Genomic DNA, 56,016 nt, shown 5'->3' with positions numbered 1-56,016 from the left:
ATCGGCAGAAGTCAAGCCTTTTCGCAAGCATGAATATGACCTGAATCCGCTCTTCCTGAACCGATGGTCCCCGCGCTCTTATTCGGAGCGGAAGGTGAGCGATGCGGATCTCTTCGCCGTGCTGGAAGCGGCCCATTGGGCTCCCTCCTCCTTCAACGACCAACCGTGGCGTTTCTTCGTAGCCAAGACGGACGAGCAGCTCCGCCTGTACCATGAATTCCTGAACGATTTCAACCGCTCCTGGGCTTCCAAGGCACCCGTTCTTGTCGTCATTGCCTCGGACAAGCTGAGAGACAACGGCGATCCGAACGGCGCACACGCCTTCGATGCCGGTACGGCTTGGGGCTACCTGGCGCTGCAGGCGAAGCTGCTCGGTCTTGTTACCCACGCCATCGGCGGATTCGATAGGGAGAAGGCGCGCCGGCTGTTGAATGTGCCGGACCGGTTCGAGCTGCACGCCGTCGTCGCTCTCGGCTACCAGGGCGAGAAGGGTGTTCTGCCCGAAGGACTGCAGGAGCGCGAGGTTCCGAACGGGCGCCGCTCGCTGCATGAACTCGTGATCGAAGGCAAGTACCAGGCATAAAACCGGGCTTATCCAACCGCAAGAACCAGGACTTATGAGATGAATTTTCTCCGGACGACCTTCCGGATCGGTAACGCGGCCTTCTTCGCCAAATGGCTCGGTCCGGATGTTTGGCTCTCCTTTATCGTCGTCGCCGGTGCCTTGGCTTTCCAGCCCGGCGATGGCGTCGATAGGGGCTAGCTTACCGTATCAAGGATTGGATTTGACTTTAAATGATACCTCTCGCTTGCCCTCTGCTCATCTGTGGGCCTCCGATTTACTCTGCTCCGTCTTTTACTCAGGCAGCAACCTGCTTTCGTGCCTAATAAAAAAGCGCCCTCAACGGAGCACCAATCAGGTGTTTTATCCCATAAATAACAAGAACTCTTTCCCTTACTCCACTTATTTGATGTACACCCCGTATGTGCTTTTGTATGTCTATTTGTACAACAAGTTCAATCCGAAAGGATTATACCTTGCAGCCTATATCGTCGGGTGGTCGCTGCTTTTCGTCGCCTTCGAATGGATTGCGGTCATCCTTCATGTGTTCACCTATAACAATTGGATTATTTTTATTCTTTCGCCGTTTACTTAGTATGCTCATCATTGCACCTTTGGTTCTTTCGGTTCGTCATGAGCTTAGTCGGCCATCGCCGAGAACAGATGAACAGAATTCAGCTTCCCGCTCGGGTCCAGAAACAATTTCAGCGCAACCTGCCCCTTGCGGTAGACCAGGCCGTCTTCGGCTATGAAGCTGGGCTTGCCCAGCACCTTCTTCAGGACGTCCGGATTCATGTCGTAAATCTGCCCGTCAATCTCGATCAGGGCGTTGTCTCCGGGCACGCTCACATATTGGATAAAATTGTCGTACAAGCCGATACGGCAGTCCTTATAGACGAAGATCCGTTCATGCTTCAGCAGCGGATCCGATTCGACGCGCAAGGGCTCGCCCTTGATTTCATAAAGCGTTTTCAGATCGTCCGAGACCGATACGCCGTTCACCCGCTCGAACCGCATGGAAGGGGCCTTCGGAACGGCCGCAGCCGGGACCGGCCCAGCGTGATGTACGGCTGCCGTCTTCGCCGATGCGGCCCCCGCCGCGGATACGCTGTCATTCATCGTTATTCCTCCAGCCGCCTGAGGTACGGACGTGATCCAGGAGCCTCCGCAGAGACTGAGCCCGGCCGTCAAGAGGATCCAAGGCCAATGTCGTTTGTTCATGGAAGTTCCCTCCTTTGAGCCGGGCTTGTCCCTTTCCCGGCCTGGTTATTGTTCGTCTACGGCAATCACGATCCGGCCTTTCTCCATCTCTTCCTCATAATATTCGATCGCGGAGGGGGATAAGCCGAGAGCCCGAAGCTTGTCCCGGAGCAAGGCGCCTTCCCCGCGGTACAAAGGCGCGGCCGTATGAACCATGTCTTCCCCGGCCATTCCGATTCGGCTGACGGCCTTAGGCCTAAAGAGCTCTGCGGTTTCTGCGTTCTCATGCGCCAGAATATGAATCTGATGTACATCGCGTCCGGCGGTATAGAGGCTTCGTACCGCTTCCTTGACCTCCTGCTTGCCTGCCGCCACCATAATGGAATGAACCATGGTTTACGCCTCCCCTTAAGTTTTTGGATGATTATCGGGCATGCTCAAAATGCATTGGACCTGCCGGAATATACATCTTCGGCCTCATCTCATGCTTCTTCATGACGCGTTCCCCGTCGCCCACCACTTCGATCGCGGATTCCGACAAGCTCCCGATCGTTGCCCCGTCGTGGATGATCGCCTCTTCACCGATGATGGCGCTCCGGATAAACACGTTCCGGCCGATCTGGGCATTCGGCATGACGACGCAGTCCCGAAGCACGCTGCCTTGTCCGATTTGAACCCCGTAAGAAATGACCGAACGCTCGACATGGCCATAAACCATGGAGCTGCCTGCAATCATGGACTGGGTAACTCTAGCGGCGGGATCCACATACGATTGCCCGATTTCCCCGTTCGGTGTCAGAGTCGGCCAATCGCGTTCGCCGATCGGGAACGCTGTGCGTTTGCCCAGTAAATCCATATGGGCCTCCCACAAGCTCTCGATCGTGCCGACGTCTCTCCAATACCCCTCAAACGAATAAGTTTGAAGATGCCCGTTCGAGCTCAGCATCGCCGGAATAACATCCTTACCGAAATCGTGGCCGGAATCGGGCCGTTCCGCATCCTGCTGCAGCATCTCGCGCAGATAAGACCACTTGAACACATAGATGCCCATGGAAGCAAGATTGCTCTTTGGCTTCATAGGCTTTTCCTCAAACTCGACGATACGTCCTTGCTCGTCCGTTCGCATAATGCCGAACCGGTGCGCCTCTTCCCAAGCTACGGGCGTAACGGCGATGGTGGCGTCCGCCCCGGAAGCTGCGTGTTGCTCCAGCAGCTTGCGGTAATCCATTTGATAAATATGGTCAGCCGAAAGCACGAGCACGTGCTCCGGATCGTATGCTTCGATAAAACCACGGTTGGCATATACTGCGTCCGCGGTGCCTGCATAGCCGTTCGGACCAATATGGCTTTGTTCCGACGCCAGCAGTGTAATGCCGCCCTTCGAGGGATCTCCCCAAACCGAACCGTCCCCGATATGATCATGCAAGGAGTTCCATTGGTATTGAGTGACCACGCCGACCGCTGTCATCCCCGAATGTGCGCAATTGCTCAAGCTGAAGTCGATGATTCGGCAGACCCCGCCGAAATGAACGGCAGGCTTGGCTTTCCTACGGGTTAACACACCGAGCCGACGGCCTTCTCCGCCGGCCAGCAGCATGGCGATACAAGCTTGGGAGCTCATAAACTCACCTGCACCTTTCTGGAATGAATTGAATAAAATGGACGTTGGAACCATTTACTATATATTTAAACGAACGGCTAGGCCCTGAATCACATTCTGCCTTGTTTTGAAGGAAAACATGCACCCTGCCGAAACAAAAAAAATCGGACCGTTCTGCGCCTTTCGCGCTTCACGTTCCGACAGTCCCCTGCACCATAAATCAGTCTTCGCCGCATAATTTCACGATGATCGTAAATACAAACTCCGCCCCCGGGCGGTCCGATTCCACGAGACGGATGCTTCCCTTCATCAAATGCACCAAGTTGCGGCAGATGGCGAGCCCAAGGCCTGTGCCGCTGTATCTTCTCGTCATGGACGAGTCCACCTGGCTGAACGGCTGAAACAGCAGCTCCCGCTTCTCCGGAGGAACTCCGATGCCCGTATCGCTCACGCGGAATTCCAGCTCCAGTTCGTCTTCGCCGCGCGGCTCCCCCTTCACGGATACATGAACTCCCCCGCGTTCCGTGAATTTCACGGCGTTGCCGATCAAATTGACGAGGATTTGCCTCAAGCGCGCCTCGTCGCCGAGCAGGAAATCCGGAATACTCGTGCCGATATCGTATGTCATCTCGAGCTCCTTGCTGCGCGAATCCGGGTGAAAAATCTCGAACGTCTCGATCAGGCAGGCGCGAAGATGGAGCGGCTCTTCCTTGATCTCCATCTTGCCCGACTCCGTCTTCGACAGATCCAGGATGTCGTTGATGATGGAGAGCAGAGCCCCGCCGCTGCGGCGGATCGTCTCCGCGTATTCCTTCTGCTCGCCGTTCAGTTCCGTCTCCAGCAGCAGCTCCGCCATGGCCATGACCCCGTTGAGGGGCGTACGGATCTCGTGGCTCATCATCGCAAGGAATTGCGATTTGGCCAGGGCGGCCTGCTCCGCCGCTTCCTTCGCCCGTTCAAGCTCGCGGCTGCGCTCGTTCAGCAGCTCGGTCTGCCGCTGCAGCTCCTTCTGCGTCAAATAGATGCTGACGAAGCCCTCGATCTTCGACTTCAGCGTGCGCGGCACAAAAGGCTTCACCATATAGTCGATCGCCCCGATGGAATACGCCGTGAATGCTTGATCCTGCTGCTCGGGAGCCGCGGTAATGAAAATGATCGGCACCGCCTTGGTCTTCTCGCGCGATTTGATCCATTGCGCCGTTTCAAAGCCGTCCATTCCGGGCATCTGCACGTCGAGCACGATCACCGCCACTTCGTATTTCAAGAGACAACGCAGCGCCTCCTCGCCGGATCCGGCTTTCACCAGATCGTAATTCTGATCCTCCAGCACCGCTTCCAGAGCAAGCAGATTCTCCGGCTGGTCGTCCACCAGAAGGATGCGGATCGGTTCTTCCATACAGACACCTCATTTGACTTTGCGGAATATTTTCTCCTGCGGGTCCAATGCCTCGTAATCGTCGGCGTGCGCTGAAAAAGCCATCGACTCCTTGTGACCAAGCACCAGGATCCCGGATGCGCTTAGACTGTCATAAATCAGCCTGTGAACCTGGTTGTGCAGATGCGAATTGAAATAAATCAGCACATTCCGGCAAAAGATTACATGAAATTCGTTAAACGATCGATCGGTTACCAGATTGTGCTGGGCGAATACGATTTTTTCCTTAAGGAACGGATGGAACTCCGCCGTCTCCTTCGAGGCGGAATAATAATGGGAGAAGGCGTCCTTCCCCCCGGCTCTCATATAGTTTTTCGTATACTCCTGCATTTTATTGAGCGGATATGAAGCCCGTTCCGCAATGTGCAGGACGTCTTCGCTGATATCGGTGGCATAGATGCGCGCCCGGTCATACAAGCCCTCCTCATCAAGCAAAATCGCGGTGGAATACACCTCTTCCCCCGTCGCACAGCCGGCATGCCATATCCGAAGCGACGGCTGCTCCCTTAGAATCGGGATGACCTGCTCCCGAAACGCGGCGAAGAACGTCGGATCCCGGAACATCTCGGTCACATGGATCACCAGATCGCCGAGCAGTCTTTCCATGCAGCTGCGGTCATGAATCACCCGTTCCTGCAGGCCCGAGATCGTACTGAGGCGCTCCGCGTACACCCGGTGCCAGATCCTCCGTCTCAGGAACGGGTAGGCATAATTCCGAAAATCGTATCCGTAAAGACGGAAAAGCCCCTCAAGCAGCAGCAGGATTTCGACCCGTTCCCGCTCCTCTTGCTCCCCGGTTGCCCCCGGCAGCCAGGGATTCGTATACACAGAGTGGATGCCGCGCAGCGCATTCATCGCTTCCTTCTCTTTGCCGACTAAAGGCCCGCCGTTTATTTGCATAACCAAACCCTCATTAAGGAAAGCAGCTGGTCCGTATGGACCGGCTTCGTAATATAATCCGACGCGCCCGCGGCTATGCATTTCTCACGGTCTTCCTTCATGGCCTTGGCCGTCAGCGCAATAATCGGCAGCCGGTCGAACCGTTCGTCCTCCCGAATGGCCCGCATCGCCTCGAAGCCGTCCACCTCCGGCATCATGATGTCCATCAGCACGAGATCGAAATCCGGCTCGCGGTGCAGCAGCTCCAACGCCTGCCGGCCTGTCTCGGCGAAGGCGACCTCCATTCCGAGCCCCTCCAAGAGCGTCGAGAGGGCGAATACATTGCGGATATCGTCATCGGCCAGCAGCACCTTTTTGCCGGTAAAGACCGCCTCGATGCTGTGAAGCTTCTGCAGCACCTGCTTCTTCTCCTCCGGAAGGCTCTCCTCCACTCGATGAAGGAACAGGGACGTCTCGTCCAGCAGCCGCTCAGGGGACTTCACGTCCTTAATGAGGATCGACTCCGCGTATTCGCCGGACTTAACCGCCGTGATGCTCAGATCGTCACGGGCGATCAGCTTGGTCAGATTCGCCCGCTGGCTTTCGTCCGGCTCGACAAGCAGCAAGTTCTTGAGCTCTCTGTCGAGAAACGACTGAATTTGGTCGAAAGCCTGCTTCAGTCCTTCCCGGTTGGAAGGCTTTCGCAGCCAAGCGATGGCTCCGAGCGCCAGCCCCCGATGCACCTCGTCGACGACCGATATGACGTGAACGGGGATGTGACGCGTTGCATTATCGTTCTTCAGCTGCACAAGCACCGACCATCCGTCTATGACGGGAAGCTGGATATCGAGCAGTATCGCATCGGGCTGACGCATCTTGGCGAGCTCCAGGCCCGTGTCGCCTGACAGCGCGACGATGGCTTTGAACCCGCGGCTGCGGGCCATGTCCAGCAGGACCCCGGCAAAATGTTGATCGTCTTCGATGATCAGCAGCACTTTATCATCCGGTCCTATACGGTCCCGGTCGTCCGGAAGCGTGCCTGCCGCCTGCGGTCCGGACGGCACCGTACCCGCCGCGGTCTCCTTCCGTCCCGCGCGCGCATTCAGCGCCGCAACGCGGATTTGAGGCAAGGCCCCCGGCTCGGGCCGCTCCTCCTCTTGTTTCCGCTCGATAATGAGCGGAAGGTACACCGTGAAACGGCTCCCTTTGCCTTCCTCGCTCTGCAGGCCGATCTTGCCTCCAAGCAGCCCTGCCAGCTGGCGGCTGATCGACAAGCCGAGCCCGGTTCCGCCGTACTTGCGGCTGGTCGTGCCGTCCGCCTGCCGGAACGCCTCGAACACCAACTCCTGCTTGTCGCTCGGGATGCCGATGCCCGTATCTTCCACGGCGAACGAGATCATCGGCTGCGGCTCGTTGACCATGCCGATGTCCAGAAGAATCCATCCGCTGTGGGTAAATTTGAAGGCATTGGACAGCAGATTCTTCAGGATTTGCAATAATCGCGAGGCGTCCGTGATCAATCGGTTAGGCGCCGAATCGTGTACCCGTACCTTGAAGTCCAGATTGCGCGACCGGGCCACCGGCGCAAAAGTACGCTGCAGCGACTCGATGAGATCCGGAACGTCCACCTGCTCGCGCTGAACGTCCATACGGCCCGATTCCACCTTCGCCAGGTCGAGCACATCGTCGATCAGCTTAAGCAGGTCGCAGCCCGAGGAATAGATCGTTTCGGCGTACTCGACCTGCTTAACCGTAAGGTTGCCTTCCTTGTTTTCCTTCAACAGCTGGGACAGGATCAACAAGCTGTTGAGCGGCGTACGAAGCTCGTGCGACATGTTGGCCAGAAACTCCGATTTGTACCTGGAGGCGAGCGCCAGCTCAAACGTTTGCTTCTCAAGCGACTCCTTGGCGCTTTCGATTTGCCTGTTGATCTCCTCGGTCGCCTTCACCTGCTCCTCAAGCTCGACCGTCTTGCGGGTCAACGCTTCGTTCGCCTGCTCCAGCTCCTCCTGCTGCCGCTGCAGCAGCTCTTCGGAGGCTTTGAGCGCCCGCGCCTGCACCTCGAGATGCTCATTGGACGCCTTCAGTTCGTCCTGCTGCGATAAAAGCTCCTCCGATTGGCTCTGAAGCTCATCCGTAAGCGCCTTGTGAATACGGAGAAGCTCTTCATTCTTCAACCGGTCCTTAAGCGAATTGAGCACGATCCCGAATACCTCGGCAATCTGTTCGATCATCTGCCGCTCGACCTCGCCGGGCTTCTTGAGAAAGACCAGCTCGAATACCCCGATCGTCCTCCCGTCGTACAGAATCGGCTGGACATTCAACGCGAGCGGTTCTATCCTGCCGAGAGCGGAGCCGAGCCCGCCGTAATCGGAAGGTGCCTCGTCCAGCACGATAGCCTTCCCGTCCTTGGCCGCCTGCCCGATGAGTCCTTGACCGAAGCGCAGCTCCTCCTGCGCCTCCGATTCAGAATTAGCATAGCTTCCGGCCAGAACCAGCTTCCGCTCGGTTCCTGCCGTCTCCGCCACATAGAACACGCCGCTCTGTGCGCCTACCATGCGGGCCAGTTCCGAAATAAACAATTGCCCCATCTCGTCCACACGGTTGGTTTCCTGGAGCTGATAATAAAGGTGTGCCGAATGGTTCTGAATCCATAGATTGTCTTCATTCATCTTGTTCAGCGCCCGCTCCTTGGCCGTCGTTCGCTCTAGGTCGTCCGCCATCCGATTGAAGAATCCGGCCAGCTTTCCGAATTCATCTCCCGAAGTAACCTTCACCCGGTAAGCGGAATCCCCCCACGCTCCTCCTGCGAACGCCAGCATCAGCTGTTGCAGCGAATTCAGTCCGCGGTTGAAGGCCGTTCCGATCCAATATATGATGCCAAAGCCAAGAAGCAGCCCGGCGATGGTCAGAATGCCAGTGAAGTTGAACCCTCGATTATTGTCTTCCAGAGAACGTTCGATCGCATCGTCCATCGCCTTCTCCTCGTAAGTGCTGATGCCGGCAATGGACTGTATGAACTGATCCTGCAGCGCGTTGCCGGCATTCGTCCTCAGATTGTTAGCATCCTGCTTCTTCCCGGTCCTGTTCATCTGTACGACATTGTCCTTGTAATCCATGAACCGTTTGCCTGTCTGCTTCATATCCTCCGCAAGCCGGCGTTCCTCCGGCGTCGTGAACAACCCGTCGATCTGCTGCATCTCCTGGGAGATCAGCTTGCTTTTATCGTTAATGATCTGATTATTCTTTGTATCGCTTTCTTCCGAATCGATCAGGATGAGATTATCGATCGCCTTGGCCAGCTCCGCCGAATCGTTGCGCAGGGTTGTGCTGAGCTTCAGCCTCTGGTAACGGTTCTCATACATATCCTTCAAGTTCTGATCCGTCATGTTGAGCCGGTTGATGCCGATGCCTGCCAGCGCGAACAGCACAATGATCAGAATGCCGAATCCCACGACAATCTTCGAACGGATTCTCATGTGTTCGTTCCTCTCTTTCTACCGTCGCCTGAACGAGACCCCCCCCCGTTAATAAGCCGTTACGACGACCATGCAAATATCGTCCTTCTGGGATTGCCGGATGTCCTCCGGCAGCAGCCGCTCGACCATGCGAATCGGCTCGGGTTCTGCATGAATGCAGCTCTGCAGCCGCTCGGCCAGCACTTCATATTCCGGCCGCTCCTCGGGGAAATCTGCCGGCAGCGGCAGCTCCTCCAGCAATCCGTCCGTATAAAGCGCGATCTTGATCGGTTTCTCATATACGAATGTGTGTTTGATTATTTCCATCTGATCGAAAAAGCCGATCGCGCAAGTACCCTGATCCAAATAAACGGGAGACTTGCCTTCTTCATAAAGAAAACCGGGCGGGTGTCCGGCATTCACGTAATCGATCGTTTTTTTCTCCGTATCAATCAACAGGTAAATGGCCGTAAAATAATAATTGACCGACGTATTCTTGCGATTCAGCTGGTTCATATACCGGTTCAGCTCCGCTACGACGAATTCCGGCGAGACGAACCGGGTGATCGTGTCCTGCAGCACGGAGGAGATAAACATGCAAACGAGCGCGGACGATATCCCATGGCCCATGATGTCCAGAAGGATAACGCCGCAGCGGTGCTCATCGATCCGATACCAGGCATACATGTCTCCGGCCAGCTCGAAAGAGGGACAATAGGCCGCATCGATTTCAAGCCCCTTCCGCTTCATTGGAAGACTGAGCACCCCGGTTTGCACCTGCCGGGCCAGCTCCAGCTCGCTGCGGATCTTGGCTTCATTCTCCTTGTGCCAATCCTTCTCGAATTTCAGCCTGAGCGCCACTCGGATACGCGCGACGAGCTCAACCTTGTTCACCGGCTTCATGACGTAATCGATCGCCCCGGCCTCCATCGCTTCGGCAAGCTTGTTGGAGTCCCCCACGGCCGTCACGATGATCACCGGAATGTCGCGGTAGCGTTCATCCTTCTGGATGCGCCGGCAAGCTTCAATACCGTCCATTTCCGGCATCATCATGTCCATGAGGATAAGATCCACCGGAATTCTTCCCTTGCCCGCGTGTTCTTCCAGCTGTTCCAGCAGCTCCCGCGCGGAAGCCGCTTTCCAAAAATCGTTGTACCCCGCCGTTTTCAATATTTTCTCAATCACAATAATGTTCACCGGATTATCATCTACAATAGCTATAGGCATAGGCTCTGTCCGCTCCTTAATTTGCTCTTCGTTCCCGGCTTGAAACGAACCCCCGCAGGCTTTGATGTCTTTTCTACTTATTATAGCGATTACATAAGACTAAGTAACCAAATCAGGGAGGATTGAAACATGGAAAGCGGTGATTCAAGACGGTAAATTCAGGTTAATGAAGGGACAAGCCCGTTGCCGGACCGCTCAGCAGACGCTGAAGCCCTGTCGTTCGGACCGCCCTCTACTGGCAAAAGATATTGTTGATGCCCTAGCTTAAGGTTATTAATCATATAGACCATGAACGATTTCGGACCTTAAGGAGTGGAAGAAGAATATGAAACCGCAGAGAATGCACATCAGGCTAGTTCACAATGAGGAACAGGCCCTTCGCGCGATTCGTTCTTTCCGCGAAGAAGGGCACTCGCTGAATGAAATTTACGTGCTTGCGCATGATGGAGAACGGACCGAGGGGTTAAGCAAGCTGACCGATACGAAGACGATCGGCATGATGGAGGAGGACATGGCGAAGGCATTCGCCAACCTGTTCCGCTCCCGAGGGGATCAAATCCCGGGCTACGATGCAGTCGTTCGGCATTTCGGAGGAGGATGCGGATACTTACGAACGGGAGCTGGTTAAAGGCAAAATCATCGTCCTGACTTGGCATAACGATACGGCAACCATCGAACGCAGCGGTTCCCTTCGAAGGGACGCGGTCGTGGACCCGTACCTTACCCGGCCGGCCGCACGGAACCCGTAAGTCTTTCGGTCTTTCCGAAGGCTACGGGTCGCTCGTTCGGCTGTTTTTGGACCAGGCCCATAGATCTTTCGTGAACCGGAGCGCCATCCAGGGCGAGAGCGCGATGCCGATCATCATACAAACGAAAATTTTAATAGGCCACCATCGAATTAGAGCCTGTGCGGAGTTGTTATCCTCCACCGTACGGCCTTTCAGCCAAACGTCAAACAATCGGCTGCCGATGGGGATGCCGCCGATGACATACCCTGTCCATACGGAGACGAAGATTGATGAGCAGGGATGAAAGATGCTGGGGTCTAAGCGAAACAGCAGTTCGGCGGCCCCGAAGCCGCAGAGCAACAAAATCAATGACAAAGCCAGTGTACGCAGGTTGTCGCGACGATAAGCATCGCCATAACGGCGCATGCAGTCCTGGCAATGAGCAACGGCAAACCGGTTGGCGCAGCTTTCGCAGAGCGGTTTACGGCATTGCAAGCAAAGCACAACCGAAGGATCCTGCTGATGAATAGAACAGCACATGCCGAAACGCCCGCTTTCTTCTAGATGATGCAGTTCATTGCAGCATAACGGGTACTATAGCAACGTTACAGGGAAGGGCGCTCACTTAGCCAAACGTGGAGGATGTCCTGTCCCCCAATACCCGCCTAAGCAATGAAGCCAGAAAAAAAGCGGCGAAACGCCAAGCGTCCCCCCGCTCCTTGATTGCTTCCCGTTTACCACTCCGTTACGGAGCCATCCGCGTTGCGCCATACCGGATTGCGCCAGCGATGCCCGATCGCCGCCATTTCGCGTACCTTCGCCTCATTAATCTCGATGCCGAGCCCCGGAGCGGTCAGCCGCTTCACGAAGCCTTCCTCGTAATCGAATACGCCCGGGTCAACCAAATAATCGAGCAGGTCCGAGCCCTGGTTGTAATGAATCCCGAGGCTTTGTTCCTGAATGAACGCATTCGGCGTGCAAAAATCAAGCTGCAGCGACGCCGCCAGCGCAATCGGACCGAGCGGGCAGTGCGGCGCTACGGCCACGTCGAACGCTTCGGCCATTGCGGCGATCTTGCGCACTTCCCAGATGCCGCCGGCATGGCTCAGGTCCGGCTGGATAATATCAGCGCCGCCCTGCGACAGCAGCCGTTTGAAATCCCATCGCGTGTACATCCGCTCGCCTGTCGCTATCGCCACGCTGGAGCCCTTCGTAATCTCCGGCAGCGCTTCATTGTTCTCCGGCAGGACCGGCTCTTCAATAAACATCGGCTTGTATGGCTCCAGCTCCTTAATGAGCGCCTTCGCCATCGTCTTATGCACGCGCCCGTGCAGGTCGACGCCGATGCCGATGCCCCAGCCTACCGCGTCACGGACAGCCGCGAGACGCTCGGCAGCCTCCTGGACCTTGAGCGGCGAGTCGATCCACTCCATCTCGGCCGTGCCGTTCATCTTCACCGCCGTATAGCCGGAAGCGATCTTGGCGCTGGCCTCCTTCGCCACCTCGGACGGCTTATCGCCGCCGATCCAGGCGTAGACGCGCATCTTGTCCCGAACCGGACCTCCAAGCAGCTCGTACACCGGCACTCCCAAACGTTTACCTTTGATGTCCCAAAGCGCCTGTTCGATCCCCGATATGGCGCTCGTCAGCACCGGACCGCCCCGGTAAAACCCGCCGCGGTACAGCACCTGCCACAGGTCTTCGATGTGCCCCGCCTCCTTGCCGATGAGGAAATCGCTCATCTCCTCCACCGCCGCGCGCACGGTATCTGCTTTGCCTTCCACGACCGGCTCGCCCCAGCCGACCAGTCCGTCCTCTGTCGTCACCTTCAAAAACAACCACCGCGGCGGTACTTGAAACAACTCCATCGATTTGATCTTCATTCCGGCTTCTCCTCCTGTACGCCTGCACCGTCGATCGGTGACTTGGCGCGATTATCGTTGAAATCTCTTTCAAACTCGGTACGCATATCCTCCAAATGGCTCTTCATCAAGGTTCTCGCCTGCGACGGATTGCGCTGGGCGATCGCGGCCGCGATCAAATAATGATAAGAAGCCGCCTTCTCATTCATGCCCGGCCATTTCATCGAGCGGCGCCGGCTGTCCGTCAGGAGATCGCTGATCCGCTCCAGCATGTGCACCAGCACCTCATTGTGCGACGCCCGGGCGATGTATTCGTGAAACAGCAGGTCTTCCTTGAAAAAATCCTGCCCCTTCGCCACCTTCCGCTTCATCGCCTCCGCCGTTTGCATGATCGCCGCCACCTGCTCCTCCGTCGCTTTCTCGGCGGCTAAGGCGGCCAGCTCCGGCTCCACAATCCACCGTGCCTCCGTCAGCTGCAGCATCGTTGCCCGCTCGAGAAAATCGAGCCCGCCGCTCGGGGGCCGCTCCGGCAGATCCTGCACATACGTCCCGCGGCCCTGCTCGATGCGCAGAATATGCTGCTTGCCGAGAATCCGCACCGCTTCCCTGACGGACGATACGCCGACGCCGAACTCGGCGGACAGCTGCTCCAGCGGCGGCAGCCGGTGTCCCGGCGGCCAGACACCGCTTTCAATCGTTTGCTTGATCCGCTCGTACACGGTTTCATAGGTTAGCTTTTTGTTCGGCATAGGCACTCCTTGCGAGGATATTCCTCTGATGATTATTATCATATTACTAATTCATCTGATGTTCAAGCTTAATTTTGCTGCTCGGTTGAAAAAATGTCGGCCTCTTATTCGATATTTAGTGACCCTCCATTCACTACTTATGAACTTTAGTTTATTACACTGTTTCTATTTAGCTTATTACTCTGTTTCTATTTAGTTTATTACTCTGTTTCTATTTAGTTTATTACTCTGTTTCTATTTAGTTTATTACTCTGTTTCTAGCATGCCCTTTTCTATTGCTGCCCCCCTTGCGAAGCCCGGTGCGCCAATACCAAATAACCCGACCCCCACAGGGACCGGGTTATACTCTCTGCCGCAGCTCCGAACTTCAGCCGCGGTATTCCACCGGCGTAACGCCGACGTGGGATTTGAAAATTTTTATAAAATAGCTCTGGTTGTCATAGCCCAGCATCTCGCAAATTTTGCCGACGGAGTAGCCGGTCTGGCGCAGCAGCTCCTTGGCCCGCTCCAGCTTCATCCGGGTCACATGCTCAATGAAGCTCTCGCCGGTTTCTTTCTTGAACATCCGGCTGAAATAACTCGGATTGAGGTACAAATGCTCGGCCACCTCCTCCAGGCTGATCCGCCGGTCCAGGTGCAGCGAGACGTACTTGCACGCTTCCACCGCCTCCGGCCGCATGCCGTTCCCGCCGCCGGTGCCCCTCCACGCGGCGACAGGCTCCAGCCGCTCGACCAGCCAATGCTCCAGCTCGGCCAAGGAGTCGATGTCGGCGATCTCCTTATGCAGCGTGTCGGCGGAATAGCCGGGACGCATGAACTGCAGCGACTGCAGCTTCAGCTTCAGGTCGAGCAGCAGCTTCAGCATCCAGTCCTTGACCGTCTCCGGCGCATATTCCCGCTCCTTGATGAAGAGGGTCCAACGCTTGATCACCCGCTCCACCTCTTCAGGCCGCTTGGCCAGCAGCGCCTCGCGCAGCTCTGTGCTTGCTTCATCGTAGACGGCGAACAGGTCATGCTCGGGCCTCGCCACCGTACGCCGCTTAACGACAGCGCCCTCCTCCAGATAAAACCGCTGGGACGCACCGGCCAGCAAACCCTTCAGCTGCGCCCTCAGCGTCTCCGGAGAGGCGCAGGGTTCGCCCAGAACGAACGAGATGCGAATATTCAGCGTTTTGTACAGAGCCTCCTGAACCGTTCGCAGACTGGCCGCCGCCCGGTCAAACACATTCGTCTTGATATCCGGACGGAACGAGAACAGCAGGAACGACTCCTTCGTCCCATATCCGGCATGGAGACCCTGCAGCTCTAATCCTTGCAGCACTTCCTCAATAACGTTATTTACAGCGAACCGGAGCGTTTGATCGGATAGAAACCGCCGTTTCGCCTCAGGATACTCCTCCAGGAAAGCGATGGCGGGAAGACACGCGCTCCCGTCTTCGAACAATCCGTAGCCCTTGGCCTCCTTCAGCCAATCCTGCGGCGAGAGCAAAGGCTGCTGGATGAAGTTCTTCATCCACTGCTCTTTGCGCAGCTCCTTCGTTTCGTCAACTATATGCTTCAGCCGCAATTGCTGCCACTCCGTCTGCGCTTCGGCATCGAGGCTTTCCTTGAAACGCTCCAGCAGCTTCACAAGCTCGGAAGGGTCCAGCGTGTCCTTAAGAAAATAATCCTGCACATTGAGGCGCATCGCCTGCTGCGCGAATTGGAATTCATCGTGGCAGGAAAGAATCACTACCCGCACGTTCGACTTCCTTTCTCTCATCCGCTCGATCAGCTCCAGCCCGTTCATCTTGGGCATGCCGATGTCGGTAATGACAATATCCGGCATCTCCTGCTGCGCCTGATCCCAAGCGGCCAGCCCGTTCTCATGCATCCCCGTCAGCCGCATGCCCAGCGCTTCCCAGCCGATCGCCTCGGCTAACAGCTCGAGCACCGGATAATCGTCATCCACAAGCATTACACTATACATTCTGAGCCTCCTCCTTCCGCGGAATAAACATTCTGATCAAGGTCCCTTCACCCGGCTTGCTCTCGATGTCCATCCGAAATTCGTCACCAAACGTCATCTTCATCCGCTCCACCACATTGGGCAGCCCGATGCCGGAGAATCCTCCTCCCGCACCCGCTTCAGCCTGCTCTGTCCCTCTCGCCACCTTGCGGCGCAGCGTCTCCAGCTGGTCCGCCTCCATGCCGGTTCCGTCGTCGCGGACATCCAGCAGCAGCCCGTCGCTTGCCATCCTGGCCTGCACGGTAATCGTCCCTGCATTCCGGTTCAGCCCATGGATCAGCGCATTCTCTACAACCGGCTGCAGGAAAAAGCGAGGGACCTTGAACAGGAACGCCTCGGAAGAGACGTCGACATCGAAGACAAGCTCGACCGGCTCCTTCTGCCGCATGTTCATCAGCTCCATGTAGTTCGACAGGAGATCGAACTCCTCGTGCAGCGCAATCTCGTCCTTCTCCTGCGAGATGGTCATTCGGAGCAGCTTGGACAGCGCGGCGATCATTTTGGCGCTTTCCGGATCGCCGCGGTGCATGACCTTCATCCGAATGGAATTGAGCACATTGAACAAAAAATGCGGATTGATCTGCGCCTGCAGCATCGCCAGCTCCGCTCTCCGTTTGCGCGAATGCGTGCGGGACACCTCCACGATCATTTCGTTGACCTTATCCAGCATCTGATCGAAGGAATAGCCGAGGCGTCCGATCTCGTCGACCCCGCGCACTCCGGAACGAACCTCCAGATTGCCCCGCTGCACCGACGAAGCCGTCCGCCCCAGCCGCACCAGGGGATTCGTCACCCTTTTCAGCAAATAAAGCAGCAGCAGCAGGAAGACGATAAAAGAAGCCAACTGAAACGCGAACACCTTGCTGAAGATCGTATTGATATTTGCGATAGCCTGCTTGTAGGACTGAAGCGATATCAGATGCCAGCCGGTGAAGGGCAGCGTCTGCTGTGTGACCAGCTCGCTAACGCCGCCGATCGTGACAATGTCCGAGGAGGCCTCCAGGGCACTGCTCTTCACGAAAGGAAAGACTTCCCCGATACGCGACGTATCCCGATGCGACACGATCCGGCCCTGGCCGTCCACGATCATGACATCCTCCGAACCGGTAAGCCGGTTAAAAATTTTGTTGATCTCATCCTCCATCACCGTCACGATGACATACCCATATATTTCGGTGCTGTCCCTGCGCAGCGTACGGACTACCGAAACCTGATACTTATGAGTCACTTTATCGGTGGAGAATACGGTCGGCGTGGCTCCCGTCCAATAGGACTGCAGACCTGTCAGGCCGGACAGCTGCTTGAACCAGGGCTCCTCCTGAAACAGCAGCGGATTATATTCCTCGGTGGAATAGCTGGTGAAGACGGTGCCGTTGGTCAACAAAACCGTAATATAGCTCTTGTCCAGAATCGTCTTGAAGCTGTCGAGCTGATCGATGATGCGCTTCGTATCGGTATACCGCCGGTACTCCGTATTCTCCTCGCCCGTATAGACGGTGCCGGACACCAGTTGCTTGAAGTAGGTCGTCATATCGGGGCTGGTTTGAACATAGTTGGCAATGTTGAGCATGCTCTTCAGCAGATTCGTTACATAGCCGTTCACGAGCAGCAGCGATTCCTGCGAATTGGACACCGCTTGCTTCCTTACCGCATCCTGGGTGAGATTGTTATAGATCAAGAGCGACAGCAGCGCAGGCAGCAGAATGCATGCTACGGATGCGGCCATCAGCTTGGACCGCACGGTCCGGAAGCCGAACCACTCCTTTATTCTTATCCGCCCTGTCATCCATCCTCACCCCCGATATGCGAAAAAAAGGGGCTGATTGTGGCCAGCCCCCGCTCTTGTATATTATACTAATTATTTCTTGTTGGAAGCAATAATTTGATTCACCCGATCCTGCGAGCTTTTCACCGTAGCGTTCACATCTTGCTTGCCGAGGATCATCTTCTCGAACTCTTCGTTGAGCGCTTTACTGATCTCCGCCTGGTACGATACCGTTGGAACGATCTGCGAAGCCTTGGAGGCGGTCATAGTCGCCACGAGCGAAGCCTTGTCCACTTTCTCCGGATTTTTCGTGCTGCTCAGGATGGTATCGATGATTTTGCCTACGTCTTCGGACTTCACTTTATTCCATGCCGGCACGTTCTTGCCTTGCACCAATTGGCCTTCCGTCGTATACCAGCGAACGAATTTGTACGCTTCGTCCTTATGCTTCGAGCCTGCTGCTACGGAGACGTAGTCGGTAGCTACCGGAGCGATGCCGGTCGGGTCGCTGGCGTTGTTCTTAGGGAACGGAGCGACGGCCAGATTAAAGTTCAGCGGCATCGTATCCGTACCGCCGAGCTCGGCGTTCATCCAGCTGCCGATCAGGATCATGCTCGCGGATTGGTTGTAGAACTGGGTCCGGTAGTTGAGCTTCTGGGAGATCATGTCCGCGTATGGTACGGCGGATTTGTCTTCCTTCTCCATCTTCATGCGAAGCTCCAGTGTTTTCTTGAAATTCGGGTTGTCCAGGTTGGACGTGCCGTCCGCCTTCAGGAAGTCGGCATTCTCCGGCTGGTTCTCCATCATCAGCTTCATATATTCCGTCCAGCCGCCGCCTTGCGGACCGTGGAAGTAGGTGCCATAGCGCTTGCTGGCGCCGTCGCCTTTGGTCAGCTTCTTCGCGTATTCGGCGAATTGATCCCAAGTCCAGTCCTTCGGAACCGGCAGACCCGCTTCATCCAGCTGGTTCTTGTTCAGCAGCACGTACCAAGAGTTGAATTTGCCCGGCAGCGAGTATACCTTGCCGTTCAGGCTCGTATCGACCTTGTACTCTTCATTCTCCTTGTAGCCTTCCTTGGCGATGTAATCGTCAAGCGGCGCCGCCATGCCGAGCCCTATGCGCTGCGCGTAAGACGCCGGATCGCTGAACATGAGAATGTCCATCGTTTCGCCGGAAGCCGCCGCAAGGTCAAGCTTCTTCATCGCTTCCTGCGTGTCGCCTTTCTCGCTGAGCTGAACGAGCTCTACCTTGATGCCCGGATTTTTCTCTTCGAAAGCGCTTAAAGTTTTCTTCCAGTTATACGCCGATTCTGTGCCGTACGTGTACAGCCGAAGGTTGACGTCGCCTTTCTTGCCGGCATCTCCGCCAGCCGCTTGTTGGGAATTTCCGCCCCCTGCGCCGCAGCCTGCAAGTACGCTAAGTGCCAAGCCGGAAGCGGCCAGGCCTGTCCACATTCTCTTTGTCATGAGAACCCTCCTAGGTATGAAGTGCTTTGTGATCTAAGCAAATTATAGTCCTGTACATCCCAAACCTGATGAAACTATCTTTACTTCTTTCGACACTATTTTTACTTTTTGGGGGACCGGAGTCCCCCGCAAGGTTATCCTTTGACGCCGCCCAAGGCAATACCTTCGATAACGCTCTTCTGCCCGATGATGAAGATGATCAGCAGCGGAAGAATCGCGGAAACCGCAGCCGCCATGATCAGAGAGTAGAACTCGCCGCTGAGCGATGTGAACTTCTGCATCGCCAGCTGGATCGTAAATAACTTGTCCGTCCGCAGAAAAATTAATGCATTCTGGTAGTCGTTCCATGTCCAGATGAAGCGCAGAATCGCGTATGTCGCCACCGCCGGTTTTACCAGCGGCAGGCCGATCGACCAGAAGATCCGGAAATGGCCGGCACCGTCGATTTTGGCCGACTCGATGTAGTCGTTATGCAGCCCCATAAAGAACTGGCGAAGCATGAACGTTCCCAGCACGCTGAAGCTGCCGATAAGAATGAGTCCGAAATGGCTGTCGAACAGACCGATCTGACGGTACAGAATGAACTGCGGAACGAGTGTCGCTTGGCTGGGAATCATATACGTTGTCAGCACGATCAGGAACAGCCATTTGCTGGCTTTAAACTGGATCTTGGAGAAGCCGTATGCCGCTGCAGCGGATACCGTACACGAGATGGCCGTCGTGATGAGGCTGACTTTAATAGAGTTCCAATAGTACTGATAGAACGGATATTTCCCAAGCCATACTTCTTTATAGTTCTCGATCGCATGCCAATGCTTCGGCAGCCACTGAATCGGGAACACGAACACTTCGGATTCAATCTTGAAGGAAGTGACGATCATCCAGAAGAAGGGCGTCAGGAACAGGAAACTGATCGCGAACATGATGACGGTTAGAACGACTTTGCGTAAATTAAAGGATTGGGTCGTACTCATGGTTGTCTCTCCCTTCTTCCTAGTAGTTTACCCATTTCTTCTGGGCGATCCATTGAGCGAACGTGATGATGATGACGATCAGGAACAGTACCGCGGCCATCGAGGATGCATAGCCGATCTTCAGATTGACGAAGGCGGTATCGTACAAATACCAAACGATCATCGTCGTGGAGCCCACCGGCCCGCCCTGCGTCAGCACCGCAATGATGTCGAACACCTTGAAGGTCGAGATAATCCCGGTTACAAGCAGGAAGAAGGTGGTCGGCGACAGGAGCGGCAGCGTAATCTTCGAGAATTTCACCCAGCTGTTCGCGCCGTCGATGTCGGCCGCTTCATACAGGTCCTTCGGAATCGACTGCAGGCCGGCGATATAAATGATCATATTGAAGCCGATGGAGATCCAGACGGTGATCATCATAATCGAAATCAGCGCGTAGTTCGGGTCTGCGATCCACTTCGGCGGGTTCGCGAAGCCGATCGACTTCAGCATTTCGTTGATCGGACCGTAGGAAGGCTGGAACAGCACCTGCCAGACGACCGCCACCGCCACGATACTGGAGATATAAGGCATAAAGTAAGCAACCTTGAAATAGCCCTTCAAGTAGACGTGCTTGTCGATAATGATGGCGAGCACCATCGAGATGAATAAATACACCGGCACCGCGAGAAGAAAGATAAAGTTATTGGTTACGGATTTGATAAACGTGGTGTCGTGCATCAATTTAGTGAAGTTGGAGAAACCGACCCACTTCAGACCGTTCCAGCCGGCGACGAAATTCCAGTCGGCGAAGCTGAGAATGAGGGTGGCGATAATCGGCAGCAGCACCAGGATGAACACGCCGATCAGCATCGGACTGACGAACAGAAAACCCGCGAGGGTTTCGCCCTTCTGCAGGGAACTGCGCCGTTTCCGAGTCGCGGCGGACGACGCCTGCAGCGATGTTGAATTAGTAGTCATGTCGAATTCACCTCGGGAATAATGGATTTACTTTGATTATAAAAAAAATACCGTCAACGTTTTGACGGTATTTTGATCATCTATGCTCTTATTTTTACTTTCGATAGGTCCGGAGAACCGACCAGCCCCGGAAGCATTAACTGGATGTCGATTTGTTCACTACCTGGTTGTTTTTGAAGGTCACGCTTAGGGTGGCTCCTCCTTGGAGCTTGAAATCGTACGATTTGGCCGTGTTCCCATCCTCGTCCGTCTTCTCCGAAATCAATTTGCCGGGTTGTCCGACCGCCTTCTGCACCTCGTCGTAGCTCATGCCGAAGTTCACTTGGTCGAACTGCTTGGGCGTCACGATCGGCTTAGGCTGAGGGGATGCCGACGGCTTTGCGGCCGGTGCCGGCGCCGGCTGGACGGTCGTGCCGGCTGCGGGCGGCTGTCCGCCGGCGTTTCCCGCATTCGGGGCCGCAGCGGAGGCTTGTCCCGATTCAGCGGGCTTGTCCGATGGGGCGGTGGAAGCCGGATTCGGCGCGTTCGGTGTTGCGCTTCCTTGGGCGGCAGGGCCGGGAACGCCGGATTTACCTCCGGACGACGAACCGGAAGAGGAACAACCGGTCACGGTTATGGCCAGGGCGACAGCGATCAAAATGATGTGTTTTCTCATGCAGGTCTCCTCCTTATTTTGACAACTTCGGTGACAACCCTTGGGGTTTACACGGCAGCCAGTCCGCCATCGGTCCTATTAGTCCGTGACACGAGGGGTGCCACTATGGATTAATACGGCAATTCCGCCCGGCAGGTTACAGCCCGCCGCGATTATTTTACAAAATCCGCGTTTCCTCCCGTCACTCTCCGTACTCGTCCATTCTCTCCTCATCGGCGATGCTCTGCAAATCGTAAGGCGTGATATAGACCAGACGATAATCCGCCGTCTGTGCCCAGCGCTCCGCCTGCTCCTTAATAAAGCGCGGGGAGCCCGCCGTGTCCTCGTCGTACAAGAGCACGAGTCCATCGGAATGGCGGAGCAGGAATTTGTTCGTCTCCTGGAACTGCCAAGGACCGACATATTTACTCTTCGTGACGCTGTTCACGTAATCGGCCTGCCGGGTCACACCGCTGTACAGCTTCTTCTTCTCCTCGCTCCACTTCTCGTCCTGTTCCAGGAATGGGGTGATGACCGCAAGCCGAAGCGGCTCTCCCTCTTCCCTCAGCTCCAGCACCGCTTCGGCAGCCCACAGCTCGACGCCCCACTGCCCGCTGACGATAACCCATTCCAGTCCTTCGTCCATCAAGGCGAGGAGCTGTTTTTTGATCGCTTTCTTGATAATGGCAATACCCGGGTGCTTCAGCGAGAAGATGCCGAGCTCCGATGCCTTATACCCGGTGACCAGCACGCGGTTCATTCGCCGGCACTCCCGGCCGGCCGGGTAAACCGTTTGACCGTTCGGCCTTCCGCGGAATCCCGGATAAGCTCCTCCAACCGTTTCCGTTTCGTCTCTTCCTTCTTGGCGCTCGCAATCCAATAGGCGACCAGCTTCCGGTAGCCTGCCGGCTGACTTTGGTAAAAAGCCCATGCCTTCTCATTCGTCCGCAGCTGCGCTTCGTCGGACTCATTCAGCTGAACGGCTTCCTTCTGTTCATATGCGTAAATGCCCGACTTGTCCTCCGCCCGCTTCTCGTAAGCGGCGATCCCGGCCGGCTGCATACGCCCCGCCGCCGTAAGCTCCTTCACGCGCTCGATGTTTACGGCGCTCCAGATGCTGCGAGGCTTCCGCGGCGTGAAGCGGATCATGTAGCTTTCCTCGTCGATACCCTTGCGCAAACCGTCGATCCATCCGCAGCAGAGCGCCTCGTCCACCGACTCCGGCCAAGTGATGCTGGGCTTGCCGCTGCCTTTTTTATAGTAGCCGACCCAGACCTCCTGCAGCCCGTCTGAATGCTCGTCCAGCCAAGCGCGAAACTCCGAAGGAGAAGCAAAAAATACAGGTTTGCCTGCTTGCACGGGGCAATCCCCCTTTCGTCGAATAAACGCCGTTTCGTATCTTCACTATACCAGAAGACGGCCTTTGCCACTATGCGATGCCGGATCGCAGGAGGCAATGCAGCTTCAAAAAAACACTCCAAAAATAATACTTGACATTTTAATAAATTTGTGTTATAATTAAATATTTTTTGACTTTTAACTGTTTCCGGACTATTATAAAGCTTGCCTTGAATTTCCGATAGCTTATTCTAGCGACGATGGAGGGATACGATGCAAGCGAACTGCGGATTGGAGATGCTTCGCCTATCAGCCGACCTGCTCGGCGAAACCCGGGTGATTCACCCTACGCTGATCTGGGATGAGGACAACGTGATCCTGGTGGATACGGGCTACCCCGGCCAATGGCCTATGCTGCGCGAGGCCGTTCAAGCAGCCGGAGTGCAGGCGGAGAGAATCAATCGCGTCGTCCTCACACACCAGGATGTGGACCATATCGGGGCTCTGCCCCAGCTTTTGGCGGAAACACCGCATCCTGTCGAGGTGTCGGCTCACAGCCTGGAGATGCCCTATATTCAAGGCGAGAAACCGCTGCTCCGGTTCACTGCGGAGGCCTTGGCCGAGATTGAGACATGGCCGGAGGCTTTCAGCAGCGCCTTCAAGCGGCTGATTGCTAATCCGCCCAAGGCGGCCGTGGACCGCACGCTCGCTGACGGAGACCGGCTCCCTTACGGCGGCGGCCTCGTCGTGATCGAAACTACGGGTCATACACCCGGCCATATCAGCTTGTATCATCCTTCCTCCAAAACGCTCATCGCCGGGGATGCACTGACCGCTGCCGGGGACCGGCTGCTCGGACCGGACCCTCGGTCGACGCTGGAACCCGCCGCCGCTCTGCAGTCGCTGCGCAGGCTTGCATCTTACGACATCGAGACCGTCATCTGCTATCACGGGGGGCTTTACCGGGGCGATGCGAACCGCCGCATTGCCGAGCTGGCGAACGGCGGATAAACGCGGGTGCGTACGATCCGAATAGGACGGGTAACTATACTGCAAAGGTAGGCGATTCGCTTGAATAGGAATACCCTGCCTTACTCAAAATATTGCCATATGGCGATGGAGGTGAGGAGTATGAAAGATCCTGCGCATATCGAAAGTGTCATCGAGGACGTGATGCGGAGAAACAAAGGACTGTTCTCCAACGAGGATTTCAAGGAATGCCGGCAGGCCGTGACGGATTTCGAGGAGGTGCTGGGCAGCCTGGAGGCCATGCAGTACAAATTCCGCAGGAAATTATCGGAAGCGGCCGCGAACGATCCTCACAACAAGGAGAAGCTGATTTATCTCCAGGGCCTCGTGGACGGCATTAATCTCGTAGAGGGACCTTTGCGAAGGTTCATGCATCATTAAGCCCCGGCCTTCAATCGGCTCCGTTGCACCAGGATAAACGGCTATGCCGTCCTTGTCTTACAAGGACCAGCGCATTTATCAAGGTTGATGCAAAGCTATAAGCTGCAAAAATTTATAAAGTCTTATCAACGAACAACAAGCCGGCTGCGAACGCAGCCGGCTTGAATTGTCATCCGCCGGATTCCTGTCCGTCCAGGAACCACCCCGGGGAAAGACTACCCCCGCTCCACGGCCCCCGCGAGCGCCTCCAGCACCGACCGCAGCGCGGACTCCGTATCCGGGTCCTTCAGCACGCCGTCTTTACTCAGCTTGAGGCCGATCGAACCGATCTTCAGCGTCGCCCCTTCCGGGATTTTCGCATCCATCATACGTAGCGTGAGCAGGAGCGAATCGTGCGCTTTCTCCCCTCCCAGCAGGTGAGGAGAAGCGCTGATGACACCGGCCGGCTTGCCCATGAATTCTCCGGAGGAGACGATCCAATCCAGCGCATTCTTGAGGGAGCCGGGCACGCCGTTAGCATATTCCGGCGTGCAGATCAGCACGGCATCCGCCGTGCGAAGCCTACTGCGAAGCTCAGCGACGGGGGCAGGCGCATCGTCCGTATCGATATCCGGGTTAAAGTGCGGAAGCTCGCCCAGCCCTTCATAGAACGTAAAGCTCATCCCCGGCGGAGCCATAGCGGTTGTGATTCCCAGCAGCGCACTGTTGGAGGATGCGCGGCGCAAGCTTCCCGATACGGCAAGAATATTCATATTCACTCCGCCCCCGCTCATAGGAAAGTAAAATCCAGCTCTTGGAACCGGGAGACTTCCTTCTTCCAGCGCTGCTCCACGAAAGCTTCGTGATCGGGATGCGCATTATAAGCGTCATAATCGGCCTTGCTGTCGAACTCCATCGAGAAGCCGAAGTCGTAATCGGATTTCGGGCTGATCTGCCGAAGCACCTCAAACCGTTTCACCACCGGAATCGCGCTCAATATCTTTCTTCCATCGCTTAAGAAGCGTTCCGCCTCTGCCGAACCCGCCGGCGAATGCAGCGTAAACGCAACCATATGCCGAATCGTCTCTCGTCCCATCGTTCCTTTCCTCCCGCCTGATCTATTTGATCTTTGACTACCCCATTATATACCAAAAACCTTTGATGATGCAGCCGACCCTCATCGCCCTCTCGCATGCCTGCCGCCTGCAATGTTCCCTGCCGACGCTCTAAGTGTGCTATGATGAAGAAAAACATGGTGATGGAGGCTTCTCGCATGAATCCATTGGACCGTTACCAAGAGGTAGGGCAAGCCGTAGCGGAGAAAGAAACGGGCTTCGGCCAAATGTTCGGCAAGCCCTGTATTCAGCTGGAAGGCAAGGCATTCGCGGTCTTTTTCCAAGAGGCCATGGTGTTCAAGCTGACCGGCGAAGCCCACTTGCAAGCGCTGCAGCTGGAAGGAGCCAAGCTGTGGGACCCCTCCGGCAAGAAGCGCCCGATGAAGGACTGGGTACAGGTGCCGTTCGCTCATGAGCAAGCATGGCCGGCTTTCGCAGCAATCGCCTTGAAGCAATGCCGGACCGCTCTACAGCGGCAAGCTTAAGAAGCAGCGGCCGGACCTGCCCTTGTCGAAAAATGCTGCCGGTACTTCAACTTTTCTTCGAGTTCATTCGTCAAATTCAGTGAGAGTCGCAAATCGGATCCTGCTGGATCGGCGAATGAAAGAAGGTTTGAAGTGTGCGTGTACGCCGTATCAAAAAAAACCGGCCGCATTGGGTCGCCGGTCTGTCCATATTCGCCTTAGCCGGCATGGCGTTCGCCAATTTCCTCATCAGCGGCAGCGCGCTCCCGCTGCCGGTCCGGCAGCCGGTCGTGAACGCCAAGGAAGCAGCCCCCTCCGGGCAGCAAGGGCCCGGGACGCCGACGCCGGACAGCCCTGAGCCTATTCCCGCTGCGGACCAACATCCCTCGCTGCCCCCTGCGCCTTCTCCGGCACCGGCGCCTCAGCCCGTTCCGCCGGCGGCACAGCCTCTCGTGAAGGAGGCAAGGCTGGCGGCGCTCACGTTCGACGACGGGCCGGACGCAAAGTATACGCCTAAGGTGCTCGATATCCTGAAGCAGTATGACGTGAAGGCGACCTTTTTCGTCGTCGGCGTTCAGCTTAGCAAGTACCCCGAGGTGCTCCGGCGGATGCACGAGGAAGGCCATGCCATCGGCAATCATTCATGGGATCATAAGGATTTATCCAAGCTGCCCGCTCCGGCCATCAATAAAGAATTGAAGGATACGGACGACCTGATCGCACGGACGATCGGAGCATCTTCCCCGCTCGTACGGGCCCCTTACGGAGCCGTATCCGATACGCTGAAGGCGGACCTGTCGCAGGCCGGGCGCCCCTTGATCGGCTGGACCGTCGATCCCCGGGATTGGGCCGGTTCGTCTCCGCTGAGCATTGTGGACAATGTGAAGAGCCACATCAAGCCAGGCGGCATCATATTGCTGCACAGCTTCGGCGGGAAGCAAGGCAAGCTGGACAATACGATAGAGGCCCTTCCGGGCATCATCGCTTTTTTGAAGGATGAGGGCTACTGCCTGGTGACCGTTCCCGAGCTGCTTCAAGCGGAGCATTGATCGCAAGACGGCATGTCAACCATAGCATCAGCTAACGGAAGTCCTTGCTGCAAGGACTTTTCCGTTTTTATGCGCCAATAGTTAAGGCTTCCCTGTGAACCGAAACAGCCTTAAGATCGTCCAATAATTGAGGTGGCGGTGTGGAATCAAAAGCTAATTTTGAATACTTGAAATATTTATCCGAAAGCTCCGACAGGAAAGCGATTTTTGAGGAGCTGATGACGGCATACGGCAAGGACGTATGGAATTACGCGTACAGCATCACCCGCAAGTGGGACCAGGCGGACGACATTACGCAGGAGGTCTTCCTGAAGGTTTACCGCAACCTGAATACGTTCCGCAGCGAATCCTCGGTCAAGACGTGGCTGCTCGCCATCACCCGCAACACGACGCTGGACTTCCGGCGGGCCGCCTTTTACCGCAAGGTGACGCTGATGGATTTCATCATTCCGAACGGACAGCAGGAGTCTACCGAGCAAGAGGTCATCGATAAGTATGCGGTGAACGAAATGTGGAAGCTGGTATTGAAGCTGCCCGTTAAATACCGCGAGGTGCTGATCCTGTTCGCTCACTATCAGCTCTCCATGAAGGAGATGGCGCAAATTCTCGACGTAACGGAAGGTACGGTGAAATCCCGGTTGTTTCATGCCCGGAACAAAATCAGCAAGCTGAAGGAGGCTCAAAGATTTGAATCCGATTGACCGCGAATTGAAAGAAGGATTGTCAGGCGGGCCGCTGACCCGCAGCGGGTTCTCCGAGGATTTGCGGCGGCGCATCGAGCGGCGTATCGACGAGCAGCAGGTAAAGCCCAAGAAATGGATGCCTTGGTTCGGTGCAGTCAGCACGGCCCTGATTGCGGTTGCGGTTCTGATCGGCGGCGGCCTGAACGGATGGTTCGGACCTCGCGGAACCAATATGGCGGCAGGGGACGATCCCGCTTCACATCTTCAGCAGACCGCTCCGGCGAGCATCGCGCAGGCGCCGGAAGCGAAGGTCCGCTCCGCCGTCCTGATCGGGCTGCGGACGGATCATCCCGCCGAAGGCCGGAGCCCCGAATACAGCACGTACCGCACGATCCTGCTTGGACCGGAGCAGGGGGAGCTCGGCAAAATCGCGGAGGGACCCGATATCCTCATGCCCTACAGGATGGACTTCTGGCGGATTGCGCCACAGCGGACCGTCGCCTCCGGCGAGGAATCCTTGACGCTGGCCTCCTACCCGGCTGCCGGCGGAAGCAAACCGAAGACTCCTGAACCGAAGCCGGCAGGACCGCTCCAGCGGTCGGAGAAGCTGCTCTTCGCAGGCAACCGTTACCTTAGTCTGGAACAGACAGAATCGCAGAAGGCGCAAGGTCAAGACATGACCTACCGTTCCGTGTGGGTCAAGGTGTTGGAGAGCTTGTCCGGCCCGGCAAAACAGCTGCAGACCTTCCCTGCGGCGCCAAGCGAGCCGCATGTGTCGTTAAAGCAGGTGTTCGGAGAGTCTTCGAATACGGCGATGCAGCGGCTGAAGCTCAGCGCGCCGGCCAAGCCAGGGACTGCGGCGCCTCAAGCCGATACCGCAGGCGAGAGCTGGACGATCGCCCGCAAGCAGGGCGCATGGGTGCCGATGGCAGCCACGTACGACGACCGCGCCGAACTGGGCATGGTCAGCTACAGGCTGCTTGAGGTCCCGCTGACGCTGCCTGAGCCTGTAGCTACGTATGACCGGCTGACCACCGACTGGAACGAAATCCGGCAGATTCGGCCGGGCGCCCTGGATGCCTTCTCCTCACCAAACGGCGAGATGACGGCGGTCGTATCGGGCTCCGATATCGTCATTTACCCGGTACAGGGAAGAATGCTGCCCGCTCCGCTGCTCTCGATCGGTCTGTCTCCGAACGAGTCCGTCGTGATGGTGCAGTGGGCTGCCGAAGAGCCTTACATCGGACTATGGAAGCAGAAGGCCAAGCTGCTGCTCGAGAATAAATAACGAGGAGAACCCCCCTGTCACAAGCGCTTCGGCGCCTGACCGGGGGGGTTCTCAAAGGATTAAGAAAACTGCACATGCCCTTCAAACGAGGGCTTCATCGGAACAATCAAAATATGCGTTTGCCCCGGACGCAGCGTAACCTCCTGCCCCTTCTCATAGCACCGGACAGGCTCATTCACCTCCGTCCGCTTCCATTCCACGATGCGGGCCTTGCCGTTTTGAAACAGCAGCGCCGGTCCGGTTCCCGTGAGCCGGACATCCAGGCGCCCTTCCTCGTCCAGCACCCTGTGATCGGTGCCCATAACGATGACATTGGCGGCGGAAAGCTGCTCATGGTTGTTCAAATCGATGTGCTTGATCCCGTTGATCGACCGTTTGTAGGTTCGGCTGCCCTCGTCATACGCATAGCCTACCTTATAGCTGCTTAGCAGGAACGTCACCTCCAGCTTCCGGCCGGAGACGCTTTCCCCGCCGAAGGCTTGTACCGCTCCGGAGCCGCCTGGATCGAAGAGGAAGACGGGCTTATCCGGTCCTGTATCCGGAATTCCGCGCTTTGCCGCCCCCGCTTCGATTTTGTCCAGGTTCGTGTACAGGTTGTGCGGCGCCTTGCGGAAGCTCTCCCGCCAGAAATACTGCCCCGCGTTCGTAATTTCGTCAAGCTCCGGAATCCGTTCCTTCTCCAGCTGGGCATAGCCGTCCGGGCTCCCCCCGGCGTGAACCTGAAGCGCACCCACCCCTTTGCCGAGCTCGATAAAATAAGGCCGGATGCTGCGCACCGGCCCGATCGGGTCCGGGAAACGGCGGCTCTGGAACAGCGCCACGAGTCGGGTAATCTCCCCTTCCGAGAGGCATTCGTAGATGAGGTCGGCTTGGGACAAGCCGCTCTGCGGACGGGCGGAAGGGTGGTTATTGATCATGACCATAACGGGCCGGCGTGTAACGGGTTCGGCCGTTTCGAGTCCGGTCAGCGGGGCCAGGTTGACCTTCTTCTGCGGCGGGGGCTCCGCTTGCCGGCCGGTTTCGTCCGGCATCGCCGGACCGGGCTGGGCCGTCGCGGGGACAGCCGGCTTCTTGCTGCGTCCGGGCGGCTCGCAGCCGGCGGCCGCATAAGCCAGGGCGCCGGCCAATACGGCCAGGCCGCCCCGTCGGAGCAGCCGCCGCCAGCTTTTCCATCTTCTGCGTTTCATGAAGGGCTCACCTCGGTTTCATAAGCATCTACTAATCTATATTCTAGTAAGGACGATTATAGAAGCCGGACAAAAACTTCTTCACCGGGCAAGGATCGGACCCCGCCGCCGCGGGCAAAAAAAAGGACTTGCCCGCACAAGGGCAAGTCCAGATTGACGAGAAACCCGAATATATTGAAAAATGCAAAAGGTAGTAGGTGGGGTATCCCCTGTAGGAGCGAAAGTGCCCGCCTTTGTTATCGGAAAATGACCGCTGCAGAGCTAATCAATTGAAAATTTTCCGATAACAACAGCGGCAAGAAGGGGATACCCCACCGAAGTACCAAGGCAGATTTCTCTATTTCATGGGTTTCTCTACAGCCTGGACTCGCCCGCACAAGGGCAAGTCCTTTCCTTCAAAAAACTCAAGAGCCGGGCTGCTGCTCGGTACCGTGAAGAGACGCTTTGAGATTCAGCACGACAACCCCTGCAATGATCAGCACGATACCCAGCAAGCCCGTTAGACTCAGCTTCTCCTTCCATACCGCGAAGCCGATGACCGCCGTAGCCGCCGTCCCCACGCCGGACCAGATCGCATAAGCGATGCCTAGCGGGATGCTATGCAGCGCCAAGGACAGCGAGTAGAACGCCCCGGCGAAGCCGATCACGACGCAGATACTGGGATACAGCTTGGTAAAGCTCTGCGACGCCTTCAGCATTGACGTCCCGAACAGCTCAAGGCCGATGGCGGCCGCCAGAAACAAATAGGCTTTCATCCATTCCTTCCTCCTTCCGACAGGGACTCCGCTCCCCGAAACTGCTGTCCTTCCCTCCCAAGGATATGCATCCGGAGCAAACCGCTCAAGGCAGAATCGTTACCGCTACTATACGATTCCCGCCTTTTTTTTGTCAAACCTGAGCAGCTCCCGGCCTTGTGCAATAAATCGTTTCTGCCAGAATGGACAAAAAAAGACGCCCGGAGATCATCTCCAAAGCGTCTTTGCTTTTTCCGGCGGGCATTAGCCTCCGTACGTGCTTCCAGTTACCGAAGTCGACGGATTCCCGTAGGTGCTGCCGGTTACCGTGGATCCCGATGAGAGGCCGACCACTACATTCATATCGGACAAGCGGTCCAGCAACGCAGCCGCTTCCGCACGGGTCAACGTATGGTCGGGATTGAAGCGTCCCTTATCGTCCCCTTCGATCAGATGATTTTGTACGGCGGTTGCGACATAAGGGCGCAGGACGGGATTGATTTTGTCCGCATCCTTAAATTTGCTTTGCAGCAGCTGGTCGGCGGATCCGGCATCCATCAGTTGGATCGAGCCGTTCAATTTCATCAACACCTTGACGAGCGTCACGGTAACGTCTTCTCTCTGTGCGCCTTCGGCCGGATTGAAATTGTACCCTCCGTTCAGATCCTTGTAAGCGTCGAAATAATCCTTCGTCGCTTCCACGACGTTAAACGACCAGCGTTTTTGCGGCACATCGTTGAAATCCTGTACGGCGGACGTATTCTTGAGGTGGAACAAGCGCGCAACCATCGCAGCGAATTGTTCGCGGGTTACATGCTGGTCAGGATTGAAATGATGGTCCTGATCCCCTTCGAGAACCCCTTTGCCTACGAGATCTTTTATGTACTTTTCAGCCCAATGGCCGCCGATGTCCACCAGATTGATGTTGATTTGGTTTTCCACCTTCGTCTTGTTCTCGATTTTGATTTGATTATGATTCCCTTTGATGCTGACATTGCCGTTATTCTCGGCGGCGAAGACAGGTACGGCGGACCATGCAAGAACGGAAAAGACGGATACGGCGGCTACAAACTTTTTCATTATGAATCATCCTTTACTTGGAATTTTTTTGTTACACTAGGTGATTCGCAGCAATCATACCTGTATGTGGGGGTAGTTCCTATGAACTAAATATATGTTTTCTTACGGGAGTTTTGTCATACTTTCGTCATAGTCATCTGCTATAATTCGCGTCAAAAAAAGAGGACGCCCCTGCAACGGGCGCCCTCCCAAGCGATGATTTCAAAAGATTAAAGCTCCGCGAGCCATCCGCGCACCTGCTGGGCATACTCCTTCAAGAGCGTTTTGGAATCGTACTTCAGACTGAAATCCTCTACGCCCAGGTAGCCTTCGTAGCCTACGGCCTTCAAATCCCCGAGCACCTGCTTCCAGTCTACGATCCCTTGGCTCACCGGCTCCCAGTAAGACGTCCAGCCCTGCGATCCGTCCTCCCGCAGCTCTGTACGCTTCCATCCGGTGTTCTTGATATGCACGTGAGCAAGGTACGGTCCGAGCAGCTCGAGACCCATTCGGAAATTCTCATACCCTTCATGAATCATGTTGCCCGGATCGAACAGCACGCCGATATGGTCCGGCGAGAAGCCGCTGACAAGCCGATGGGCGAGCCCTACGCTCGGCGCGATCGTGACATGGTGCGTCTCCACCAAGCATTTGACGCCGTACTGCTTCGCCAGCTCTTCCACGCCGTGAAGGTATTTAACGGCGAGGTCGAACAGCTCGTTGTAGTTCTTCGTCCGATTGTAACCGGGAACGCCTACGCGAATGGTCGAAGCGCCAAGCTTCTTCGCGACGCGAAGCACGTGCTCGGTCGCTTCCAGGTCGCCTGCGGTCAAGTAAGGCGTGACGCTGACCGTCTCCAGCCCGTTGTCTTTCGCTGCGCGATCGAAGCGAGCAAGCTCTTCATCGGAAGCCTTCGGATCAATGGAGCACAGATTGCGGCGCCAGAACGACGGCTTCTCGTCCTTGAACTCCTCCGGGATCTCCTTGAATCGCCATTCAATGCCGTCAAGCCCCGCTTCCTTCGCAGCGACAGCCAGCTCTTCCGGAGTTAAGTCCGGGGTTACGACAGTAAATACGGACAGCTTCATCAGTTCACAACCTCCACCTATAAATTAAATTTAAACGCTTCAATTTGATTATAACAGCTGACCGTACGTTAATCCACAACAAATGTTCACGTGAACATTTTTAACGGCAGGTTGTCCCTCTCCGCTAACCAGGATAAACGGCTACGCCGTCCTTGTCTTACAAGGACCAGCGCGTTTACCAAGGTTGATGCGAAGCTATAAGCTACGAAAACTTATAAATTCTATCAACCGAAGAAAACCGTCATTCGCCTTTCACAGACGGAGAAGAGCGGCGTTACCGGGGCCGTGCTCCTCTCCCCTTGCCGCCGAAAACGCCGCATGGGCCGCCTAGCCCAGCATCCAGCAGCTGAGCGACAGCGTGCCGAGCTGATACTGGCGGTGCAGAAGGCGCGCCTTCTTGCCGCGGTGGGCGGCGCCCATCGCGATCAAGAGCGGCGCAAAGTGCTCCGCCGTCGGCACGGCGTCCGAGGCATGCGGCGCCAGCGCCTCATAGTGGAACAGCGCCTCGAGGTTCCACGTCTCGATCTGCTCGGCGAGCCACTCGTCGAACGCGAGCGCCCAATCCCGGGCGCCGCGGCTGTTCCACTCGAGCCGCTGCGGGTTGTTCACCGTGCCGCCGCTGCCCAGGATCAATACGCCCCGCTCCCGAAGGGGAGCGAGGGCGCGCCCGATCCGGTACTGCTCCTCCGGCACGAGCCGGGGGTTGACCGACATCGTCACGACGGGGATGTCTGCCTGGGGGTACATGAGCTTGAGCACGCTCCAAGCTCCGTGATCGAGCCCGCGCGCGTCGTCTGAGACGCTCGCGATGCCTGCGTCCTGCAGCAGTTCTTGAGCCTGCAGCGCCAGAGCGATCTCCCCGCGGGCAGGGTACACTTCGCGGTAGAGCGCCTCGGGGTAGCCGAAGAAGTCGTGCAGCGTCTCATACTTTACGGCGCTGCCGATCCGCTGCACAGGCGCCTCCCAATGGGCGCTGAACACTATGACGGCCTTCGGCCTCGGCAGACGCTCCGCAAGCACCCGCAGTAATTCCGTATATTTGTTCTTCTCCTGCACCAGCGTCGGCGCGCCGTGGGCGACGAACAATGAAGGCAGCATCACGCACCTCCTGATAAGTCGCGTGATCGCGATGGACACGCATAGATATTTCCAGTATACGCTAGTTCGGCAGCGTTAATCGGCTTTTTTCTATGGCCGGGGCCAAAAAACGCAAAAAAATCCCGGACCGCCGACAAGCGGAACCGGGATTCGGATTTTTAGCTTAAGACAAATGAGGCTCAATCATCGCTACGAGATCGTTCAGCGGTCTGAAGCCGACGGCGGTTTGCACCACTTCACCGTTTTTGAACAGCTTCAGCGTCGGAATGCTCATGACGCCGTAGTTGCCGGCCGTCTCCGGATTGTCATCCACGTTCACTTTGGCGATCGTGATTTTCTCGCCAAGCTGCGCGCTCAGCTCCTCCAGCACGGGTGCGATCATTTTGCAAGGGCCGCACCATGGTGCCCAGAAGTCAACGAGCACGACGCCTTCTTTCACCGATTCTTGAAACACTGCATCTTGAACATTAACAATAGCCATTTCAACCACTCCTTATATAGGATAAATGATATATGTTGTGAAACGTAAATCGCCTTAATAATCCGTGTTCACCCGCCGAAATAACCGGTTGGAACCGCCGAACGTCCCGGGCGTCCCATGGTCCGCCTGCAGGGACGGTGAAGGCTCGCTCTTCCGGTTAGCCAGCTTGGCGGCGAGCTCGTCGAACCAAGCCCGGTCCCGGGTCATCAGCGCGAGATCCATCAGGCTGCGAAGCGTCTCGATATCCGAAGGATCATGCTCCGGAAGACGGTCGATATGGGTGAACCAAGCGCGGATGGACGAGCCGACGGCAGCGTCATGATCGCATTGCGTGACGTAAATTTTGACCAAACCGTTCTTGTCGATCGCTTCCACGTAACCGATAAAACGTTCATCCATCAGCGAAGTGCCGCTAACCCAATCTCCAATCCGGGGAGCCTGGCGGTTGTCATTGTCGAGGTTCATTCCAATCACCCTTCCATGATTTCATTATAAACTGATACCAATTTTGTAACAGTTGAGCTGGAAAAACACCTGCTTCCTCCCGTCCGTTTCCGAACCGGATAAGCGCGCTTGTCGTCCTTCAAAGCTGCTGCACAGCCGCCGGCTGCCGCAGCTCCGGTTGCTAATCATTACCCTTTCGACTGCTGACTGACTCGCACCCGTTCCAAAACCCGGAAAATCGTCAACTGTTCCAGAAACGCCAGAAGCTGAACCTCGGCTTCGGTAAAAATGTCCTCCATGACATCCGCCATGTTGCAGGCGATCATGCAGTCCTGCTCCTCGTCCCCCGAGCACCAAGCCGGCTTGATGGAGCCGATGGACGTGGCGCGGTAAATTTCCGCGAGCGTAACTTCAGCCGGATCGCAGCTGAGCAGATAACCGCCCCCGCTGCCTTCCTTCGTCGTGACATAGCCCCTCTTCCGAAGGCAGCTAAGCACCTTCCTCACCCGGGCGGGATGCGTACAAACATTATGAGCGATCATATCGCTGGTTGCCATATGATCGGGACGGTAAGCGAGCAGCACGAGACTGTGTACTGCTATTGTAAACTCGCTGTTCACCGGAAGCCCCTCCCCGTCTTCATCGCCCTATGACTGTTATTATAATAATTACAGTTACATCTGTCAATAGGTTTTCTCTTAGATCGAATTGAGCGCATTGACACCATGTCTGGAGTTCGGATCGGATATGTACGATCTGCTCGCGGACGCCTTGATTGTTCGAGAAGCCCGAGCCAAGGTTACGGGCATGGATTGTCGAGACTTTACCTGGGGCTCCTCCGGCATCGTGCCCGCTAACGATCAGCTGCATGCCGGCATCCTTGCAGCACTTCGCGTCTCCTGATCCGGCGCGAGTAAGAAGGGCGGTCACACTCGTAACCGCCCTTTCCTTTTTACCGCTGCTTATTGATACATTCCGCCGCGCGTAAACGCTGTTTGCTGGGTGTTCTGATAGGACGCCATGCTCAGCTGCGCTACGCTCTGCTCAAGCTGCTGGCAAATTTGCGATACGTGTTGCAGCTGCTGGATGACGTTCTGGTGACCCTGCAGCGCCATTTGGATCATTTGGGAAGCTTGCTGCTCGCGCTGAGCCAGCTGCTGAAGCTGCTGTGCATTTTGCTGCTCCTGCTGCAGCAGGCGCTGATAGTTGCCGCTTGCCTGATGCGTTTGTTGAATCAGCTGTTGAACGGCTTGCTGGCATTGCTGAAGCTGTTGGGTTGTGTGGTGCATAGCTGTTGGCCTCCCGATAGGTGTAGTTTGGACTGCTGAGCCCATACTATTTTGCTTTCCCGCTCTCCCGCTTATTCATCCGTACTCAAACTTCGGACGCTCATAAGCCGGGGTCCCTCCGGGGAACCTAATCATATCCGCTTATGTGGAAAGGAGCTTGGAACCTTGCAAACCTTCGCTTACTACTTTCACCATTACTGGCTTGCGTTCTTCTTGATTGTCTGCGCCGCGTTTGCCGTCTTCTTCGTCTACCGGAACTGGAACCGCATTACGCTCAAGGGAAGCGGACGCAAATAATCCCTTGTTCGGACAAAAAAAAGGAAGAACCAGCTTCCGCTGACTCTTCCGTATAGCGCCGTTGTTATACCAACGCTTTTTTTGCGATATCGGTACGGTAATGCTTTCCTTGAAAACGAATGCGGTCCGCGTCCGCATAGGCCTTGGCCCGTGCTTCCGCGATATCCTTGCCGAGCGCGGTAACGCCGATGACCCGGCCGCCGTTCGTGACGATCTGCCCTTCCTTCGCCGCAGTCCCTGCATGGAATACAAGGGAATCCTGTACTTCGTCCAGCCCTGTAATCGGCAGCCCCTTCGGATAAGAAGAAGGGTAGCCTTCGGAAGCGAGAATGACGCACACCGCCGCCTCGTCGCTCCACTGGATGTCCATTTGATCGAGCCGCCCGTTGACGGCAGCGAGGAAAATGTCCAGCAGATCGGTCTTCAGGCGCGGCAGCACCACCTGCGTCTCCGGATCGCCGAAGCGCGCGTTGAACTCGATTGTCTTCGGTCCGTCCGGCGTCAGCATCAGCCCGGCGAACAGCACCCCGCGGAACGGCCGGCCTTCCGCCACCATGGCGCGGGCCGTCGGCTTAATAATGCTCTCGATCGCTTCGTCGATAACCGACTGCGGAATATGAGGCAAAGGCGTGTACGTGCCCATACCCCCGGTATTCGGCCCCTTGTCGCCGTCATAGACAGCTTTATGGTCCTGCGCCGGTACCATCGGACGCACCGTTTCCCCGTCGACGAAGGATAGGATCGACATCTCTTGGCCCGTCAGGAACTCTTCGATCACGACCTGATTGCCGGAGTCCCCGAACACTTTGGCGACCATAATATCCTGCAGCGCCTTCTCTGCTTCTTCCAACGTCTGAGCGATAATAACGCCTTTTCCTGCGGCCAACCCGTCGGCCTTGATGACGTAGGGAGCCTTCAGCCGATCCAAAAAAGCCCGGGCTTCCTCATAGCGCTCGAACGATTCGTAAGCCGCAGTCGGGATGTTATATTTGCGCAGCAGGTCCTTCGTGAACACCTTGCTGCCTTCGATGATCGCCGCATTGGCCCGCGGACCGAAGACGGTGAGCCCCTTCGCTTCCAGATGATCGACAATCCCGTCCGCCAGCGGATCGTCCGGACCGATCACCACGAGGTCGATCGCAAGATCGACCGCGAATTGGCCGATCTCCTCGAATTGATTCACCTGCAGCGGCACGCATTCCGCCACTTCGGCAATGCCGCCGTTACCGGGCGCGCAGTACAGCTCGCTTACTTTCGGGCTTTTCCGAAGCGCCCAGCATATCGCATGCTCGCGGCCTCCGCCGCCGACTACCAATATTCGCACCCCGTATGCCTCCTAATCCTTATTCACGATGAGCAGCTCGGTTTCCCCGCTCCCCGCCTGAATCGTTTTGACCAGCAGTGAAATTTTGTTCTCGTCGTTGAGCGCCTTCCAGTACGTGTCCGCAATGCTCCGAATGTCGTTTGTCAGCGGAACGAGCGCCGGCTCCCCTTGGAAGGAAGGCAGCGGATTGCCGTCGCCTTGGTACGTATGAATGCAGTGGCCGTAGCCAGGCATCGCCTTCTCGTAGCTGTACGTATGACGGAGCGTCTGATCCTCCGTATTGCCGGCCGATTTCAAGATCGACAGCTTGTAGGCGAATTGAGTGTCCTTCGTATCGACGATGCCGCTGATCCGCGGCGTAAAGTTCGGTGCATCCGGCTCGTACGTCCGCGTCGCCAGCGCCCTTTCGAACGTTCCTCCGCTTTGAAGCACATCATAGATCGTATCGGTCTGATCGCCGTTCGTAATGATATGGGCGCCGTTCACATGCCGGGCCGGGTAATAGATGATGAGCGACGGGTCGGTCAGCTTCGCAGGATCTTTCGCTTCGGTACGGACAAAGCCGTTGTCCTCTTGAATAAATACCCGATTGCGGCTGTTCTCGCTCCGCCCCATAATCCAGTACACCTGAACGAGCTTGGTGCCGTCCGGCGTCAGGCCGATGACGATGCCCCTGCCCGGGTACACGTTATTTTGCAGCGAGTTCAAATATTGGTCCGCCTGAACGGCTCTTCTTGTAGTCACTCTCGTTACCCTCCTTGGCTTGAACGAATTAATGGTGGAACAAACGGACGCCGGAGTACGACATGACCATGCCATAGTCGTTGGCGGCCTTGACGACTTCTTCATCCCGCAAGGAGCTTCCCGCTTGCACGACGTATTTCACGCCGCTGCGGCTGGCGCGGTCCAGGTTGTCGCGGAACGGCAGGAATGCGTCGGAGCCGTAGGATACGCCCTGCAGCTTGTTCAGCCATTCCCGCTTCTCTTCGCGCGTCAGGCGGGCCGGCACTTCCTCGAACGCCGCTTCCCATGCGGCTTGTTCAACCGGCGTTACTTCTTCTTCCAGCCACAGGTCGATCGCGTTGTTCTGCTCGGCGCGGGACAGCCCTTGGCGGAATTTCATATTCAGCGCCGTCGGATGCTGACGCAGGAACCAGCGGTCCGCTTTATCCCCTGCCAGTCGGGTACAGTGAATCCGGGACTGCTGACCTGCACCAATCCCGATCGTTTGGCCGTCCAGCGTATAGCAGATGGAGTTGGACTGCGTATATTTGAGTGTAACGAGTGCAATCAAGAGGTCACGCTTCGCATTCTCCGTAAGCTCCTTGTTCTCGGTGACGATTTTCTCCAAGGCGGATGCGTCGATCACGGCATCGTTGCGCTCCTGCTGCAGCGTCAAGCCGAAGAGCGTACGGGTTTCCACCGGATTCGGCACATAGTCCGGATTGATCTGAAGAATGAGGTAGCCGCCGTTCTTCTTCGCTTTTAGAATCTCAAGGGCTTCCTCCGTATACCCGGGCGCTACGACCAGGTCGGATACTTCGCGTTTGAGCAGAAGCGCAGTAGAGGCGTCGACTACGTCGCTAAGTGCGGCGGCATCGCCGAAGGAGGACATCCGGTCCGCTCCCCGGGCGCGCGCATAAGCGGTAGCCAGCGGAGAAAGCTCGAGGCCTTCAACAAAATAAGCTTTCTTCAACGTATCGCTAAGCGGAGCGGCAACCGCGGCTCCGGCCGGGCTGACGTGCTTGAAGGAAGCGGCGGCCGGCAGTCCGGTAGCGCGGCGCAGCTCGCGGGCGAGCTGGAAGCCGTTCAGCGCATCCAGCAGGTTGATGAAGCCCGGGTCGCCGTTGATCACCTTGATCGGCAGCTCGCCCTCGGTATAGATCTTCGCTTGCTTCTGATGCGGGTTCATGCCGTAACGCAGCTTCAGCGCTTCCGTTCCGTTCTTCGTCTGGCTCATGAATGAATCCCATCCTTCGGTTTCGTATTGGTATAGCGCTCTAAATCGATCCGTCCTGCGGCAATATCCTGAATGACTTGCGGGTACAGCTCATGCTCTAGGGGATGGATGCGTTCGCCGAGGGTCTCTTCCGTATCCTTCGGACGGATGTCCAGCGCGCGCTGCGCCAGAATCGGCCCGCTGTCGAGCCCTCCGTCCACGAGATGCACCGTAATGCCGGTCACTTTCACTCCATGCTCCAAAGCCTGACGAACGGCGTGCAGCCCGGGAAATGAAGGCAGCAGCGACGGATGAATGTTGATCATCCGCCCCCAGAAGGCATCCACCAGCACGTTCGTCAGAATCCGCATATAACCGGCCAGCACGACCAGCTCGACGCCCTTCGCGCGGAGCTGCTCGAGAATTTCCCGTTCATACGCCTCGCGATCCGGGTAGTCCTTCGGGCGGAACAGGTGGACCGGCACGCCGGCCTCCCGCACCCGTTCTACGACCTTGGCCTCAGGCCGGTCGCAAACCAAAAGCTCGATGCTAGCATCGAGCCTCTCTGCCTTCACCGCCTCCGCAATCGCTTCGAAATTGCTCCCGCTTCCGGAGGCGAAGACGGCGATGCGGAGCGGACGTTCCCTCATACGGAAGCTCCGTTAAAGGTCACAACCCGCTCGCCTGCCGTTACGCGGCCCAGCGTGTACGCTTTTTCTCCCTGCGCCTCGAACACTTCGGCCGCTTTCGCCGCATGCTCCTCCGCCACGATGACAACCATGCCGATGCCCATGTTGAACGTGCGGAACATGTCGTTGTTGCTGATGCCGCCTTCCTTCTGCATGAGCTCGAAGATCGGCAGAATCGGCCAGGAGCCGTAATTGATCTCAACGTTGACGCCTTCCGGGAGCACGCGCGGAATGTTCTCGAGAAACCCACCGCCCGTGATGTGTGCCATGCCCTTGATCTCCACCTGTTCCAGCGCGGCCAGGATCGGCTTCACATAGATTTTCGTCGGCGTCAGCAGCACGTCCCCTAGCTTGCCGCCCAGCGCGGACACTTCATCCTGAAGGGAGTAGCCCTTCTCTTCCAGCAGCAGCTTGCGCACGAGCGAGAAGCCGTTGCTGTGCACGCCGCTGGATGCGAAGCCGAGAACGACATCGCCCGGACGGATGGCCGAGCCGTCGATGATCTTCTTCTTGTCGACGATGGCCACGTTGAAGCCGGCGATATCATATTCGCCTTCGCTGTACATGCCCGGCATTTCCGCCGTTTCGCCGCCGATCAGAGCGCAGCCCGCCTGTACGCAGCCGTCGCTGATGCCTTTGATGATCGCTTCGATTTTCTCGGGGATCACCCGGTCGCACGCGAGGTAATCGAGGAAAAAGAGCGGCTCCGCGCCCTGCACTATTACATCGTTGACGCACATCGCCACCGCATCGATGCCGATGGTATCGTGCTTGTCCATCGCGAACGCGATCTTCAGCTTCGTGCCTACGCCGTCGGTTCCCGACACCAGCACCGGCTCTTCGTATTTGTCTTTGTTCAAGCCGAACAGCGCGCCGAAGCCCCCTAGGTCGGTCAGCACCTCGGGACGGAATGTCGTTTTGACGTGCTTCTTCATGCGCTCGACCGCTTCGTTGCCGGCCGCGATGTCTACGCCGGCTTTCTTATATGCATCGGACACTTGTTTTCCTCCTCATGGGGGTAGGTTGGCCTCTACAGGCTGCGAGTCTATGCGGTCTACCTCCGGCCGCTCTTGAAAACGGGATATTATAACTCCTAGGAGTTCTGCGAAAAAAGCCCGCTGCGCGAGCGGATATCGTTCTTCCGATCGCTGCCCTGCCCCACAAAGTGAAGTCCATTCAAAGAAGTAAATTCGAGTACTTTGCGGGGACCCAACCTCGGATTATCGGATTAAATAACACCCTGAGCGGTAACAATCCGGGGACAAAGGCGAACGCTTGCGCTTCTACAGAACGAATCCGCCCCCTCCTCTATTTTTTCAACGGACTTCGAGGTATGTCCCCGTTTTCAAATGCGGCACGTAAACTCTCCGGCAGGCACACGGTTCTCCGCCTTTCGGCTCAACCGGTTCAAAAACATAAAACTAACCGCTCCAACGTCGCGGTTTTTTATAAATAGCTCAGCCGGCCCTGTCTTGGCCGGCGTGAGCGAAAAGACTTAATCGCAGCCGCAGCCGAGGGCGGCTTCGTCGGGGACAACCGTCGGGTAACGGTTATCGAAGCAGGCGGTGCAGTAGCCCCGCGTCGCTTCCGAGTTCGTCTGCCCGATGGCGGACAGCAGGCCCTCCTTGCTCAGGAAATACAACGAGTCGGCGTTGATCGCCTGACGGATTTCCTCCACCGACTTGACGGCGGCAATCAGCTCCGTGCGGCTTGGCGTATCGATGCCGTAGAAGCAGGGGTTTGCGAACGGAGGCGATGAGATGCGCACGTGCACTTCCTTCGCTCCCGCTTCGCGGAGCAGGTTGACGATGCGCAGGGACGTCGTGCCGCGCACGATCGAGTCGTCGATCATGACGACGCGCTTGCCGTCCACGATACTGCGCACAGCGGACAGCTTCATCTTCACACCCTGCTCGCGCAGCTCCTGACTCGGCTGGATGAACGTCCGGCCCGTGTAGCGGTTCTTGATCAAGCCGAGCTCGTAGGGAATGCCTGTCTGCTCGGCAAAGCCGATCGCCGCCGAAATGCTGGAATCCGGTACGCCGGTCACGACGTCCGCGTCGACGAAAGCCTCCATCGCCAGCTGCCGGCCCATCCGCTTGCGGGCGGAATGAATGTTCACCGCGTCGACATCGCTGTCGGGACGCGCAAAGTAAATATATTCCATCGCGCAGACCGCGCGCTGCTTGATTGGGGAGAACCGGTCTTCGGTCACCCGTCCCGTTTTCATATCCAGCACGAGCAGCTCGCCCGGCTCCACGTCACGGTAATAGGCGCCGCCCGTAGCGTCGAACGCACACGATTCCGATGCGAACAGCCAGGCCGTACCCAGCCGTCCGGCAACGAACGGACGCAGGCCGTGCGGGTCGCGCGCCGCGATCAGCTTGCCTTGCGCCATGATCAGAAAGGCGTAAGCCCCTTCCACCTTGAGCAGCGCTTCCTTCACGGCCGAGACGATATCGTCGTGCTTCGAGCGGGCGATCAGATGCGCAACCACTTCCGTATCGCTCGTCGTTTGGAAGATCGAGCCCATCTTCTCCAGCTCGCTCTTGATCTCCGGCGCATTCGTCAGGTTGCCGTTCGTGGCGATCGCCAGGTCCCCCTCGCGGTACTTGAAGACGAGCGGCTGCGCGTTGGCCAGCTTGCTCTCGCCCGACGTGGAATAGCGCACATGGCCGATCGAAGCCGTGCCTGTGAGCGTCTGCAGGTTATCGTTGTTGAATACTTCCTTCACGAGCCCCATGCCGCGATGGTAGTTGAACTCCGTTCCGTCGGCAACGCAGATGCCCGCGCTTTCCTGGCCGCGGTGCTGAAGCGCATGAAGCCCGTAGTAGGAGAGTGAAGCGGCTTCGGAGTGGCCGAACACGCCGAACACCCCGCACTCCTCGCCCAGCTTGTCGAACAGACCCGCATGGGCGTTTACGCCTTCGTTATAAAAATCTCCGGTCCAGAGCCGGGGAGAACGTCCTTGTCCGTCAGCCTTCAGTTCATCAGACATGGAATCGCATCCTTCCAAACCTTTTCTAGTTGAGATACAGATGCATCAACGACCAAGCTGCCTTTAACCGATACTTTCAGATCTTCACCGCCGACCGTACCGAGCACTTGAACCGGCACGCCCGCCGACTCCGCCAGACGCTTCAGCGCATCCGCTTTATCCGGAGCCGCGCTCAGCAGAATGCGGGATTGGCTCTCGCTGAACAGGGCCACATCGCTTCGGAGGTCGCTCGCGAAGTTCACGCTTGCGCCTACGCGGCCGCTGATGCAGCTCTCGGCCAGCGCCACTGCGAGGCCGCCTTCCGCGAGGTCATGCGCCGAAGCGACAAGCCCTTGCTGGATAGCGCCGAGGACGGTGTCCAGCAGCTTTTTCTCCACATCGAGATCGATCTGCGGAGGACGGCCTTCCGTCACGCCGTGAACGACGTATTGGAACTCGCTGCCACCCAGCTCCGCCTTCGTGTCGCCGAACAGCAGAATGACGTCGCTTTCGTTCTTGAAGCCCTGCATCGTAATGTGATCGGTATCATGCACCAAGCCCACCATGCCGACCACCGGCGTCGGGTAAATCGCGCCCTGACGGTTCTCGTTGTACAAGCTCACGTTTCCGCCGATGACCGGCGTATTCAGCCTGAGGCACGCTTCCGCCATGCCGTCGACCGCTTTTTCCAGCTGCCAGAAAATTTCCGGCTTCTCCGGGCTCCCGAAGTTCAGGTTGTCCGTAATCGCAAGAGGCTCGGCACCGGAGCACACGTTGTTGCGCGCCGCTTCCGCTACCGCGATCATGCCCCCAACTTCAGGATCCAGGTACACGAAGCGTCCGTTGCAATCCGTCGACATCGACAATGCCTTGCGGGAGCCGCGGATCGTGACGACCGCCGCATCCGAGCCCGGCTGAACCGCCGTGCTGGTCCGGACCATGTAATCGTATTGGTTGTAAACCCACTCTTTGCTTGCGACGGTCGGAGATGCGAGCACCTTTTTCAAAGCCTCGTTCAAATCCGTCACTTCCGCATAGCGGAGCGTATCCACCTTCGCGTTGGCCTCGTAATAAGCAGGCACCGCCGAAGGCTTGTGGTACATCGGGCACTCGTCGACCAGCGCCGTTACCGGCATGTCGCCTACGAGCTCGCCTTTATGATACAGCTTGAGGTTGCCGTCGTCGGTCACTTTGCCCACCTTCGCGCAGTGCAGCCCCCAACGCTCGAAAATCGCTTTCGCCTGCGCCTCATGCTCCGGCTTCACAACGAACAGCATGCGCTCCTGCGACTCGGACAGCATCATCTCGTAAGGCGTCATGCCTTCTTCGCGCTGCGGCACCTCGTCGAGGTACAGCTCCATGCCGTTGCCTGCCTTGCTCGCCATCTCGGAGCTTGAGCAGGTGAGGCCGGCCGCACCCATATCCTGAATGCCGACCACGATGCCGGAGTCGATCAGCTCGAGGCACGCCTCCAGCACGAGCTTCTCCATGAACGGATCGCCCACCTGCACCGCCGAGCGCTTCGCTTCGGATTCCGCGGTCAAGTCCTCGGAGGCGAACGTCGCCCCGTGAATGCCGTCGCGGCCTGTTGCCGGGCCTACATAGAACACCGGGTTGCCGACGCCTTTGGCCACGCCCTTCTGAATCTTGTCGTGATCGATGAGGCCAACGCACATCGCGTTGACGAGCGGGTTGCCTTCGTAGCTCTCGTCGAACATCACTTCGCCGCCAACCGTCGGGATCCCGATACAGTTGCCGTAGCCCGCAATCCCCGAGACGACGTGCTCAAACAAATATTTCACGCGGTCGTTCTCGAGCCGCCCGAACCGGAGGGAATTCAACACCGCCACCGGGCGCGCGCCCATCGAGAAAATATCGCGGATAATGCCGCCGACACCCGTCGCAGCGCCTTGGAAAGGCTCCACCGCCGAAGGGTGATTGTGGCTTTCAATCTTGAAAACGACGGCCTGGTTGTCGCCGATATCGACGATGCCCGCGCCTTCGCCCGGTCCCATCAGGACGCGTGGGCCGGTGGTCGGGAATTTCCGCAGCACGGCCTTGGAGTTCTTATAGGAGCAGTGCTCCGACCACATGACGCTGAACACGCCGATTTCCACGTAATTCGGTTTCCGGCCCAGGAAGCCGCAAATTTTGGCATATTCGTCGTCCGTTACGCCGAACTGCTTGTAAATTTTCTGATCGGCGATTTGTTCCGCCGTAGGCTCCTTAGTTGACAGCTGCTGCGCCATGTTGTTCCCTCCAAGTGCTAAGAATCGATGTAAACATCCGCTTGCCGTCCGCCGAGCCGAGCAGCTCGCTGATCGCCCGCTCCGGATGAGGCATCATGCCGAGCACGTTGCCCGCTTTGTTGCAGATCCCCGCGATATCCTCCACGGAGCCGTTCGGGTTCTCGCCCGTTTTGTAACGGAACACGATCTGGTTATTCGCCTTCAGCTCCGCCAGAGTCGCCTCGTCGCAGTAATAGTTACCTTCGCCGTGCGCGATCGGAATGCTGATGATCTCGCCCTGCTCATAATCCGATGTAAAAGCCGTCTTCGCGTTCTCCACCTGAAGCAGCGCCTGGTGGCAGCGGAATTTCAGCTCGCGGTTGCGCATCAGCGCTCCCGGAAGCAGCCCCGCTTCCGTCAAAATTTGAAACCCGTTGCAAATGCCGAGCACATACTTGCCTTCCGCCGCCGCCTTCACCAGCGCCCCCATGACGGGAGCGAACCGCGCGATGGCGCCGCACCGCAGGTAATCGCCGTAGGAGAAGCCGCCCGGCACAAGAATGCAATCGTATTTGGACAAATCCGTCTCCGTATGCCATACGTACTCCACAGGCTGACCTACCGTATCCTCCACCGCTTTATAGCAGTCGATATCACAGTTGGAACCGGGAAACACCAGTACCGCGAAATTCATTATCCTGTCCTCCCTAATCATAAGTCCGGGGCCTTCCCGGATCAGGTATCCGTACTAACCGCTGCGGTTACTTTACCGGCTGCAGCTCGTAGCGGTAATCCTCGATAACCGTATTGGCCAGAAGCTTCTCGCACATCGCCTTCACGCGTTCCTCGGCTACAGCCGTATCGCTTGTGTTCAGCTCCACTTCCAAATATTTGCCGATCCGCACCTTGCCTACTTCGTCGAAACCCATCGAATGCAGCGCGCCCTGCACGGCGGTGCCTTGCACATCGAGAACGCTTTGCTTGATCGTTACATATACGGTCGCTTTTAACATCGGAATAATCCTCCTATTATGGTCCTCTATAATGGCCGTAAGCTTATCCGTTTACCAAACGGTTATATATATCGCGGTAGCGGCGGGACGTCTCTTCCACCACGTGGGCCGGCAGGGGAGAAGGCTGGCTGTTCTTGTCCCAATCGGTGCCGGACAGGTAAGTCCGGACCGGCTCCTTGTCCATGCCGTCGATCTCGATGTCGAGCTCGTATTTTTCCTTCGCCCAGAAGCGCGACGAATCCGGAGTAAAGATTTCATCGATCAGAATAATCTCGCCGTCAATGAGTCCGAACTCAAACTTCGTATCCGCCAAAATGATGCCGCGCTCCTCGCAGAACGCCCGCGCGAATTCATACAGCTCGATACTCTTCGCCTGCAGCTTCTCGGTCAGCTCCGCGCCGACCAGCTCCTTCATTCGCTCGATCGAGATGTCCTCGTCGTGGCCGACGTCGTTCTTCGCCGCCGGGGTAAAGATCGGCTGCGGGAACCGTTCATTTTTGCGCATGCCTGCCGGCAGCTTATGTCCGTTGATCTCGCCGGTTTTCTGGTACTGCCTCCAGCCGCCGCCGGTAATGTAGCCGCGCACGACGCACTCGATGTCGATCCGCTCCGCCTTCCTCGTGACCATGAAGCGGTCCTTCATGATCTCCGGCTCTCTTACGAGATCGCCGAGCCGCTCCACGTCCGCATGCACCAGATGGTTTGGCATCAGCTGCTTCGTCTGCTCGAACCAGAACTTGCTCAAGCCGTTCAGCACGTTCCCCTTGTCCGGCACAGCAGGGCTCAGCACATAGTCGAAGGCTGAGATCCGGTCCGTCACCGCGATCAAGTAATGCTCTCCCAAGTCGTACAGCTCGCGCACCTTGCCTTTGTACAGCAGCGGCGCCTTTACGAAGGGCTCTGCGCTCGAGATGGCGATCGTTTTCGTTCCGCTCATGGTTTCCACTCCCCGTCTTCCTTAGATCAGTTCCAAACGCTTAAAAATCGTTTCGACATGCTTCAAATGCCAGCTTGGATTAAACGCATCCTCGATCTCTTCCAGACTCAGCACATCGCGGATTTCCGGCGTATTCTCGACGATGTCGCGGAACGGCTTCTGCGTTTCCCAGGCCTGCATCGCCCGCGGCTGCACCGTATCGTAAGCCTTCTCGCGGCTGAAGCCCTTGTCGATCAGCTTCGTCATGACGCGTCCGGAGAACGGTACACCGTACGTGCTCTGCATATTCCGTTTCATGTTCTCCGGGAATACCGTCAAGTTCTTAACAATGTTGCCGAGTCGGTTCAGCATATAGTTGAGCAGGATCGTCGCATCCGGCAAAATAATCCGTTCCACCGAGGAGTGCGAAATATCGCGCTCATGCCACAGCGTCACGTTCTCGTAAGCCGACACCATATGGCCGCGGATGACGCGGGCCAGACCCGAAATGCTCTCGCAGCCGATCGGGTTGCGCTTGTGCGGCATAGCGGAAGACCCTTTCTGCCCCTTAGCGAACGGCTCCTCTACTTCACGGAACTCACTCTTCTGCAGGGCGCGGATTTCCGTAGCGAACTTGTCGAGCGACGTGGCGACCAGCGCCAGCGTAGCCATGTATTCCGCATGGCGGTCGCGCTGCAGCGTCTGCGTCGAGATCGGCGCCGGCTTCGTGCCCAGCTTCGAGCAGACGTACGATTCCACGAACGGATCGATGTTGGCGTAGGTGCCGACCGCGCCGGAGATTTTGCCGTACTGGACGCCGTCCGCCGCGAAGCGGAAACGCTCCAGGTTGCGCTTCATTTCCTCATACCAGAGCGCCATCTTCAGACCGAAGGTCGTCGGCTCCGCATGAACGCCGTGCGTCCGTCCCATCATCGGCGTATCCTTGTAAGCAATCGCTTTGTCCTTCAGAATTTGAATGAAGTTTTGAATGTCGCGCTCGAGGATCTCATTGGCCTGCTTCAGCAAATAGCCGAGCGCCGTATCGACCACATCGGTCGAGGTTAAGCCGTAATGCACCCATTTGCGTTCTTCTCCGAGCGTTTCGGATACCGCACGGGTGAATGCGATCACGTCATGACGCGTTTCCTGCTCGATTTCGTAGATCCGGTCGATGTGGAAGCCGGCATTTTGTCGCAGAGCGGCTACGTCCTCTTTCGGAATAACGCCCAGCTCCGACCAAGCCTCGCAGGACAAAATTTCAACCTCGAGCCATGCCTTGAATTTATTTTCTTCCGTCCAAATGTTCCCCATCTCGGGTCTTGTATAACGATCGATCATAATTTCCCCAGCCTCCGTCTATTCTTTACTTCTTAGACTCCCATATGTTTGAAGCATCTATCCAGCGGCAAGCCGCCTCAGTGGTCGGTGCCAAAATATTCACGTGCCCCATCTTGCGTCCCCGCTTGGCTTCCGACTTGCCGTACAGGTGCACCTTCGCGGTTACTCCGGCCGCCACCTGTTCCGATTCCGGCTTCACGATCCAGTCCAGCAGGGGCTTCACATGCTCTCCGAGCACGTTTGCCATCACAACCGGCGTCAGCAGCTCCGTTCCGCCCAGTGGAAGGTTGCAGATGGCGCGCACATGCTGCTCGAACTGCGACGTCTGGCATGCTTCCATCGTGTAATGGCCCGAATTGTGCGGCCGCGGCGCCAGCTCGTTGACGAACAGCTCGCCTTCCTTCGTCAGGAACATCTCCACGGCGATGAGGCCGATCACGTCCAGCTCCTCCGCAATGCGCTCCGCCATCCGCTGCGCTTCCTTCAGCACCTGCTCCGGCGCCCGGGCGGGCACGATGGACAAATGCAGAATATTATTCACATGCTCATTCTCGGCCGGAGGGAACGTCTTCACTTCCCCCCGCGGACTTCGTACGGCAATAACCGAGATTTCCTTGTCAAAATGAATGAATTGCTCCAGCACCAGCTCCGTACCCGCCTTGCTGAGCGTATCGTAGGCCTCCTGCACTTCCCCCTGCGACCGTAGCACCCACTGCCCTTTGCCGTCATAGCCGCCGGTGGCCGTCTTCAGCACGCAAGGCACGCCGAACCGCTCCGCCGCTTCACGCAGCTCCTCAGCGCTCTTGATCTCAGCATAAGGCGCGACCTTCACGCCGGCCGCCTCGATCGCGCGCTTCTCGCGAAGCCGGTGTTGCGTCGTATACAGAAGACTGCTGCCCTGTGGCACGTAGGATTCCTTCATTAGAAGCGAGGTCACTTCCACATCCACATTCTCGAACTCATAAGTGATGACGTCGGCGATCGCAGCCAGCTCTCTAGCCGCACCAACATCATGATACGCCGCCGTGATTTGCTTGTCCGCCACCTGTCCGCAGGGCGAGTCCGGCGTCGGATCGAGCGTCGCGAACCGGTACCCCATGGCACGGCCTGCAAGCGCCAGCATCCGGCCGAGCTGTCCGCCCCCGAGCATCCCGATCGTTGCACCGGGAGCAAGGACCTTCGACGGGTCGTACGCCTTCTGTCCGCTCATTCCAGCACGCTCTTTTCAATGACGGTTTGCGCGATGCGTTCCCGCCGATCGTTTACCTTGCGCTGCAGCTCCGGGTCGAAGGCGCCGAGGATTTGCGCAGCCAGCAATCCGGCGTTCGTCGCCCCCGCATGTCCGATCGCCACGGTCGCCACGGGAATCCCACCGGGCATTTGTACGATTGAGAGCAGCGAATCGAGTCCGTTCAGCGTCGATGTCTTCACCGGAACGCCGATCACCGGCAGAATCGTCTTCGCAGCCACCATGCCGGGCAGATGCGCGGCGCCGCCGGCTCCCGCGATAATGACCTTCAGCCCGCGTTCGGCGGCCGAAGCCGCGTACTCGAACATCAAATCCGGCGTCCGGTGCGCCGAAACCACTTTTTTCTCATAAGGAACGCCGAGCTCCTCCAGAATTTCGCAAGCATGCTTCATCGTTTCCCAGTCGGACTGGCTCCCCATGATGACTCCCACAAGCTCAGACATGCCGTACCTCCATCCATGCGCATAGTATTGAAAAAAAGAAATCGCCCTTTGACGGCACCTTCATCAGGATGCCGCAAGGACGACAAGTTTAGCCGAAGCGCAAGCTAAGGCCTAGCACGGATGTGCCGACCTCTCGATCTTAACGCTTCCTCGTAGTCCAAAAATTTATGGTTTTCGGGTAGAAACTTTCGGGCCATATTCCCGACTTTATACGAGTCATTTCGATATATTCAGCAATAAAAATCGCATTCTTTCACTCTTTCAGTTTATCAGCCTTTCACATGCGATGTCAACTCAAAAAGACGAACATTCCGCATATCAAACAAAAAATAGTTCGCATTTCACAAGTAGTTCACGCTTTTTTTCCTTGCTCACGAAATTTCCGATTTCATTTTCTTCAATTCATCCAGGCTTTGCTTTATTTCCTTGAGCGGCAGATTGCCCGCCGACAGCCGTTCTTCCGGCTGCTCCAGCCATCGTCCGTATACGTGGATGCCTTCCTCCAGCGTCAGCAGCCTTTCGGCTGTCATCCCCTCCGCTTCCAAAGCCTCCAGCAAATGAAACAACGCATCCTCCGCCTTGTCGTAACGTTCTTCTTCTATATAATAACGCCATTCCAGCCGAAGCAGATTCGCGTTACGTCGCTCCCGCCCCGCCTGCTCCAGAGCCCCGTCGATTCTCCGGTTCAGCTCGTCCTTCCAGCCCTCGGCTTCAGCCGACCCTCTAACGTTCAGCAGCACTTCCAGCGCCTTCAAGCTTAACCTTCGGGCGGCTCCGGACTCGTCCGCTTCCCGCAGTACCAACGCTTCCGCCGTCATCAAGTCGCCGAGCACCAGCGCTTTACCGATATTTGGCGTTCCGTCCCTCGAGAGCATCGCCAAGAGATCCTTTGCAGACAGACCATAGAGCAGCTTCGATCCGATGCCTAGCAGACTGCGGAATGCTTGATTCAGAAGCTCCAGCGCTTCCTCCAGCTTTCGGTTTCGCCGCAGGAATACGGCTTTGTGCAGGTAGCCTGCAGCGTCTTCCAGCATTCTTAAGATATAGTCGCGCTTGTACATCCAATTTCCTCCTATCAGACGAACCGACCCAAACCCTGCCCTCGCTTCGAACACTCTCTAATTGTACCGCATCCAAGATCGGAAGGTAAAATACATTCATTCCATCAACCGGAAACGGTTGGATGATTTTATGTATTGATCCTGCCAATCAACCTGTGGTAAATTCTTAGGAGCCGAATCGCACAATTTTTTACGTGTACGTACGGGGGACATCAACACCATGGGGTGAATGTTTGCGGGCTAAGTCAGCCGCAGGCTAGGGAGCATACCTCTTCCCGAACCCGACAACTAACCTCGGAGGCCTAATAGGAGGGAATGCAATATGCGCAACAAATGGAAAGGCATGCTGTTCGCATGCATGTTAGCTTTACCGTCATTTTTACCTTTTACGGTATCACAGCCGGCTTACGCAGCCGAAGCTCCGCAGAAACTGGCGGACGACGTGAAGGTACAGGTGAACGACGAACTGGTGCATTTTCCGGATGCCCAGCCGTTTGTGGATGAGAATCACAAGCTTTTGGTTCCTGCCCGCGTAGTTGCGGACAAGCTTGGACTGCAGGTGCAGTGGGAACAAACCGGCTCGAACATCAAGGTCACCTTGAAAGACAAGGACAACAAAAAAGCGCTTACGATGACGACAGGGCAGTCTGAAGTAAACGTAAACGGCAGCGTTTCCAATAATACGTATGAAGCCGCTGCATTGGTTGACGGACGTGTCTACACGCCATTCCGTCTTATTGCCGATTCCTTCGGCATCCAGACGCAATGGGACGGCTCCAACCGGATTGCCATTCTTGGCGCCGATGGCAAGTACCATGCTCCAGCCTGGTATCGTCAAGTCGTTAAGGCCCCTGTGTACAAGCAGGTGCTGAACGCTAAAGCTACGGCTTATACAGCCGCTCCTTCGGAGAACGGCGGCTACGGTTCCCTGGATTATATGGGCAACCAACTTAAGCTCGGCACCATTGCGGTTGACCCTTCGGTCATTCCGCTTGGTTCCAAAGTATATATTGAAGGTTATTCCTACGACGGATTGCCTTCAGGCGGTATGTATGCTACCGCAACGGATATCGGTGGTGCCATTAACGGCAGCCACGTTGATATTTTCTTGCCCGAGAGCCCGGCAAAAGCCAGCAATTTCGGAGTGCAGCAAGTAAAAGTTTACGTGCTCGGCTCCTAATCTTTTATTCCATCTAAGATTCTCATCCCACGAAAAGCGGTCGCTTCGATACGAAGCGGCTGCTTTTTTTTGCCTTTCGATCGCTTCGTATACTTTATATTTAACCGCCCATGCTAACATTAAAACGGTCGGAGGGGAACAATCGACATGAAGGCTCGGCTCATTTTTTTGCTCATCCTGATCTTTACCTGCTTCCCTCTTGTCGGGGCGGCATCTGCGGATCCGCGCAGTAAAGTAGTATCCAAGATAGATACCGATCAGAAATGGATTGCCATTACGTTCGACGATGGCCCTAATCCCGTTTATACGCCGCAAATTTTGGACCTCTTGAAGCAGTACCAAGCGAAGGCCACTTTCTTTGTGCTCGGCAAAAGGGTGCAGATGTATCCTGCCATCGCCATCCGTGAAGTCAATGAGGGACATGAGATCGCCAATCATACGTTCGACCACCATTTTCTCAAAAATTACCCCGCACAGAAGCTTGTCGACGAAATCCGCCAAACTCAGGAAGTCATATTCGATATTACAGAGCAAATGCCGCATGTCTTCCGGCCGCCGGGCGGCTTCTACAATGACGCGCTGCTCGATTCCATGAAGGAAGATAAGCTGACCGTCGTCATGTGGTCGTGGTATCAGGATACGAAGGATTGGCGGAAGCCCGGCGTGGACAAGATTGTGTCCCAAGTACTTGGTAACGTGCATAACGGGGATATCATCTTGTTCCATGACCTCCAAGGCGACTGCAGCCAAACCGTAGAGGCGCTGAGACGCATTCTTCCAGAGCTCCAGAAACGGGGTTATCAGTTCCTCACCGTATCCGATTTAATTGCAAAGACAAGAAAATAAGTTTTAGCCGAATAAAACAGTCGTATGTCTTTGGCATACGGCTGTTTTTCGCTTATCGCTCGAATCATTGTATAATGAGCGTATCCGGTAAGGTAGGAGGTTCTCTTGATGAAAGAGCTTCATCCGGCTGCTTATTTAAGGTCTATTCAGCTGCTGAGGGACCACGTTCCCTCATTCGACCGGTTTCCTTTTCAGCTCAGCGCCATCCGCGAATTGGATCAACTGCAGCTGCACCCTAAAGTCACATACATCGTCGGCGAGAATGGCATGGGCAAGTCGACGCTTCTAGAGGCGCTTGCCGTAGCCTGGGGCTTCAATCCCGAGGGCGGCAGCCTGAATTTCTCCTTTTCCACCTACGCCTCGCATTCCGAGCTTCACCGGTATATCCGGCTGGTGCGCGGCGTGCGTAAGCCGAAGGACGGCTTCTTCTTCCGGGCGGAAAGCTACTATAATCTGGCCAGCAATATTGAAGAACTGGATCGAGAATCTGCCGGGGGAACCAAAATTATCGATAGCTTCGGCGGCCGTTCTCTTCATGAGCAGTCGCATGGAGAATCCTTTTTCTCCGCCTTCATGTACCGTCTGCGCGGAAATGGACTGTATGTGATGGACGAGCCGGAGGCGGCGCTTTCCCCGTTCCGCCAATTGTCCATGCTGTCAAGAATGCATGAGCTCATCCGGAACCACTCGCAGTTTATTATCTCCACCCACTCGCCTATCCTCATGGCATACCCCGATGCGATCATTTATCAGCTTACTTCGAGCGGCATAGAGCAGGTTTCATTGGAAGAAACCGATCATTTTATCCTTACCCGCCAGTTTTTGAATAACCGCCATCGGATGCTCAAGGAGCTCTTACGGGACGACGACTAGCCCTGCATATTCAGGATAAACGGCTACGCCGCGCTTTCTTTATCAACTGAAAAAACCGCTTGATTCTCTCACATAAAGAATCAAACGGTTTGGCACGTGCTTGAACTTCGACTTAAATCGGCTGCCCATTCTTTCGGTTATCGAATTTACGATCCTTATTGTTGATCGCCCCGGGATTCGGACTCACCGGCGGATCGATCTGCACCGCAGCATCGGTCGTGCGCGTTTGATGAAGCATTGTGGCGCTCGCCGAGTGAGTTCCCAGCTCCGCTAACTCCGGGTTCGTATGGTTATCTTCCTGGAACGGTACCATCTAATAGCCTCCTTTTGTGAGTAAACCGGGCCATTCGCCTACTTTACCTGCTGCTCCGATTCCGCCATTTAACAAACCAGCGTATGACGAAAAACAAAACGACTCCCCAAAAAAGTAATCCAAAGAACGACATGCCCATGTGCGGAGCGCCGTAATATCCGCCCCCTCCAAACCAGCCAAAAGGATGAAATAAGCTGCCCAGCAAGGTTCCCGCCGCCAACCCGCCGAAGAAGCTGCCGATGCCGCCGCCACGAGTGGGGTACCCGGTTCTGTAGCCGGGCTGAGTTGTCACCGGGGTGCGCGGAACCGTATTGTAGCTGCCCCCCGGACGCGCACCCGGCGTATATCCGGCCCGTCCGCCGGAGTAAGAGCCGCGGCCTGAGCGATAGCCCGACTCCCGGACGGTTGCATCGTCACTTTGCTGCTGCAGCCCCGGAGCAGGAGGCCCCGGCGTGACCGGCTCCGCATGAACCGAGCCTGCGAAGGTTAGCCAACATAGTAGAAGAGCTGTAGACCAAATGCGTTTCACTGAAGACCTCCGTTAAGCCCTGGAATTCAAACAGCTATTTATAGTATGGTTCGGCTTACCGGATTTACACAGGAAACCATATGCAGAAGAGTGATCGTTATGCAGCCGAGCAAAAAAAAGAAGCCCCACGGACTTGGAGTCCATGAGACTTCTATCTGCTTGGCGACGTTCTACTCTCCCAGGACCCTTCGGTCCAAGTACCATCGACGCTGGAAGGCTTAACGGTCGTGTTCGGGATGGGTACGCGTGGTTCCCTTCCGCCATCGTCACCAAACATAAGTATGGCGATGTCCCCGCCAAGGAACATCATGTATTACAGCTCAGAACGACTTGCGCCCTGAAAACTGGATCGAAACATCGTATCTTTCGCTGAGGTAATCTTGCTTTTGCTATGCTTCCGATGTGGTTTTGCTGTCGCAAAACCTGTAGGATAAGCCCTCGACCGATTAGTATTCGTCAGCTCCACACGTTGCCGCGCTTCCACCCCGAACCTATCTACCTCGTCGTCTACAAGGGGTCTTACATACTGGGAAATCTCATCTTGAGGGGGGCTTCACGCTTAGATGCTTTCAGCGCTTATCCCGTCCGT

60 protein-coding genes, 2 rRNA genes and 2 riboswitches (1 of these 64 only partly in view) are annotated in these 56,016 nt (G+C 56.5%); of the genes, 15 read left to right on the top strand and 47 right to left on the bottom strand.

Going from position 1 to position 56,016, the window contains the following annotated elements; translation table 11 throughout:
- The 3 genes from O9H85_RS28245 to O9H85_RS28235 all read left to right on the top strand — a co-directional run.
- A protein-coding gene (locus O9H85_RS28245) for a nitroreductase family protein (RefSeq protein WP_269884749.1) crosses the window boundary here: on the top strand, positions 1-583 show its 3' portion. It extends 32 nt beyond the left edge of the window; only the last 583 of its 615 coding nucleotides appear in the window; the start codon falls outside the window, past its left edge; the stop codon is at positions 581-583.
- Positions 584-622: 39 nt separating this feature from the next.
- On the top strand, positions 623-763 hold the full coding sequence (locus tag O9H85_RS28240) for a hypothetical protein (RefSeq protein WP_269884748.1): 141 nt from the start codon (positions 623-625) through the stop codon (positions 761-763).
- A 157-nt stretch (positions 764-920) separates the two neighbouring features.
- Positions 921-1,157, top strand: a complete 237-nt coding sequence (locus O9H85_RS28235; protein ID WP_269884747.1) for a hypothetical protein — start codon at positions 921-923, stop codon at positions 1,155-1,157.
- A 44-nt stretch (positions 1,158-1,201) separates the two neighbouring features.
- On the opposite strand, the gene O9H85_RS28230 is transcribed toward O9H85_RS28235, so the two are convergent.
- The 7 genes from O9H85_RS28230 to O9H85_RS28200 all read right to left on the bottom strand — a co-directional run bounded on the left by O9H85_RS28230 (position 1,202) and on the right by O9H85_RS28200 (position 10,361).
- Positions 1,202-1,783 (bottom strand): hypothetical protein, encoded by a 582-nt coding sequence (locus O9H85_RS28230; protein WP_269884746.1) that lies wholly within the window; start codon positions 1,781-1,783, stop codon positions 1,202-1,204.
- A gap of 45 nt (positions 1,784-1,828) precedes the next feature.
- Positions 1,829-2,155, bottom strand: coding sequence for a general stress protein (locus O9H85_RS28225; RefSeq protein WP_269884745.1), 327 nt, complete (start codon positions 2,153-2,155; stop codon positions 1,829-1,831).
- Positions 2,156-2,186: 31 nt separating this feature from the next.
- The gene (locus O9H85_RS28220; RefSeq protein WP_269884744.1) at positions 2,187-3,383 is read right to left on the bottom strand and encodes a glucose-1-phosphate adenylyltransferase; all 1,197 of its coding nucleotides are present in this window, start codon (positions 3,381-3,383) and stop codon (positions 2,187-2,189) included.
- Between the two features lie 199 nt (positions 3,384-3,582).
- Positions 3,583-4,758: an ATP-binding protein gene (locus O9H85_RS28215; protein WP_269884743.1), complete on the bottom strand. Its 1,176-nt coding sequence runs from the start codon at positions 4,756-4,758 to the stop codon at positions 3,583-3,585.
- A gap of 9 nt (positions 4,759-4,767) precedes the next feature.
- Positions 4,768-5,697, bottom strand: coding sequence for a CheR family methyltransferase (locus O9H85_RS28210; protein ID WP_269884742.1), 930 nt, complete (start codon positions 5,695-5,697; stop codon positions 4,768-4,770).
- Positions 5,688-9,155 (bottom strand): response regulator, encoded by a 3,468-nt coding sequence (locus O9H85_RS28205; RefSeq protein WP_269884741.1) that lies wholly within the window; start codon positions 9,153-9,155, stop codon positions 5,688-5,690. Before O9H85_RS28205 ends, O9H85_RS28210 begins: the two co-directional genes overlap by 10 nt.
- Positions 9,156-9,203: 48 nt before the next feature.
- On the bottom strand, positions 9,204-10,361 hold the full coding sequence (locus tag O9H85_RS28200; RefSeq protein ID WP_269884740.1) for a PP2C family protein-serine/threonine phosphatase: 1,158 nt from the start codon (positions 10,359-10,361) through the stop codon (positions 9,204-9,206).
- Between the two features lie 325 nt (positions 10,362-10,686).
- On the opposite strand from O9H85_RS28200, the gene O9H85_RS28195 reads away from it, so the two are divergent.
- Positions 10,687-10,989 carry a general stress protein gene (locus O9H85_RS28195; protein ID WP_269884739.1) on the top strand — a complete coding sequence of 101 codons (303 nt, stop codon included), beginning with the start codon at positions 10,687-10,689 and terminating at the stop codon, positions 10,987-10,989.
- Between the two features lie 142 nt (positions 10,990-11,131).
- Here the strand turns inward: O9H85_RS28195 and O9H85_RS28190 are convergent, their stop codons facing one another.
- From O9H85_RS28190 to O9H85_RS28140, 11 genes are all read right to left on the bottom strand, one after another.
- Complete coding sequence (locus O9H85_RS28190) at positions 11,132-11,629, bottom strand: hypothetical protein (protein WP_269884738.1); 498 nt, start codon at positions 11,627-11,629, stop codon at positions 11,132-11,134.
- A gap of 194 nt (positions 11,630-11,823) precedes the next feature.
- Positions 11,824-12,972, bottom strand: a complete 1,149-nt coding sequence (gene dgoD, locus O9H85_RS28185; RefSeq protein WP_269884737.1) for a galactonate dehydratase — start codon at positions 12,970-12,972, stop codon at positions 11,824-11,826.
- Positions 12,969-13,700 carry a FadR/GntR family transcriptional regulator gene (locus tag O9H85_RS28180; RefSeq protein WP_269884735.1) on the bottom strand — a complete coding sequence of 244 codons (732 nt, stop codon included), beginning with the start codon at positions 13,698-13,700 and terminating at the stop codon, positions 12,969-12,971. The genes dgoD and O9H85_RS28180 overlap by 4 nt, the downstream gene beginning before the upstream one ends.
- A gap of 367 nt (positions 13,701-14,067) precedes the next feature.
- Complete coding sequence (locus tag O9H85_RS28175; protein ID WP_269884734.1) at positions 14,068-15,669, bottom strand: response regulator transcription factor; 1,602 nt, start codon at positions 15,667-15,669, stop codon at positions 14,068-14,070.
- Entirely contained in the window at positions 15,662-17,494 is a 1,833-nt protein-coding gene (locus tag O9H85_RS28170) for a cache domain-containing sensor histidine kinase (RefSeq protein ID WP_269884733.1), read from the bottom strand. Before O9H85_RS28170 ends, O9H85_RS28175 begins: the two co-directional genes overlap by 8 nt.
- 72 nt (positions 17,495-17,566) lie before the next feature.
- Positions 17,567-18,940, bottom strand: a complete 1,374-nt coding sequence (locus O9H85_RS28165; protein WP_269884732.1) for an ABC transporter substrate-binding protein — start codon at positions 18,938-18,940, stop codon at positions 17,567-17,569.
- Between the two features lie 134 nt (positions 18,941-19,074).
- The gene (locus O9H85_RS28160) at positions 19,075-19,914 is read right to left on the bottom strand and encodes a carbohydrate ABC transporter permease (RefSeq protein ID WP_269884731.1); all 840 of its coding nucleotides are present in this window, start codon (positions 19,912-19,914) and stop codon (positions 19,075-19,077) included.
- Positions 19,915-19,933: 19 nt separating this feature from the next.
- Complete coding sequence (locus O9H85_RS28155) at positions 19,934-20,872, bottom strand: carbohydrate ABC transporter permease (protein ID WP_269884730.1); 939 nt, start codon at positions 20,870-20,872, stop codon at positions 19,934-19,936.
- Between the two features lie 136 nt (positions 20,873-21,008).
- A complete protein-coding gene (locus O9H85_RS28150; RefSeq protein WP_269884729.1) occupies positions 21,009-21,527 on the bottom strand; it encodes a hypothetical protein in 519 nt (172 codons plus the stop codon).
- Between the two features lie 181 nt (positions 21,528-21,708).
- A complete protein-coding gene (locus O9H85_RS28145) occupies positions 21,709-22,266 on the bottom strand; it encodes an SLOG family protein (RefSeq protein WP_269884728.1) in 558 nt (185 codons plus the stop codon).
- On the bottom strand, positions 22,263-22,865 hold the full coding sequence (locus tag O9H85_RS28140) for a YdeI/OmpD-associated family protein (RefSeq protein WP_269884727.1): 603 nt from the start codon (positions 22,863-22,865) through the stop codon (positions 22,263-22,265). Before O9H85_RS28140 ends, O9H85_RS28145 begins: the two co-directional genes overlap by 4 nt.
- A gap of 252 nt (positions 22,866-23,117) precedes the next feature.
- Between O9H85_RS28140 and O9H85_RS28135 the strand changes: the two genes are divergently transcribed.
- Positions 23,118-23,855, top strand: coding sequence for an MBL fold metallo-hydrolase (locus tag O9H85_RS28135; RefSeq protein WP_269884726.1), 738 nt, complete (start codon positions 23,118-23,120; stop codon positions 23,853-23,855).
- A 120-nt stretch (positions 23,856-23,975) separates the two neighbouring features.
- Positions 23,976-24,254, top strand: coding sequence for a hypothetical protein (locus O9H85_RS28130; protein WP_269884725.1), 279 nt, complete (start codon positions 23,976-23,978; stop codon positions 24,252-24,254).
- Positions 24,255-24,469: 215 nt separating this feature from the next.
- Here O9H85_RS28130 and O9H85_RS28125 read toward each other — a convergent pair whose 3' ends face one another.
- Together O9H85_RS28125 and O9H85_RS28120 are read right to left on the bottom strand one after the other, a co-directional pair.
- On the bottom strand, positions 24,470-25,006 hold the full coding sequence (locus O9H85_RS28125; RefSeq protein WP_269884724.1) for an NADPH-dependent FMN reductase: 537 nt from the start codon (positions 25,004-25,006) through the stop codon (positions 24,470-24,472).
- A 17-nt stretch (positions 25,007-25,023) separates the two neighbouring features.
- Positions 25,024-25,329 carry a Dabb family protein gene (locus tag O9H85_RS28120; protein ID WP_269884723.1) on the bottom strand — a complete coding sequence of 102 codons (306 nt, stop codon included), beginning with the start codon at positions 25,327-25,329 and terminating at the stop codon, positions 25,024-25,026.
- 177 nt (positions 25,330-25,506) lie between these two features.
- On the opposite strand from O9H85_RS28120, the gene O9H85_RS28115 reads away from it, so the two are divergent.
- The 4 genes from O9H85_RS28115 (at position 25,507) to O9H85_RS28100 (ending at position 28,832) form a co-directional block, all read left to right on the top strand.
- Positions 25,507-25,833: a hypothetical protein gene (locus O9H85_RS28115; protein ID WP_269884722.1), complete on the top strand. Its 327-nt coding sequence runs from the start codon at positions 25,507-25,509 to the stop codon at positions 25,831-25,833.
- A 134-nt stretch (positions 25,834-25,967) separates the two neighbouring features.
- On the top strand, positions 25,968-26,861 hold the full coding sequence (locus O9H85_RS28110) for a polysaccharide deacetylase family protein (RefSeq protein WP_269884721.1): 894 nt from the start codon (positions 25,968-25,970) through the stop codon (positions 26,859-26,861).
- Positions 26,862-27,001: 140 nt separating this feature from the next.
- On the top strand, positions 27,002-27,562 hold the full coding sequence (locus tag O9H85_RS28105; RefSeq protein WP_269884720.1) for an RNA polymerase sigma factor: 561 nt from the start codon (positions 27,002-27,004) through the stop codon (positions 27,560-27,562).
- A complete protein-coding gene (locus O9H85_RS28100) occupies positions 27,549-28,832 on the top strand; it encodes a hypothetical protein (RefSeq protein ID WP_269884719.1) in 1,284 nt (427 codons plus the stop codon). The genes O9H85_RS28105 and O9H85_RS28100 overlap by 14 nt, the downstream gene beginning before the upstream one ends.
- Positions 28,833-28,891: 59 nt before the next feature.
- Here O9H85_RS28100 and O9H85_RS28095 read toward each other — a convergent pair whose 3' ends face one another.
- The 8 genes from O9H85_RS28095 to O9H85_RS28060 form a co-directional block, all read right to left on the bottom strand.
- Positions 28,892-30,019, bottom strand: a complete 1,128-nt coding sequence (locus O9H85_RS28095; protein ID WP_269884718.1) for a DUF3048 domain-containing protein — start codon at positions 30,017-30,019, stop codon at positions 28,892-28,894.
- Between the two features lie 404 nt (positions 30,020-30,423).
- Positions 30,424-30,774: a DMT family transporter gene (locus O9H85_RS28090; RefSeq protein WP_269884717.1), complete on the bottom strand. Its 351-nt coding sequence runs from the start codon at positions 30,772-30,774 to the stop codon at positions 30,424-30,426.
- Between the two features lie 243 nt (positions 30,775-31,017).
- Positions 31,018-31,833, bottom strand: coding sequence for an S-layer homology domain-containing protein (locus O9H85_RS28085; RefSeq protein ID WP_269884716.1), 816 nt, complete (start codon positions 31,831-31,833; stop codon positions 31,018-31,020).
- A 209-nt stretch (positions 31,834-32,042) separates the two neighbouring features.
- Positions 32,043-32,900, bottom strand: a complete 858-nt coding sequence (locus O9H85_RS28080; RefSeq protein ID WP_269884715.1) for a sugar phosphate isomerase/epimerase family protein — start codon at positions 32,898-32,900, stop codon at positions 32,043-32,045.
- Between the two features lie 327 nt (positions 32,901-33,227).
- The gene (locus O9H85_RS28075) at positions 33,228-33,998 is read right to left on the bottom strand and encodes a DODA-type extradiol aromatic ring-opening family dioxygenase (protein WP_269884714.1); all 771 of its coding nucleotides are present in this window, start codon (positions 33,996-33,998) and stop codon (positions 33,228-33,230) included.
- A 163-nt stretch (positions 33,999-34,161) separates the two neighbouring features.
- The gene (gene trxA, locus O9H85_RS28070; RefSeq protein WP_269884713.1) at positions 34,162-34,479 is read right to left on the bottom strand and encodes a thioredoxin; all 318 of its coding nucleotides are present in this window, start codon (positions 34,477-34,479) and stop codon (positions 34,162-34,164) included.
- Between the two features lie 54 nt (positions 34,480-34,533).
- A complete protein-coding gene (locus O9H85_RS28065) occupies positions 34,534-34,944 on the bottom strand; it encodes a hypothetical protein (protein WP_269884712.1) in 411 nt (136 codons plus the stop codon).
- Positions 34,945-35,111: 167 nt separating this feature from the next.
- The gene (locus O9H85_RS28060) at positions 35,112-35,543 is read right to left on the bottom strand and encodes an RrF2 family transcriptional regulator (protein WP_269884711.1); all 432 of its coding nucleotides are present in this window, start codon (positions 35,541-35,543) and stop codon (positions 35,112-35,114) included.
- Positions 35,544-35,640: 97 nt separating this feature from the next.
- On the opposite strand from O9H85_RS28060, the gene O9H85_RS28055 reads away from it, so the two are divergent.
- A complete protein-coding gene (locus O9H85_RS28055) occupies positions 35,641-35,826 on the top strand; it encodes an FIG domain-containing protein (RefSeq protein WP_269884710.1) in 186 nt (61 codons plus the stop codon).
- Positions 35,827-35,885: 59 nt separating this feature from the next.
- On the opposite strand, the gene O9H85_RS28050 is transcribed toward O9H85_RS28055, so the two are convergent.
- The gene (locus O9H85_RS28050) at positions 35,886-36,212 is read right to left on the bottom strand and encodes a hypothetical protein (protein WP_269884709.1); all 327 of its coding nucleotides are present in this window, start codon (positions 36,210-36,212) and stop codon (positions 35,886-35,888) included.
- 165 nt (positions 36,213-36,377) lie between these two features.
- On the opposite strand from O9H85_RS28050, the gene O9H85_RS28045 reads away from it, so the two are divergent.
- The gene (locus tag O9H85_RS28045; protein ID WP_269884708.1) at positions 36,378-36,509 is read left to right on the top strand and encodes a hypothetical protein; all 132 of its coding nucleotides are present in this window, start codon (positions 36,378-36,380) and stop codon (positions 36,507-36,509) included.
- A 64-nt stretch (positions 36,510-36,573) separates the two neighbouring features.
- Here the strand turns inward: O9H85_RS28045 and purD are convergent, their stop codons facing one another.
- The 14 genes from purD to O9H85_RS27975 all read right to left on the bottom strand — a co-directional run bounded on the left by purD (position 36,574) and on the right by O9H85_RS27975 (position 51,686).
- On the bottom strand, positions 36,574-37,833 hold the full coding sequence (gene purD / locus O9H85_RS28040) for a phosphoribosylamine--glycine ligase (RefSeq protein ID WP_269884707.1): 1,260 nt from the start codon (positions 37,831-37,833) through the stop codon (positions 36,574-36,576).
- 12 nt (positions 37,834-37,845) lie between these two features.
- On the bottom strand, positions 37,846-38,577 hold the full coding sequence (locus tag O9H85_RS28035; RefSeq protein WP_269884706.1) for an IMP cyclohydrolase: 732 nt from the start codon (positions 38,575-38,577) through the stop codon (positions 37,846-37,848).
- 28 nt (positions 38,578-38,605) lie between these two features.
- On the bottom strand, positions 38,606-39,793 hold the full coding sequence (locus O9H85_RS28030) for a phosphoribosylaminoimidazolecarboxamide formyltransferase (protein WP_269884705.1): 1,188 nt from the start codon (positions 39,791-39,793) through the stop codon (positions 38,606-38,608).
- Entirely contained in the window at positions 39,790-40,422 is a 633-nt protein-coding gene (gene purN, locus O9H85_RS28025) for a phosphoribosylglycinamide formyltransferase (protein ID WP_269884704.1), read from the bottom strand. The genes O9H85_RS28030 and purN overlap by 4 nt, the downstream gene beginning before the upstream one ends.
- Entirely contained in the window at positions 40,419-41,459 is a 1,041-nt protein-coding gene (gene purM, locus O9H85_RS28020; protein WP_269884703.1) for a phosphoribosylformylglycinamidine cyclo-ligase, read from the bottom strand. The genes purN and purM overlap by 4 nt, the downstream gene beginning before the upstream one ends.
- Positions 41,460-41,956: 497 nt before the next feature.
- On the bottom strand, positions 41,957-43,459 hold the full coding sequence (gene purF, locus O9H85_RS28015; RefSeq protein ID WP_269884702.1) for an amidophosphoribosyltransferase: 1,503 nt from the start codon (positions 43,457-43,459) through the stop codon (positions 41,957-41,959).
- Complete coding sequence (gene purL, locus O9H85_RS28010) at positions 43,444-45,687, bottom strand: phosphoribosylformylglycinamidine synthase subunit PurL (protein WP_269884701.1); 2,244 nt, start codon at positions 45,685-45,687, stop codon at positions 43,444-43,446. The genes purF and purL overlap by 16 nt, the downstream gene beginning before the upstream one ends.
- Entirely contained in the window at positions 45,665-46,360 is a 696-nt protein-coding gene (purQ, locus tag O9H85_RS28005; protein WP_269884700.1) for a phosphoribosylformylglycinamidine synthase subunit PurQ, read from the bottom strand. Before purQ ends, purL begins: the two co-directional genes overlap by 23 nt.
- A gap of 67 nt (positions 46,361-46,427) precedes the next feature.
- Positions 46,428-46,679 (bottom strand): phosphoribosylformylglycinamidine synthase subunit PurS, encoded by a 252-nt coding sequence (gene purS / locus O9H85_RS28000; RefSeq protein ID WP_269884699.1) that lies wholly within the window; start codon positions 46,677-46,679, stop codon positions 46,428-46,430.
- A 43-nt stretch (positions 46,680-46,722) separates the two neighbouring features.
- Positions 46,723-47,616 carry a phosphoribosylaminoimidazolesuccinocarboxamide synthase gene (locus O9H85_RS27995; protein WP_409348216.1) on the bottom strand — a complete coding sequence of 298 codons (894 nt, stop codon included), beginning with the start codon at positions 47,614-47,616 and terminating at the stop codon, positions 46,723-46,725.
- A 21-nt stretch (positions 47,617-47,637) separates the two neighbouring features.
- Entirely contained in the window at positions 47,638-48,933 is a 1,296-nt protein-coding gene (gene purB, locus O9H85_RS27990; RefSeq protein WP_269884698.1) for an adenylosuccinate lyase, read from the bottom strand.
- Positions 48,934-48,958: 25 nt separating this feature from the next.
- On the bottom strand, positions 48,959-50,143 hold the full coding sequence (purK, locus tag O9H85_RS27985) for a 5-(carboxyamino)imidazole ribonucleotide synthase (RefSeq protein WP_269884697.1): 1,185 nt from the start codon (positions 50,141-50,143) through the stop codon (positions 48,959-48,961).
- A complete protein-coding gene (purE, locus tag O9H85_RS27980) occupies positions 50,140-50,625 on the bottom strand; it encodes a 5-(carboxyamino)imidazole ribonucleotide mutase (protein ID WP_269884696.1) in 486 nt (161 codons plus the stop codon). The genes purK and purE overlap by 4 nt, the downstream gene beginning before the upstream one ends.
- A 133-nt stretch (positions 50,626-50,758) precedes the next feature.
- A riboswitch (purine riboswitch) is annotated at positions 50,759-50,860 on the bottom strand.
- Positions 50,861-50,996: 136 nt separating this feature from the next.
- On the bottom strand, positions 50,997-51,686 hold the full coding sequence (locus O9H85_RS27975; protein WP_269884695.1) for a DUF6483 family protein: 690 nt from the start codon (positions 51,684-51,686) through the stop codon (positions 50,997-50,999).
- A gap of 161 nt (positions 51,687-51,847) precedes the next feature.
- Positions 51,848-52,004, top strand: a riboswitch (cyclic di-AMP (ydaO/yuaA leader).
- Positions 52,005-52,008: 4 nt separating this feature from the next.
- Here O9H85_RS27975 and O9H85_RS27970 point away from each other — a divergent pair.
- The 3 genes from O9H85_RS27970 (at position 52,009) to O9H85_RS27960 (ending at position 54,585) form a co-directional block, all read left to right on the top strand.
- Positions 52,009-52,866 carry a stalk domain-containing protein gene (locus O9H85_RS27970; RefSeq protein WP_269884694.1) on the top strand — a complete coding sequence of 286 codons (858 nt, stop codon included), beginning with the start codon at positions 52,009-52,011 and terminating at the stop codon, positions 52,864-52,866.
- Between the two features lie 147 nt (positions 52,867-53,013).
- Complete coding sequence (locus tag O9H85_RS27965) at positions 53,014-53,712, top strand: polysaccharide deacetylase family protein (protein WP_269884693.1); 699 nt, start codon at positions 53,014-53,016, stop codon at positions 53,710-53,712.
- Positions 53,713-53,820: 108 nt separating this feature from the next.
- On the top strand, positions 53,821-54,585 hold the full coding sequence (locus tag O9H85_RS27960) for an AAA family ATPase (protein ID WP_269884692.1): 765 nt from the start codon (positions 53,821-53,823) through the stop codon (positions 54,583-54,585).
- A 112-nt stretch (positions 54,586-54,697) separates the two neighbouring features.
- Here the strand turns inward: O9H85_RS27960 and O9H85_RS27955 are convergent, their stop codons facing one another.
- The 4 genes from O9H85_RS27955 to O9H85_RS27940 form a co-directional block, all read right to left on the bottom strand.
- Positions 54,698-54,898, bottom strand: a complete 201-nt coding sequence (locus O9H85_RS27955; protein WP_269884691.1) for a hypothetical protein — start codon at positions 54,896-54,898, stop codon at positions 54,698-54,700.
- A 43-nt stretch (positions 54,899-54,941) separates the two neighbouring features.
- Positions 54,942-55,427, bottom strand: coding sequence for a hypothetical protein (locus O9H85_RS27950; RefSeq protein ID WP_269884690.1), 486 nt, complete (start codon positions 55,425-55,427; stop codon positions 54,942-54,944).
- Between the two features lie 157 nt (positions 55,428-55,584).
- A 5S ribosomal RNA gene (gene rrf / locus O9H85_RS27945) occupies positions 55,585-55,701 on the bottom strand.
- 152 nt (positions 55,702-55,853) lie between these two features.
- A 23S ribosomal RNA gene (locus O9H85_RS27940) occupies positions 55,854-56,016 on the bottom strand; the annotation flags it as partial.

This window comes from Paenibacillus gyeongsangnamensis (assembly GCF_027533625.1).
Lineage (GTDB): Bacteria > Bacillota > Bacilli > Paenibacillales > NBRC-103111 > Paenibacillus_G > Paenibacillus_G gyeongsangnamensis.
Note: the sequence above shows the minus strand (reverse complement) of the source record. Positions and strands in the feature narration are given on the sequence as shown.

Excerpts from the sequence above, each read along its gene's own strand:
- O9H85_RS28240 (WP_269884748.1), top strand. The coding sequence starts at position 623 with ATGAATTTTCTCCGGACGACCTTCCGGATCGGTAACGCGGCCTTCTTC.
- O9H85_RS28230 (WP_269884746.1), bottom strand. The coding sequence starts at position 1,783 with ATGAACAAACGACATTGGCCTTGGATCCTCTTGACGGCCGGGCTCAGT.
- O9H85_RS28225 (WP_269884745.1), bottom strand. The coding sequence starts at position 2,155 with ATGGTTCATTCCATTATGGTGGCGGCAGGCAAGCAGGAGGTCAAGGAA.
- O9H85_RS28220 (WP_269884744.1), bottom strand. The coding sequence starts at position 3,383 with ATGAGCTCCCAAGCTTGTATCGCCATGCTGCTGGCCGGCGGAGAAGGC.
- O9H85_RS28215 (WP_269884743.1), bottom strand. The coding sequence starts at position 4,758 with ATGGAAGAACCGATCCGCATCCTTCTGGTGGACGACCAGCCGGAGAAT.
- O9H85_RS28210 (WP_269884742.1), bottom strand. The coding sequence starts at position 5,697 with ATGCAAATAAACGGCGGGCCTTTAGTCGGCAAAGAGAAGGAAGCGATG.
- O9H85_RS28205 (WP_269884741.1), bottom strand. The coding sequence starts at position 9,155 with ATGAGAATCCGTTCGAAGATTGTCGTGGGATTCGGCATTCTGATCATT.
- O9H85_RS28200 (WP_269884740.1), bottom strand. The coding sequence starts at position 10,361 with ATGCCTATAGCTATTGTAGATGATAATCCGGTGAACATTATTGTGATT.
- O9H85_RS28195 (WP_269884739.1), top strand. The coding sequence starts at position 10,687 with ATGAAACCGCAGAGAATGCACATCAGGCTAGTTCACAATGAGGAACAG.
- O9H85_RS28190 (WP_269884738.1), bottom strand. The coding sequence starts at position 11,629 with ATGTGCTGTTCTATTCATCAGCAGGATCCTTCGGTTGTGCTTTGCTTG.
- dgoD (WP_269884737.1), bottom strand. The coding sequence starts at position 12,972 with ATGAAGATCAAATCGATGGAGTTGTTTCAAGTACCGCCGCGGTGGTTG.
- O9H85_RS28180 (WP_269884735.1), bottom strand. The coding sequence starts at position 13,700 with ATGCCGAACAAAAAGCTAACCTATGAAACCGTGTACGAGCGGATCAAG.
- O9H85_RS28175 (WP_269884734.1), bottom strand. The coding sequence starts at position 15,669 with ATGTATAGTGTAATGCTTGTGGATGACGATTATCCGGTGCTCGAGCTG.
- O9H85_RS28170 (WP_269884733.1), bottom strand. The coding sequence starts at position 17,494 with ATGACAGGGCGGATAAGAATAAAGGAGTGGTTCGGCTTCCGGACCGTG.
- O9H85_RS28165 (WP_269884732.1), bottom strand. The coding sequence starts at position 18,940 with ATGACAAAGAGAATGTGGACAGGCCTGGCCGCTTCCGGCTTGGCACTT.
- O9H85_RS28160 (WP_269884731.1), bottom strand. The coding sequence starts at position 19,914 with ATGAGTACGACCCAATCCTTTAATTTACGCAAAGTCGTTCTAACCGTC.
- O9H85_RS28155 (WP_269884730.1), bottom strand. The coding sequence starts at position 20,872 with ATGACTACTAATTCAACATCGCTGCAGGCGTCGTCCGCCGCGACTCGG.
- O9H85_RS28150 (WP_269884729.1), bottom strand. The coding sequence starts at position 21,527 with ATGAGAAAACACATCATTTTGATCGCTGTCGCCCTGGCCATAACCGTG.
- O9H85_RS28145 (WP_269884728.1), bottom strand. The coding sequence starts at position 22,266 with ATGAACCGCGTGCTGGTCACCGGGTATAAGGCATCGGAGCTCGGCATC.
- O9H85_RS28135 (WP_269884726.1), top strand. The coding sequence starts at position 23,118 with ATGCAAGCGAACTGCGGATTGGAGATGCTTCGCCTATCAGCCGACCTG.
- O9H85_RS28130 (WP_269884725.1), top strand. The coding sequence starts at position 23,976 with ATGAAAGATCCTGCGCATATCGAAAGTGTCATCGAGGACGTGATGCGG.
- O9H85_RS28125 (WP_269884724.1), bottom strand. The coding sequence starts at position 25,006 with ATGAATATTCTTGCCGTATCGGGAAGCTTGCGCCGCGCATCCTCCAAC.
- O9H85_RS28120 (WP_269884723.1), bottom strand. The coding sequence starts at position 25,329 with ATGGGACGAGAGACGATTCGGCATATGGTTGCGTTTACGCTGCATTCG.
- O9H85_RS28115 (WP_269884722.1), top strand. The coding sequence starts at position 25,507 with ATGAATCCATTGGACCGTTACCAAGAGGTAGGGCAAGCCGTAGCGGAG.
- O9H85_RS28095 (WP_269884718.1), bottom strand. The coding sequence starts at position 30,019 with ATGAAACGCAGAAGATGGAAAAGCTGGCGGCGGCTGCTCCGACGGGGC.
- O9H85_RS28090 (WP_269884717.1), bottom strand. The coding sequence starts at position 30,774 with ATGAAAGCCTATTTGTTTCTGGCGGCCGCCATCGGCCTTGAGCTGTTC.
- O9H85_RS28085 (WP_269884716.1), bottom strand. The coding sequence starts at position 31,833 with ATGAAAAAGTTTGTAGCCGCCGTATCCGTCTTTTCCGTTCTTGCATGG.
- O9H85_RS28080 (WP_269884715.1), bottom strand. The coding sequence starts at position 32,900 with ATGAAGCTGTCCGTATTTACTGTCGTAACCCCGGACTTAACTCCGGAA.
- O9H85_RS28075 (WP_269884714.1), bottom strand. The coding sequence starts at position 33,998 with ATGCTGCCTTCATTGTTCGTCGCCCACGGCGCGCCGACGCTGGTGCAG.
- trxA (WP_269884713.1), bottom strand. The coding sequence starts at position 34,479 with ATGGCTATTGTTAATGTTCAAGATGCAGTGTTTCAAGAATCGGTGAAA.
- O9H85_RS28065 (WP_269884712.1), bottom strand. The coding sequence starts at position 34,944 with ATGAACCTCGACAATGACAACCGCCAGGCTCCCCGGATTGGAGATTGG.
- O9H85_RS28050 (WP_269884709.1), bottom strand. The coding sequence starts at position 36,212 with ATGCACCACACAACCCAACAGCTTCAGCAATGCCAGCAAGCCGTTCAA.
- O9H85_RS28030 (WP_269884705.1), bottom strand. The coding sequence starts at position 39,793 with ATGAGCCAGACGAAGAACGGAACGGAAGCGCTGAAGCTGCGTTACGGC.
- purN (WP_269884704.1), bottom strand. The coding sequence starts at position 40,422 with ATGAGGGAACGTCCGCTCCGCATCGCCGTCTTCGCCTCCGGAAGCGGG.
- purF (WP_269884702.1), bottom strand. The coding sequence starts at position 43,459 with ATGTCTGATGAACTGAAGGCTGACGGACAAGGACGTTCTCCCCGGCTC.
- purL (WP_269884701.1), bottom strand. The coding sequence starts at position 45,687 with ATGGCGCAGCAGCTGTCAACTAAGGAGCCTACGGCGGAACAAATCGCC.
- purQ (WP_269884700.1), bottom strand. The coding sequence starts at position 46,360 with ATGAATTTCGCGGTACTGGTGTTTCCCGGTTCCAACTGTGATATCGAC.
- purS (WP_269884699.1), bottom strand. The coding sequence starts at position 46,679 with ATGTTAAAAGCGACCGTATATGTAACGATCAAGCAAAGCGTTCTCGAT.
- O9H85_RS27995 (WP_409348216.1), bottom strand. The coding sequence starts at position 47,616 with ATGAGCGGAACGAAAACGATCGCCATCTCGAGCGCAGAGCCCTTCGTA.
- purB (WP_269884698.1), bottom strand. The coding sequence starts at position 48,933 with ATGATCGATCGTTATACAAGACCCGAGATGGGGAACATTTGGACGGAA.
- purK (WP_269884697.1), bottom strand. The coding sequence starts at position 50,143 with ATGAGCGGACAGAAGGCGTACGACCCGTCGAAGGTCCTTGCTCCCGGT.
- purE (WP_269884696.1), bottom strand. The coding sequence starts at position 50,625 with ATGTCTGAGCTTGTGGGAGTCATCATGGGGAGCCAGTCCGACTGGGAA.
- O9H85_RS27975 (WP_269884695.1), bottom strand. The coding sequence starts at position 51,686 with ATGTACAAGCGCGACTATATCTTAAGAATGCTGGAAGACGCTGCAGGC.
- O9H85_RS27970 (WP_269884694.1), top strand. The coding sequence starts at position 52,009 with ATGCGCAACAAATGGAAAGGCATGCTGTTCGCATGCATGTTAGCTTTA.
- O9H85_RS27965 (WP_269884693.1), top strand. The coding sequence starts at position 53,014 with ATGAAGGCTCGGCTCATTTTTTTGCTCATCCTGATCTTTACCTGCTTC.
- O9H85_RS27960 (WP_269884692.1), top strand. The coding sequence starts at position 53,821 with ATGAAAGAGCTTCATCCGGCTGCTTATTTAAGGTCTATTCAGCTGCTG.
- O9H85_RS27955 (WP_269884691.1), bottom strand. The coding sequence starts at position 54,898 with ATGGTACCGTTCCAGGAAGATAACCATACGAACCCGGAGTTAGCGGAG.